At 36.4% G+C, this 57,671-nt stretch carries 54 protein-coding genes and 1 tRNA gene (2 of these 55 cut by a window edge); 23 read left to right on the forward strand and 32 right to left on the reverse strand.

Annotation, left to right across the window (positions count from 1 at the left end):
• The 12 genes from dapA to LB076_RS08810 all read left to right on the forward strand — a co-directional run.
• Positions 1-768, forward strand: partial view of a 4-hydroxy-tetrahydrodipicolinate synthase gene (gene dapA, locus LB076_RS08755; RefSeq protein ID WP_066331318.1) — the 3' portion only. The gene continues 114 nt to the left of window position 1, outside the view; 768 of the gene's 882 nt are visible here — the last part of the coding sequence; its start codon lies off the left edge, out of view; the stop codon is at positions 766-768.
• A gap of 133 nt (positions 769-901) precedes the next feature.
• Entirely contained in the window at positions 902-1,696 is a 795-nt protein-coding gene (locus LB076_RS08760; RefSeq protein ID WP_066331316.1) for an outer membrane protein assembly factor BamD, read from the forward strand.
• 8 nt (positions 1,697-1,704) lie between these two features.
• A complete protein-coding gene (locus LB076_RS08765) occupies positions 1,705-2,022 on the forward strand; it encodes a DNA-directed RNA polymerase subunit omega (protein ID WP_066331314.1) in 318 nt (105 codons plus the stop codon).
• Between the two features lie 7 nt (positions 2,023-2,029).
• Entirely contained in the window at positions 2,030-3,268 is a 1,239-nt protein-coding gene (coaBC, locus tag LB076_RS08770; RefSeq protein WP_066331312.1) for a bifunctional phosphopantothenoylcysteine decarboxylase/phosphopantothenate--cysteine ligase CoaBC, read from the forward strand.
• Positions 3,265-4,149 (forward strand): type IX secretion system protein PorD, encoded by an 885-nt coding sequence (gene porD / locus LB076_RS08775; protein ID WP_066331310.1) that lies wholly within the window; start codon positions 3,265-3,267, stop codon positions 4,147-4,149. The genes coaBC and porD overlap by 4 nt, the downstream gene beginning before the upstream one ends.
• 52 nt (positions 4,150-4,201) lie before the next feature.
• The gene (gene recN / locus LB076_RS08780) at positions 4,202-5,854 is read left to right on the forward strand and encodes a DNA repair protein RecN (protein ID WP_066331308.1); all 1,653 of its coding nucleotides are present in this window, start codon (positions 4,202-4,204) and stop codon (positions 5,852-5,854) included.
• A 90-nt stretch (positions 5,855-5,944) separates the two neighbouring features.
• On the forward strand, positions 5,945-7,132 hold the full coding sequence (gene fabV / locus LB076_RS08785) for an enoyl-ACP reductase FabV (RefSeq protein ID WP_066331306.1): 1,188 nt from the start codon (positions 5,945-5,947) through the stop codon (positions 7,130-7,132).
• A gap of 208 nt (positions 7,133-7,340) precedes the next feature.
• Positions 7,341-8,150: an enoyl-ACP reductase FabI gene (locus tag LB076_RS08790; RefSeq protein ID WP_176699266.1), complete on the forward strand. Its 810-nt coding sequence runs from the start codon at positions 7,341-7,343 to the stop codon at positions 8,148-8,150.
• Positions 8,151-8,283: 133 nt separating this feature from the next.
• Entirely contained in the window at positions 8,284-9,282 is a 999-nt protein-coding gene (locus LB076_RS08795) for a glycosyltransferase family 2 protein (RefSeq protein WP_066331299.1), read from the forward strand.
• A gap of 1 nt (position 9,283) precedes the next feature.
• On the forward strand, positions 9,284-9,880 hold the full coding sequence (coaE, locus tag LB076_RS08800) for a dephospho-CoA kinase (RefSeq protein ID WP_066331294.1): 597 nt from the start codon (positions 9,284-9,286) through the stop codon (positions 9,878-9,880).
• Between the two features lie 59 nt (positions 9,881-9,939).
• Positions 9,940-11,523 (forward strand): sensor histidine kinase, encoded by a 1,584-nt coding sequence (locus LB076_RS08805; protein WP_066331291.1) that lies wholly within the window; start codon positions 9,940-9,942, stop codon positions 11,521-11,523.
• A 3-nt stretch (positions 11,524-11,526) separates the two neighbouring features.
• On the forward strand, positions 11,527-12,237 hold the full coding sequence (locus LB076_RS08810; RefSeq protein WP_066331283.1) for a response regulator transcription factor: 711 nt from the start codon (positions 11,527-11,529) through the stop codon (positions 12,235-12,237).
• A gap of 207 nt (positions 12,238-12,444) precedes the next feature.
• Here the strand turns inward: LB076_RS08810 and LB076_RS08815 are convergent, their stop codons facing one another.
• From LB076_RS08815 to LB076_RS08865, 11 genes are all read right to left on the reverse strand, one after another.
• The gene (locus LB076_RS08815) at positions 12,445-13,185 is read right to left on the reverse strand and encodes an acyl-[acyl-carrier-protein] thioesterase (RefSeq protein ID WP_066331281.1); all 741 of its coding nucleotides are present in this window, start codon (positions 13,183-13,185) and stop codon (positions 12,445-12,447) included.
• Between the two features lie 9 nt (positions 13,186-13,194).
• The gene (gene miaA / locus LB076_RS08820) at positions 13,195-14,121 is read right to left on the reverse strand and encodes a tRNA (adenosine(37)-N6)-dimethylallyltransferase MiaA (RefSeq protein WP_066331279.1); all 927 of its coding nucleotides are present in this window, start codon (positions 14,119-14,121) and stop codon (positions 13,195-13,197) included.
• 179 nt (positions 14,122-14,300) lie between these two features.
• A complete protein-coding gene (locus LB076_RS08825; RefSeq protein WP_066331278.1) occupies positions 14,301-15,128 on the reverse strand; it encodes an ion transporter in 828 nt (275 codons plus the stop codon).
• A 20-nt stretch (positions 15,129-15,148) separates the two neighbouring features.
• On the reverse strand, positions 15,149-16,510 hold the full coding sequence (locus LB076_RS08830; protein WP_066331275.1) for an exonuclease domain-containing protein: 1,362 nt from the start codon (positions 16,508-16,510) through the stop codon (positions 15,149-15,151).
• 77 nt (positions 16,511-16,587) lie between these two features.
• Positions 16,588-17,247: a YggS family pyridoxal phosphate-dependent enzyme gene (locus LB076_RS08835; protein ID WP_066331775.1), complete on the reverse strand. Its 660-nt coding sequence runs from the start codon at positions 17,245-17,247 to the stop codon at positions 16,588-16,590.
• Positions 17,248-17,275: 28 nt separating this feature from the next.
• Positions 17,276-18,490: a DUF1015 domain-containing protein gene (locus LB076_RS08840; protein WP_066331273.1), complete on the reverse strand. Its 1,215-nt coding sequence runs from the start codon at positions 18,488-18,490 to the stop codon at positions 17,276-17,278.
• A gap of 73 nt (positions 18,491-18,563) precedes the next feature.
• Positions 18,564-19,451 carry a 3-hydroxyacyl-CoA dehydrogenase family protein gene (locus LB076_RS08845; RefSeq protein ID WP_066331271.1) on the reverse strand — a complete coding sequence of 296 codons (888 nt, stop codon included), beginning with the start codon at positions 19,449-19,451 and terminating at the stop codon, positions 18,564-18,566.
• 38 nt (positions 19,452-19,489) lie between these two features.
• Complete coding sequence (locus LB076_RS08850; RefSeq protein WP_066331269.1) at positions 19,490-20,449, reverse strand: Gfo/Idh/MocA family protein; 960 nt, start codon at positions 20,447-20,449, stop codon at positions 19,490-19,492.
• Between the two features lie 199 nt (positions 20,450-20,648).
• A complete protein-coding gene (locus tag LB076_RS08855; RefSeq protein WP_066331268.1) occupies positions 20,649-21,074 on the reverse strand; it encodes a GNAT family N-acetyltransferase in 426 nt (141 codons plus the stop codon).
• 213 nt (positions 21,075-21,287) lie between these two features.
• Positions 21,288-21,917, reverse strand: coding sequence for an alpha-ketoglutarate-dependent dioxygenase AlkB family protein (locus LB076_RS08860; RefSeq protein WP_066331265.1), 630 nt, complete (start codon positions 21,915-21,917; stop codon positions 21,288-21,290).
• A 176-nt stretch (positions 21,918-22,093) separates the two neighbouring features.
• Positions 22,094-23,278 carry a hypothetical protein gene (locus LB076_RS08865; protein WP_066331262.1) on the reverse strand — a complete coding sequence of 395 codons (1,185 nt, stop codon included), beginning with the start codon at positions 23,276-23,278 and terminating at the stop codon, positions 22,094-22,096.
• Between the two features lie 115 nt (positions 23,279-23,393).
• Between LB076_RS08865 and LB076_RS08870 the strand changes: the two genes are divergently transcribed.
• On the forward strand, positions 23,394-24,878 hold the full coding sequence (locus LB076_RS08870; RefSeq protein WP_066331258.1) for an aminotransferase class V-fold PLP-dependent enzyme: 1,485 nt from the start codon (positions 23,394-23,396) through the stop codon (positions 24,876-24,878).
• A gap of 25 nt (positions 24,879-24,903) precedes the next feature.
• On the opposite strand, the gene LB076_RS08875 is transcribed toward LB076_RS08870, so the two are convergent.
• Together LB076_RS08875 and LB076_RS08880 are read right to left on the reverse strand one after the other, a co-directional pair.
• Positions 24,904-26,472, reverse strand: a complete 1,569-nt coding sequence (locus tag LB076_RS08875; RefSeq protein WP_099092433.1) for a protein adenylyltransferase SelO — start codon at positions 26,470-26,472, stop codon at positions 24,904-24,906.
• A gap of 73 nt (positions 26,473-26,545) precedes the next feature.
• On the reverse strand, positions 26,546-27,415 hold the full coding sequence (locus LB076_RS08880; RefSeq protein WP_066331253.1) for a lysophospholipid acyltransferase family protein: 870 nt from the start codon (positions 27,413-27,415) through the stop codon (positions 26,546-26,548).
• A gap of 115 nt (positions 27,416-27,530) precedes the next feature.
• Here LB076_RS08880 and LB076_RS08885 point away from each other — a divergent pair, with 115 nt between their 5' ends.
• Positions 27,531-28,169, forward strand: coding sequence for a rhomboid family intramembrane serine protease (locus LB076_RS08885; protein ID WP_066331249.1), 639 nt, complete (start codon positions 27,531-27,533; stop codon positions 28,167-28,169).
• Between the two features lie 60 nt (positions 28,170-28,229).
• Positions 28,230-28,919: an SIMPL domain-containing protein gene (locus LB076_RS08890; RefSeq protein ID WP_066331248.1), complete on the forward strand. Its 690-nt coding sequence runs from the start codon at positions 28,230-28,232 to the stop codon at positions 28,917-28,919.
• A gap of 132 nt (positions 28,920-29,051) precedes the next feature.
• Here LB076_RS08890 and LB076_RS08895 read toward each other — a convergent pair.
• The 3 genes from LB076_RS08895 to LB076_RS08905 form a co-directional block, all read right to left on the reverse strand.
• Positions 29,052-29,133 (reverse strand) — tRNA-Tyr (locus tag LB076_RS08895).
• Between the two features lie 189 nt (positions 29,134-29,322).
• Positions 29,323-29,691 carry a TlpA family protein disulfide reductase gene (locus LB076_RS08900; RefSeq protein ID WP_078055235.1) on the reverse strand — a complete coding sequence of 123 codons (369 nt, stop codon included), beginning with the start codon at positions 29,689-29,691 and terminating at the stop codon, positions 29,323-29,325.
• A 36-nt stretch (positions 29,692-29,727) separates the two neighbouring features.
• Positions 29,728-30,480: a DUF4369 domain-containing protein gene (locus LB076_RS08905; RefSeq protein WP_066331244.1), complete on the reverse strand. Its 753-nt coding sequence runs from the start codon at positions 30,478-30,480 to the stop codon at positions 29,728-29,730.
• 469 nt (positions 30,481-30,949) lie between these two features.
• Here LB076_RS08905 and LB076_RS08910 point away from each other — a divergent pair, with 469 nt between their 5' ends.
• Complete coding sequence (locus tag LB076_RS08910; protein WP_066331242.1) at positions 30,950-33,007, forward strand: M43 family zinc metalloprotease; 2,058 nt, start codon at positions 30,950-30,952, stop codon at positions 33,005-33,007.
• A gap of 297 nt (positions 33,008-33,304) precedes the next feature.
• Positions 33,305-34,030 (forward strand): 3-deoxy-manno-octulosonate cytidylyltransferase, encoded by a 726-nt coding sequence (kdsB, locus tag LB076_RS08915; RefSeq protein ID WP_066331239.1) that lies wholly within the window; start codon positions 33,305-33,307, stop codon positions 34,028-34,030.
• On the opposite strand, the gene LB076_RS08920 is transcribed toward kdsB, so the two are convergent.
• On the reverse strand, positions 34,031-34,741 hold the full coding sequence (locus tag LB076_RS08920; RefSeq protein WP_066331237.1) for a potassium channel family protein: 711 nt from the start codon (positions 34,739-34,741) through the stop codon (positions 34,031-34,033).
• 48 nt (positions 34,742-34,789) lie between these two features.
• On the reverse strand, positions 34,790-35,455 hold the full coding sequence (locus tag LB076_RS08925) for a spermidine synthase (RefSeq protein ID WP_066331235.1): 666 nt from the start codon (positions 35,453-35,455) through the stop codon (positions 34,790-34,792).
• Between the two features lie 63 nt (positions 35,456-35,518).
• On the opposite strand from LB076_RS08925, the gene LB076_RS08930 reads away from it, so the two are divergent.
• Positions 35,519-36,073, forward strand: coding sequence for a 1-acyl-sn-glycerol-3-phosphate acyltransferase (locus LB076_RS08930; RefSeq protein WP_066331232.1), 555 nt, complete (start codon positions 35,519-35,521; stop codon positions 36,071-36,073).
• A gap of 104 nt (positions 36,074-36,177) precedes the next feature.
• Here the strand turns inward: LB076_RS08930 and LB076_RS08935 are convergent, their stop codons facing one another.
• Positions 36,178-36,621 carry a helix-turn-helix domain-containing protein gene (locus LB076_RS08935; protein ID WP_066331229.1) on the reverse strand — a complete coding sequence of 148 codons (444 nt, stop codon included), beginning with the start codon at positions 36,619-36,621 and terminating at the stop codon, positions 36,178-36,180.
• 310 nt (positions 36,622-36,931) lie between these two features.
• Between LB076_RS08935 and LB076_RS08940 the strand changes: the two genes are divergently transcribed.
• The 4 genes from LB076_RS08940 (at position 36,932) to LB076_RS08955 (ending at position 41,861) form a co-directional block, all read left to right on the forward strand.
• Positions 36,932-38,086: a M14 family metallopeptidase gene (locus LB076_RS08940; protein ID WP_066331225.1), complete on the forward strand. Its 1,155-nt coding sequence runs from the start codon at positions 36,932-36,934 to the stop codon at positions 38,084-38,086.
• 76 nt (positions 38,087-38,162) lie between these two features.
• Positions 38,163-38,642, forward strand: a complete 480-nt coding sequence (locus tag LB076_RS08945) for an Lrp/AsnC family transcriptional regulator (protein ID WP_066331223.1) — start codon at positions 38,163-38,165, stop codon at positions 38,640-38,642.
• Between the two features lie 100 nt (positions 38,643-38,742).
• On the forward strand, positions 38,743-41,328 hold the full coding sequence (locus LB076_RS08950) for a phosphoenolpyruvate carboxylase (protein WP_066331222.1): 2,586 nt from the start codon (positions 38,743-38,745) through the stop codon (positions 41,326-41,328).
• A gap of 11 nt (positions 41,329-41,339) precedes the next feature.
• Entirely contained in the window at positions 41,340-41,861 is a 522-nt protein-coding gene (locus LB076_RS08955) for a DinB family protein (RefSeq protein WP_066331221.1), read from the forward strand.
• On the opposite strand, the gene LB076_RS08960 is transcribed toward LB076_RS08955, so the two are convergent.
• The 9 genes from LB076_RS08960 to LB076_RS09005 form a co-directional block, all read right to left on the reverse strand.
• Positions 41,858-42,331 (reverse strand): DNA-deoxyinosine glycosylase, encoded by a 474-nt coding sequence (locus LB076_RS08960; protein ID WP_066331220.1) that lies wholly within the window; start codon positions 42,329-42,331, stop codon positions 41,858-41,860. The two genes, LB076_RS08955 and LB076_RS08960, sit on opposite strands and share 4 nt — an antisense overlap.
• A 4-nt stretch (positions 42,332-42,335) precedes the next feature.
• Positions 42,336-44,444: a DNA helicase RecQ gene (gene recQ, locus LB076_RS08965; RefSeq protein ID WP_066331218.1), complete on the reverse strand. Its 2,109-nt coding sequence runs from the start codon at positions 44,442-44,444 to the stop codon at positions 42,336-42,338.
• 113 nt (positions 44,445-44,557) lie between these two features.
• Positions 44,558-44,917 (reverse strand): DNA primase, encoded by a 360-nt coding sequence (locus tag LB076_RS08970; protein ID WP_066331210.1) that lies wholly within the window; start codon positions 44,915-44,917, stop codon positions 44,558-44,560.
• A 9-nt stretch (positions 44,918-44,926) separates the two neighbouring features.
• Entirely contained in the window at positions 44,927-45,898 is a 972-nt protein-coding gene (locus LB076_RS08975) for a deoxyhypusine synthase family protein (protein ID WP_066331207.1), read from the reverse strand.
• A 90-nt stretch (positions 45,899-45,988) separates the two neighbouring features.
• A complete protein-coding gene (locus LB076_RS08980) occupies positions 45,989-47,392 on the reverse strand; it encodes a type III PLP-dependent enzyme domain-containing protein (RefSeq protein WP_066331204.1) in 1,404 nt (467 codons plus the stop codon).
• Between the two features lie 287 nt (positions 47,393-47,679).
• The gene (gene aroB / locus LB076_RS08990; protein ID WP_066331198.1) at positions 47,680-48,759 is read right to left on the reverse strand and encodes a 3-dehydroquinate synthase; all 1,080 of its coding nucleotides are present in this window, start codon (positions 48,757-48,759) and stop codon (positions 47,680-47,682) included.
• Between the two features lie 6 nt (positions 48,760-48,765).
• Entirely contained in the window at positions 48,766-51,153 is a 2,388-nt protein-coding gene (locus tag LB076_RS08995) for an O-antigen ligase family protein (protein WP_066331196.1), read from the reverse strand.
• 465 nt (positions 51,154-51,618) lie between these two features.
• Positions 51,619-52,212 carry an RsmD family RNA methyltransferase gene (locus LB076_RS09000; RefSeq protein WP_066331193.1) on the reverse strand — a complete coding sequence of 198 codons (594 nt, stop codon included), beginning with the start codon at positions 52,210-52,212 and terminating at the stop codon, positions 51,619-51,621.
• Positions 52,209-53,030 carry a DUF3822 family protein gene (locus LB076_RS09005; RefSeq protein WP_066331190.1) on the reverse strand — a complete coding sequence of 274 codons (822 nt, stop codon included), beginning with the start codon at positions 53,028-53,030 and terminating at the stop codon, positions 52,209-52,211. Before LB076_RS09005 ends, LB076_RS09000 begins: the two co-directional genes overlap by 4 nt.
• A 200-nt stretch (positions 53,031-53,230) precedes the next feature.
• Here LB076_RS09005 and ung point away from each other — a divergent pair, with 200 nt between their 5' ends.
• Positions 53,231-53,914 (forward strand): uracil-DNA glycosylase, encoded by a 684-nt coding sequence (gene ung / locus LB076_RS09010; protein ID WP_066331186.1) that lies wholly within the window; start codon positions 53,231-53,233, stop codon positions 53,912-53,914.
• Between the two features lie 151 nt (positions 53,915-54,065).
• On the opposite strand, the gene LB076_RS09015 is transcribed toward ung, so the two are convergent.
• The 4 genes from LB076_RS09015 to porX form a co-directional block, all read right to left on the reverse strand.
• Positions 54,066-54,440, reverse strand: a complete 375-nt coding sequence (locus LB076_RS09015; RefSeq protein WP_066331183.1) for a DUF4258 domain-containing protein — start codon at positions 54,438-54,440, stop codon at positions 54,066-54,068.
• A gap of 35 nt (positions 54,441-54,475) precedes the next feature.
• Positions 54,476-55,675 (reverse strand): alanine dehydrogenase, encoded by a 1,200-nt coding sequence (locus tag LB076_RS09020; RefSeq protein ID WP_066331180.1) that lies wholly within the window; start codon positions 55,673-55,675, stop codon positions 54,476-54,478.
• Between the two features lie 94 nt (positions 55,676-55,769).
• Positions 55,770-56,189 (reverse strand): tRNA (adenosine(37)-N6)-threonylcarbamoyltransferase complex ATPase subunit type 1 TsaE, encoded by a 420-nt coding sequence (gene tsaE, locus LB076_RS09025; RefSeq protein WP_066331177.1) that lies wholly within the window; start codon positions 56,187-56,189, stop codon positions 55,770-55,772.
• A 77-nt stretch (positions 56,190-56,266) separates the two neighbouring features.
• A protein-coding gene (gene porX / locus LB076_RS09030; RefSeq protein WP_066331174.1) for a T9SS response regulator signal transducer PorX crosses the window boundary here: on the reverse strand, positions 56,267-57,671 show its 3' portion. The gene runs 149 nt beyond the window's last position; only the last 1,405 of its 1,554 coding nucleotides appear in the window; its start codon lies off the right edge, out of view; its stop codon occupies positions 56,267-56,269.

Genomic DNA, 57,671 nt, shown 5'->3' on the forward strand with positions numbered 1-57,671 from the left:
GAATATCTGGTAGTTTTAGGAACCACTGCCGAAAACGCAACCTTAACCCCAGAAGAGAAAGAATTAGTTATAACCACTATCGTTGCAGCCAACAAAGGAAGATTGCCTTTGGTTTTAGGCGTAGGAGGCAACGATACCAGAAAAGTAGTAGCCGAGTTAGAGACCAGAGATTTTTCGGACTTTGCGGCCATACTCTCTGTTTCGCCTTTTTATAATAAACCAACCCAAGAAGGGATTTACCAACATTTCAAGGCTATTTCAATAGCTTCTCCAGTACCGGTAATTATTTATAACGTACCCGGTAGAACTTCTAGCAACATGCTGCCCAAAACGGTACTTAGACTAGCAAATGATTTCCAAAACATAGTAGCCATAAAAGAAGCTGCAGGAGATTTAGTGCAAGCTATGCAAATTCTAAAAGACAAACCAAAAGACTTTATGGTAATCTCTGGAGACGATATGATTGCCTTACCGATGGTTTTGGCAGGTGGAGCAGGCGTAATATCGGTTATAGGTCAAGGATTTCCGAAAGAATTTTCCGAAATGATTCGTTTAGGGCTCAACCATAAAGTTACCGAAGCATTCCAATTACACTACCGTTTATCTGAGGCAATAGACATGATTTTTGAACAAGGCAATCCCGCCGGAATCAAACAAGTTTTTCAAAGTCTAGGTTTAGCAGACAGCTACCTGCGTTTGCCTTTAGTGCAAGTAGACGAATCCTTGCGTCAAAGAATTACACAATTTATTGAAAACCTAGATAAATAGGCTTTGTGAGAGTGCTTTTTTTAAATAAAGAAATATTTTGTAATGGCTAAATTAATACCTAAATTTGCCACCGAAACTGTAGTAAGTTTTTTTGTGAATTAGTATGTAATTTGCACGTAAAAAAAGCAAACAAATGAAAAAAATTATAGCCCTATTGTTTTTTGTAACACTTTTTAGCTCTTGTAATGCTTATCAAAAAGTGCTTAAAAAAGACGATGTTGCAGCAAAATTTGCCATGGGTACTACTCTATATGAGTCCGGAAAATACACTAAGGCTATACGACTTTTTGAACAAATAGCACCTGCTTATCGTGGCAAACCACAGGCAGAAAAGTTGTTTTATATGTTTGCTCAATCCTATTACAAAACCCAACAATATTATTTGGCGGGCTATCAATTTGAAAGTTTTGTATCCAGCTATCCAAAGAGTGAAAAACTCCAAGAAGCAGCCTATTTAGGTGCTGTGAGTTACTCGGAGTTATCACCAGTATATAGTCTAGATCAGGTAGATACCTTCAAAGCAATTGATAAATTGCAAGCCTTTATAGATGCCTATCCTAACTCGGAATATATGGAGCATGCAAATGCCACCTTGCAATCTTTGACCGAAAAAATAGAAAAAAAAGTATATGAAAATGCCAAAGGCTACCATACCATATCGGATTATAAATCTGCCATAGTAGCCTTAAATAATTTTGTAATAGATTATCCTGGAACCAAATACAAAGAAGATGCGTTATATTATAACCTAGATGCAGCGTATCAATTAGGGATCAATAGTATTGAATCAAAAAAAGAAGAACGCCTACAAAATGCCAAAAAAGCGTATGCTAATTTGATAAAATACAAATCAGAGACAAAATACAAACAAAAAGCCGATGTAATGTTGGTTAAGGTAGAACAAGATTTACAAAAATTTACTAAATAAATAAAGTCATGGATTTAAAAAAGACGAATGCTCCAGTAAATACAATAACGTATAACAAAACCGTTATTGAAGCACCTACTGGTAATGTGTATGAAGCAATAACCATTATGGCTAAAAGAGCAAATCAAATCAATTCTGAAATAAAAAAAGAATTAACAGAAAAACTAGAAGAATTTGCAACATATAATGACAGTTTGGAAGAAGTTTTTGAAAACAAAGAACAAATTGAAGTTTCTAAATTTTACGAAAAACTACCTAAGCCACATGCATTAGCAGTGCAAGAATGGTTAGAAGGAAAAGTTTACCATAGAGATTCAACTAAATAGTACCAGCATGTCAGTTTTAAGCGGTAAAAAAGTTTTGCTAGGAATATCTGGTGGAATTGCCGCCTACAAAACAACCTATTTAGTACGACTTTTGATAAAAGCAGGTGCACATGTCCAAGTGATAATGACACCTGCTTCTAAGGATTTTGTAACGCCACTTAGTTTGTCTACATTATCCAAAAATCCAGTTTATTCCAGTTTTTTTGCTACAGAAGACCATCACAATACAGAAGATGCACAGCCGAATCAGGAACAAAGATGGAACAACCATGTAGAATTGGGTTTGTGGGCTGATATAATGCTAATAGCGCCCGCTACCGCAAATACCTTATCCAAGATGGCTAATGGTATTTGTGATAACTTGCTTATTGCTACGTATTTATCGGCAAAATGTCCGGTATATTTTGCTCCCGCAATGGATTTGGATATGTACCAACACCCTACTACTGTGGCTAGTTTTCGTAGTTTACAACAATTTGGTATAACCATAATTCCTGCCGAAACAGGAGAGTTAGCAAGTGGTCTTTCTGGAGAAGGAAGAATGGCCGAACCAGAACATATTGTTGCTTTTCTTGAAGCAGATTTAGAGAGTAAGCTCCCCTTGAAAGGAAAAAAAATACTAATTACGGCAGGTCCAACCTACGAAGCAATAGACCCCGTACGTTTTATAGGTAACCATTCTTCCGGAAAAATGGGTTTTGATATCGCCAATAGTGCCGCAGCACTTGGTGCTACCGTTTTTTTAGTAGCGGGTCCCACAACACTACAGGTCAAACAGCCGAGTATTCAGGTCATAAACGTAACCTCTGCACAACAAATGTACGATGCTTGTCATGTCTATTTTGAACAAGTGGACGTTGCTATAGCAGCAGCTGCAGTAGCAGATTACAGACCCAAAACAGTAGCTACTCAAAAAATTAAAAAAGCGGCAGACAATTTGGTTATAGAACTCGAAAAAACCAAAGATATATTAGCTTCGTTAGGAGCAATCAAAAAAAAACAGTTTTTGATAGGTTTTGCTCTAGAGACCGAAAATGAAATTGAAAACGCAAAGGCTAAAATCCAGAAAAAAAACTTAGATTTGATTGTTCTAAACTCCTTGCAAGATTTAGGAGCAGGCTTCAAGCAATTAACAAACAAAGTTACTTTTATTGACAAAAACTACACCATAGAACCTATGGCGTTAAAATCAAAAGAGGCAGTTGCTGAGGATATTTTAAACAAAGTTATAGACCATTTTAGATGAAAAAAGTATTTGTATTCTTCGTGTTATTATTATCTGCAGGCGCTATAGCGCAACAGTTAAATTGTTCCTTGACCGTAAATGCACAAAAATTAAACAATACCAACCAGCAAGTTTTTAAAACATTAGAAACTTCTCTTAAGGAATTTGTGAATACTACCGATTGGACTGGACAAACAGTACAACAACACGAGAAAATAAATTGTTCTATATTTATAACTATTTTATCTCACAATTCCAATCAATTTTCAGCAACCATTCAAGTACAGTCTTCTAGACCAATTTACAATTCGTCGTATTCGTCTCCGGTTCTGAATTTTAATGACAAAAATTTTGATTTTAATTACACAGAATACGAAAATTTAAATTTCAATCCCAATGGTTTTAGTTCCAATTTAGTTTCTGTTATCTCGTTTTATAGTTATCTTATTTTGGGTATGGATGCAGACACATTTGTCTTAGAATCTGGAACAGACTATCTAGTACAAGCCCAAAATATTGCAAATATAGCCCAACAAAGCAGTAATAAGGGGTGGAGTCAATCAGACGGAAATGACAGCAGGTATTTTTTAATCAATGACTTGCTATCCCCAACCTATGCTGCTATCCGTAAAACCGAGCTAGAATACCATACCGGTTTAGACCTTATGGCTCAGGATTTAAAATCAGCCAAAGAGAAAGTCAAAATGGCATTGCTAAATTTGACCAAGCTAAATGCCGTAAAACCCAACGCATTTTTGACACGTACTTTCTTTGATGCAAAATCAGATGAAATAGTATCGGTTTTCTCCGGCGGTCCTTCAATAGATGTTACAGATCTTACAGAAAGTTTGAACCGAGTTTCTCCCATGAACTCCAGTAAATGGGCAACCATTACGTTTTAAACCCAGTGCGAATACTGTTATATTTTCTAAAAACCATTTCAAAAAAAACCAAATGATTACTTCATTATCTATAAAAAATTATGCCCTAATTGAAAAGTTGAGTATTGATTTTTCAAAAGGATTTTCAATTATTACCGGAGAAACAGGAGCTGGTAAATCGATCATTTTAGGTGCCTTAGGATTGATACAAGGCAAGAGGGCAGATTTATCTTCAATAAAAAACAAGGATGAAAAATGTGTTATTGAAGCACATTTTGAAATTGCGAAATACCATTTAGCCTCTTTTTTTAAGGAAAACGACATTGATTATGAGTCCGATACCATCATTAGACGCGAAATTCTTCCATCCGGAAAATCTAGGGCATTTATAAACGATAGTCCAGTAAACCTTCAATTATTGCAAGAATTAAGCTTGTTTTTGATTGACATCCATTCCCAGCAACAAACCAGAGAATTATCTGACGAAAACGTACAATTTGAAATCATTGATGCCATTGCCAAAAACCATTCTGTTATTTTGGAATACCAATTGGATTTAAGTACCTACAAATCGAATAAATCCAAGTTAAATAGCTTGATTAAAAAACAAGCAGATGCATTAAAAGAGCAAGAATACCATACTTTTTTATGGAAGGAACTTGTGGCAGCTAATCTAAAACCAGACGAACAAGAAATTTTGGAAGCAGATTTTGAGCAATTAAATAATGTAGAAATAATTAAAGAATCTTTAGATAAATCTTTGGCTATAGCCAATGAGGAGCAAATCGGAGTGTTGCAAAATTTAAAAGAGATTAAAGCTATTTTGCAAAAAATAACACCATTTTCTTTAGATTATGCCGCTTTAGTCGAACGTATATCTAGTGTATTGATTGAGTTTGATGATATAACACAAGAGTTAAACCGTTGTGCAGACAAATTAATAAATGATCCGGAGCAATTGGAATTACTAAACCAAAAACTACAACTCCTTTATAATTTACAAAAAAAACACCAAGTAGATAGCATAAGTGGTCTATTGGAGATACAATCCCAATTAGGCGCTTCTGTTGCAGAATTAGAAAATTTAGAAACAGATATAGCACAACTTACGGATGCAGTTCAAGAAAAAGAACGTGTTTTAGACCATCTAGCAATCCAAATTCATGATAATAGAGCAAAGGCAATCCCTATTTTGTCTCAAAAATTAATTACCATATTAGATACTTTAGGAATGCCAAATGTGCGTTTTGATATCCAAATTAAACAAACAAAAGCCTATTTAGCAAACGGCAAAGATGAAATGCAATTTTTATTTGCAGCAAATAAAGGCACCGATTTTGGTTTGTTAAAAAAAGTAGCTTCTGGTGGCGAGATGTCAAGAATAATGCTGGCTGTAAAAGCAATTTTAGCCCATTATTCTAAACTACCTACTTTAATATTTGACGAAATAGATACTGGAGTATCTGGCGAAATTGCAATCAAAATGGGAGAAATAATGAAAGAAATGAGCCAAACCATGCAAATTTTTGCCATAACCCATCTGCCACAAATTGCCGCCAAAGGAAATGCTCACTTTAAAGTATTTAAATCTACCGTAGGTGAAGCCACCCAATCCGAGCTTAAACTATTAACCAATGAAGAACGTGTAGTAGAAATTGCACAAATGTTATCCGGAACCGTAGTTTCAGATTCGGCCTTAAATCACGCCAAAGCCTTGCTGAACTAGATTTTTGATTTATATTTGTTCTCAAATTAGAGATTTACCAGCCTATTTAAGGTTTACGAAACACAAAATTCAACGCATAAAATATACAAAATGATTATAGAACCTAGAATGAGAGGATTTATTTGTTTGACAGCCCATCCAGATGGTTGTGAACAAAGTGTAAAAAATCAAATTGAATACATCAAATCAAAAGGAGCAATCCAAGGTGCCAAAAACGTATTAGTTATTGGTGCTTCAACGGGTTTTGGACTCGCTTCAAGAATTTCGAGTGCATTTGGATCTAATGCTTCTACACTTGGCGTTTTTTTTGAAAAACCACCAAGCGAAGGAAAAACTGCCTCACCAGGTTGGTACAACTCAGCAGCTTTTGAAAAAGAAGCGCACAAAGCTGGTTTGTATGCCAAGAGCATCAACGGCGATGCTTTTTCAGATGCTGTCAAAAAACAAACTTTAGACCTAATTAAAGCAGATTTAGGACAAGTAGATTTAATTATCTATAGTTTAGCTTCTCCGGTGCGTTTGGATCCTAAAACAGAAGTATTGCATCGTTCTGTTTTAAAACCAATTGGAGATAAATTTACAAACAAAACCGTAGATTTTCACTCCGGAAAAGTATCCGAAATAACCATTGAGCCTGCCGCAGGCGAAGATATTGAAAACACCGTAAAAGTAATGGGTGGCGAAGACTGGGCAATGTGGATAGAGGCACTAAAGGCTGCTAATTTGTTAGCACCAGGAGCAACAACAGTTGCCTACTCGTATATTGGTCCATCCCTTACGGAGGCTGTGTATAGAAAAGGAACCATTGGTCGCGCTAAGGACCATCTAGAAGCTACCGCTTTTACCATTACGGATAGCCTTACAAGCATTGGCGGTAAAGCCTATGTTTCTGTAAACAAAGCATTAGTAACCCAAGCAAGTTCTGCAATTCCGGTAATTCCGTTGTATATTTCATTGTTGTATAAAATTATGAAAGCAGAAGGAATTCATGAAGGATGTATTGAACAAATCCAGCGTTTGTATGCCGATAGGTTGTTTACTGGCAAAGAAATCCCAACGGATGAAAAAGGCAGAATTAGAATTGACGATTGGGAAATGCGTCCAGATGTACAAGAAAAAATCGCCAAATTATGGCAAGAAGCTACCACCGAAAATTTAGCCGAACTAGGAGATTTAGAAGGATACCGAAGTGATTTTCATAATCTTTTTGGATTTGGCCTCAAAGGGGTAGATTACAAAGCAGATACTAACGAAATGGTAGGCATAGAGAGTATCTAATACTACGATTCATTTTTATAGAACACCTTACTTTATGGAGACTTTAGTCTTTTTATAGTAAGGTGTTTTTTTAGATAACTTAAATTAAAATTTTAAAGCCATACTCGTATGCAAATAGAAGTACATTGATTTTAATTCTAAAAAAACAATTGCTATTGCAGACCAATATTAGAATGTATATTTTTGAATGTTTTTTATAAAAAGAAAAATTATGCACAATTTATTACAAGGAAAAAGAGGGATTATATTTGGTGCCCTGGATGAAAATTCAATTGCATGGAAAACTGCAGAACGCGTGCACCAAGAAGGCGGTACCTTTGTACTTACGAATGCTCCAGCAGCCATGCGTTTAGGAAATATTGCCGCATTAGCATCCAAAACAGGAGCTACTGTTATTCCGGCAGATGCAACATCTGTAGAAGATCTTGAAAAATTGATAGATCAAGCAACAGAAATTTTAGGCGGAAAAATTGATTTTGTTTTGCATTCCATAGGGATGTCTGTGAATGTTCGTAAAGGAAACCACTACACCAATCAAAATTATGACTTTACGGAAAAAGGCTGGAACGTCTCTGCGGTTTCTTTTCATAAACTAATGCAAGTTTTGTACAAAAAAGACGCCATGAATGCCTGGGGGAGTATCGTAGCTTTATCTTATATGGCAGCCCAGCGCGTGTTTCCGGACTACAATGATATGGCAGATAACAAGGCTTTTTTAGAATCTATAGCCCGAAGTTTTGGCTATTTTTTTGGAAGAGATAAAAAAGTAAGAGTCAATACCATTTCGCAATCTCCCACAGCCACCAGAGCCGGACAGGGCGTAAAGGGGTTTAAAGGATTTATTGCCTTTGCAGATAAGATGGCTCCATTAGGCAACGCATCGGCTTTAGATTGTGCAAATTATACCGTAGCCATGTTTTCGGATCTAACCAGAATGGTAACCCTTCAAAACTTACTGCATGATGGCGGATTTTCAAATATGGGAGTAAGCCAAGAAATAATGGAAATGTTTGAATAGTACCTTATTTTCACTACATTTTTGATAAAAACCATTGCTTATTGACGGTGGTTTTTTTATAGATCGTATTTAAAAGTATATCTTTGCGGCTTACTTTGTAGCTTTTTATTTTAACCAATACCCCACAGCATATATGTTGTTCTCCTTGATTATTCCGGTATATAATAGACCAGATGAAGTAGATGAACTTTTAAAAAGTTTAACACAATTAGAGTATACCGCCAATTTTGAAGTAGTACTTGTAGAAGACGGTTCTACCATAGCATGTTTAGAGGTAGTACAGCATTATACAGACCAACTGACCATTTCGTATTATTTTAAAGAAAATTCCGGACCTGGAGACTCTAGAAATTACGGAATGCAAAGAGCAAAAGGGGATTATTTTATTATATTTGATTCGGATTGCATCATCCCTAAACAGTACTTGACCGAGGTAGACAAAGCCTTGCGAGAACATTATGTGGACTGTTTTGGAGGCCCAGACAAAGCCTTGGACAGCTTTTCAGATATTCAAAAAGCAATTAATTTTGCCATGACTTCGTTTTGGACCACAGGCGGTATTCGTGGAGGATCCGAAAAAATAGGTAAATTTCAGCCCCGAAGTTTTAATATGGGGATTTCTAAAAAAGCATTTCAAGCCTCCAAAGGTTTTGGAAACATCCACCCAGGAGAAGACCCAGATTTAAGCATACGGTTATGGAACTTGGGCTTTGAGACCAGATTATTTCCGTCTGCGTATGTGTACCATAAAAGAAGAATAGACTGGGACAAATTCTCCCTGCAAGTCAATAAATTTGGCAAAGCAAGACCCATATTAAATAGTTGGCATCCCCAATACAATAAAGCAACGTTTTTCTTTCCATCTGTTTTTATAATAGGGTTTGCAATAGCGGTTTTTTTATTAATTTTCACCTATGATTTACTCCTAAAAAGCTATTTTATATATTTTGCAATCCTCTTTGTAACGGCAAGTTACCAAAACAAAAGCCTAAAAATAGGGTATTTGTCAGTACTTGCTGTTTGGAAACAATTCTATGGCTACGGCACCGGATTTATAGAGGCCTATTTTAAAATAATTCTTTTAAAACAAACCCCTCAAAAAGCATTTCCAGAATTATTTTTTAAAGCCTAGCATGACAAAAATTGTAGGATTAACAGGAGGTATTGGAAGCGGTAAAACCACCATAGCCAAGCATTTTGAGCTACTGGGAGTGCCAATTTATATAGCAGATGAGCACGCAAGGCAACTCATGCAATCCAAAGCCATTTTGGAGGCTTTAAAGCAAACCTTTGGAACAAGCATTTTTGAAGCAGAGCAACTCCATAGGCCAAGTTTAGCAGCAATAGTATTCCAAAATCCCGCCAAACTACAACAACTCAACGCCATTGTGCATCCAGCAGTGCAACACCATTTTCAGCACTGGCTGCTATCGTATACCACATACCCGTACGTTATTTACGAAGCAGCAATATTATTTGAAAGTGGCAACTACCAAAACTGCCACAGCATTATATGTGTAACTGCGCCATTGGAGTCTAGAATAGAACGGGTTATAGAGCGAGATCACACCACCAGAGCATTAGTAGAGAAACGCATTGCAGCACAATGGACAGATGCCCAACGCATTTCTAAAAGTGATTTTGTAATTGAAAACCTAGATCTTGAATTGGCTAAAGAAAATGTTGAAAAAATTCATAAAATTTTGATGATTAAACAAAACGATCTGTAGATGTTAATGTTTGGTTAATAGATTATCATTCATACTGTTAAAATGCTAATTTTGTATTGATGAATAAATTTTTTTTTAGATTATTGGTAGTATTAATGAGTTTGTCTTTGATAGGGATAATACTCGTGCAAGTGTATTGGTTTAATAATTCGTTCAAAAACAATGACGAACAATTTAAATTTCATGTAAAACAAGTTATTGGCAATGTTGCAGACAAATTGCAAAAACAAGAAGCCTATAGTTTTTATGATAAATACAACCGTATCAAAGACAGCACAGGTAAAACCCCAAAAAAAGAAGATTTAACCGAATTTTATTATGTGCAAAGAAACACAAAGACCAACAAAACCATTGTGTATTCCAACAGCATAATATCCGAAGATTACGATATTACCTCCTCGTTATTTAACAAAAAATTCAATAACGAAAAATTTAAAAATTTTAGTTCCAAGCGGATCACAGAAGTCTATAACAACCATGCGGTAGATAAATCCAATCTACAGCAAAATTTACTTCCGGACGTTACCATCGAAAAATCGGGCAACCTAGATGTATTAGACAAGGTGCAATTTGAAATTTCGTACAAAGATATAGCCGCAGCAATGCCATTAGAAGAACGAGTTTCAAAAGAAACACTAAACAAATTAATTAAAAAAGAATTAGAAGAATATGGCGTGAAAACCAAATTTGAATTTGGTATCTATAGCAACGGTATTGCCACCAATGTAAAATCTACTGATTTTGAGTACGACAAAGAAGCAACCTACTCCATACCAGTATATACAGACAACGAAGGCAACGAAAAATACAAGCTCTTGGTAAGCTTTCCGCACAAAAAAAAGTTTCTATTATCGGAGTTGATAAGCATTACAATTTTGTCTATAATATTTACGTTAATTATCATAGTGGCCTATTCAAGCGCCTTGAATCAATTGATACGCCAACGTCAAATATCAGAAATTAAAACCGATTTTATAAACAACATGACCCATGAGTTCAAAACCCCTATAGCAACCATCAACCTTGCCTTAGATGCCATAAAGAACCCAAAAATAATAGACGATCGAGAAAAGGTACTGAAATACCTGCAAATGATTCGAGACGAAAACAAACGAATGCATGCACAGGTAGAAAACGTATTGCGGATTTCAAAACTAGAAAAAAAAGAACTAGACATAGACAAAGAATCCAGCGATGTAGTAGAGGTAATCCATGATGCCATAGAACACGTCAATTTAATACTCGAAGACCGAGGCGGCCAAATAACCAGTCATTTCAACGCCGCTAGAACCACAGTTTTAATCAACGAAGTTCATTTTACCAACGTACTGGTAAACATTCTGGAAAACGCCATAAAATACTCACCAGACATACCGGAGATAGAAATATACACCGAAAATATAAAAGACATGATCTTGATAAAAGTAAAAGATAACGGTCTAGGAATGAGTAAAACCGCACAAAAAAGAGTCTTTGAGAAATTCTATAGAGAACACACCGGAGACCTACACAACGTAAAAGGCCATGGTTTAGGCCTAGCCTACGTAAAAAGAATAGTAGAAGACCACAATGGTCACGTATATGTAGAAAGCGAAAAAGGAAAAGGAAGTACCTTCATAATAAAAATACCACTAATTAACTAGAATATGGAAAACCCCAATAAAAAAATACTACTAGTAGAAGACGACCTTAATTTTGGTGCCGTTCTAAAAGATTATTTAATGCTCAACGATTTTGAAGTAACCCTTGCCAAAAACGGAATGGAAGGCTTTGAGAAATTCAAAAAAGACAGCTTTGACTTGTGCATCCTAGATGTCATGATGCCTTACAAAGACGGCTACACCTTAGCCAAAGAAATAAGAGAAAAAAACAGCGAAGTGCCCATCATCTTTCTGACCGCCAAATCTATGAAAGAAGACGTGCTCAAAGGCTACAAAGCCGGTGCAGATGATTACCTAAACAAACCCTTTGACTCCGAAGTATTGTTGCTAAAAATCAAAGCAATCATTCAAAGAAAATCTTCAGACATCAAAACAGAACAAGTACAATTTGAATTTCAGATCGGTAAATTCCACCTCAATTCAAAACTACGATTCTTGACCTTTGACAACCAAGAACCCATAAAATTATCTCCCAAAGAAAATGAATTACTAAAAATGCTAATTCTTCATGAAAACGATTTAATGCCCAGAGAATTGGCCTTAACAAAAATATGGAGAGACGATAACTATTTTACTTCCAGAAGCATGGACGTGTATATCGCCAAACTAAGAAAATATCTCAAGCTAGACCAAGATGTTGAGATCCTAAACATCCACGGAGAAGGTTTTAGATTAGTTGTAACCAACAAATCCTAACAACCAACCAATAAAGAGCAAAAAAAAGACTTCAAGAAATTGGAGTCTTTTTTTTTGGAACCATTCCTGCCATACATTACAAGATTTATTTAAAAAAAACAATTTCTAATGCCTTCCAAAGAGCTTCCGTTGGTCGCTTTTGTAAGGCAAGAAATTTAGTTTTTTTTTAAAATAAATGCTTTTCATTACTGTCAGGGTTAGCAGTGTTTATTCTAAATTAAGCTGTAACGCAAAGGTCTTTTTGTCTTCCTTATAAACACTAAAAATTATTGCCTGATTGGCATACTTCGCATCAATAACCACCTTGTCTTTTAGAGACAACTCTTTCAAAAAGTTCATCTCAAAACTTTTAATCTCTTGATTCCAGACCACATTTTCATCCATCAAATCCAGACACCACTCCAAATACTTAACATTATTAACATGATGCACAATATCTAAATCAGACAAACACACCGTTTTTTCAAAAAGAGAGCCTTTTGGAACGGCACTAACAATCTTAGAGAAACCTACTTGAGTGGCTTTTTTATCCGGAAAAAGCGCAAAATGCTGGTGATCCAAAGCCAAAGCCTCCGGACGACGCGTTTGGGTATTAAAAACAGCCCAAAAGGTCTCCGAACCAATAATCTTTTGTCCGTTTAAATGCACCTCCAAGGCCCTAACCGAACGAGAATTCTCTAAGGTATTGATCCAAGTAGTTACCGTAACTACATCCCGCCATTTGGGCAGCGCGCCAACCTCTACCCGCATCCTGCTGAGCACCCAAGCCTGATTAAAAACCTGCATATCCGAAAAACTGATGCCGCCTAAATCCGAATGGGCAGCAGCCGTTAATTGCAAAATATGGCACAAATCGGTATATTTTAGATAGCCATTAGGCATGCATTGTGTAAAATTAATTTCCCAGTCTTTACGAAATACAGAGCTGAAATTGGAACTTATGGGCATAGTTACAGGCTATAAATTAGTTGTGTTTGTATTTAGGTATTCCAAAATAGTAGGGTAGGGCGTTTCAAAATCAAACCATTTGGTATTTTGGTCTCGTTTAAACCAGGTGAGCTGGCGTTTGGCAAAGCGTCTGGTATTTTTTTTGATTTCTTCGATGGCAAATTCTAAGGAGATTTCGGCATCAAAATAACGAAATAATTCTCGATATCCTACCGTTTGCAACGCATTTAGGGTTTTGTTTGGATAGTGTTTTTTGGCCTCTGCCAGCAGCCCTTCTTGCATCATGGCATCTACTCTTTGGTTGATCCGATGGTAGAGCTTAGTTCGTGGGGCTTCTAAACCAATCAAAATGGGGCTAAAGTTGCGGTTGTTTTGTTTTTGATTCAAAAAAGAGGAATAGGGTTTTGTGGATCCAATGCATACTTCTACAAAACGCATCATGCGTTGTGGGTTTTGTAGGGTTTGGGGATTATCGGTAGTTAGGGTTTTAAAATAATCGGGATCGAGTTCTTTTAATTGGTTTTGTAGGTAGATTATTCCTAATTTTTCGTAGTTGGCGTTTATGGTTTCTCGGATGGATGGATCGATTTCTGGAAAACTATCAAATCCTTTTAGGATGGCGTTGACATACAATCCGGAACCTCCTACAAGCACTACATAGTCGTGTGTTGTAAATAATTGGTCTATTTTAGCGATGGCTTCTTTTTCAAATTGGCCTACGCTGTAGCTCTCCAATATGGATTTGTTTTGGATGAAATGGTGGGGTGCTGCCGCTTGTTCTGCTTGGGTTGGTACGGCGGTGCCAATGGTCATTTCTTTAAAAAATTGTCTGCTATCACAAGAAACTATTTCGCATTTAAAGTGATTGGCAACCACAATACTTAGGGCGGTTTTGCCTATGGCTGTGGGTCCGATGATGGTGATTAAGTGTTTCATGTTTTTTAGCCCAGATAGTAATGAAAACCCCGGAGGATTGCAAGTTAGTATTTCTTGGCGTAAAAGAGCGCCTTTTGAAGCTCCTTTTACGGCTTAGAAATACAAGTTGCAAGCTGAGGAGTTGTAATGGATAGCTGGATTTTGCTTCGGATTATAAAAAATAATTAAGGGTTTTGGGTTTAAAATGCTTGTCCGCATTGGGGGCAATAGTTGGCATTGGGTGGGTATTCTTCGGTGCCGCATCCGCTGCATGGAAGGGGGCATTTGGGACTTGGATTGGCTGTTTTTCGGGCAATTTCGGCGGTGACAATTCCGGTGGGTACCGCTAGTATTCCGTATCCTAGGATCATGACAAAGGAGGCGATAAACTGGCCGAGTGGGGTTACGGGAGAGATGTCTCCGTAGCCTACGGTTGTTAGGGTTACAATGGTCCAGTAGATGCTGGCCGGTATGCTGGTAAAGCCGCTTTGGTTGTCTTCTACTACGTACATTATGGAGCCTATCAGGATGGTGATGATCAGTACAAAGTATATAAAAACTACGATTTTGCCTCTGCTGGCATTTATGGCTTGCCGCAATTGTATGGATTGGCTTGAAAATTGGGGGTGGTTTAGGATTTTGAATAGCCGCAATAATCGTAAGGAGCGTACTACGCTAAAGACGCTTGTTCCGAGAAAAAACAGCGATAAATACATGGGCAAAATGGCCAGTAGGTCTATAATGCCGTAAAAACTAAAGAGGTATTTGTAGGGTTTTGTGATCGTTAGGATGCGCAGCAGGTATTCGAGGGTGAAAAAAATGGTGATAATCCATTCTAAAAATACGAGTTCTGCATGGTATTTTTGATCAAAGGATGCTACGGTTTCCATCATTACTAATGCTACGCTGAGTAGGATGAGTCCTAGCAGTATAAAATCAAATAAACGGCCTGCTTTGGTGCTGGTGCCATATATGATGATATGGGTTTTTTGCTTAAAGCGTTGGTATTGGGATTTGACTCGTTGCATTGGCAAATAAGGCTGATGGGTTAGAATTGGAGCAGTTTTGGGTTTTTTTGTCTGCGCAAATAGGCTTGGATGATGTTTTTGGTATCGCGGTTGTTTTGCATGGGTATCAAGATATTTTTTAGAATGTCCATGTTGGTGATTTGGTAGTTTAGATCATAGAATGCATAGCCTTTATAGATGCCGTTTTCTATGAGTATGGCACTGCGTTCGCTGCTGCTTCGGCCACGGTCTAAAAGTACCATGTTTTGATTTTCAAATGCATAGTGGCTTATAAAATTGGTTACTCTGCTGTTGTATTCTGCTGGGGGTAGTAGTCCCATGCAGGCACCGTCACATTCTTTGATGGTGTAGGCAAAGCAGGCGTTTTTGGTTTGGTATAATCCAGTATATTTTTGGCAGAGATGGTATTTTTCGGTGATTTTGAAGAGTAAATTTTTGCCTTCGTCTAAGCTAGTAAAGGAGGTGATTTCTTTTTTTCGGCCGTCTGCTTTTTGTAACTTTAGATTTAAATAGCCATTGGTGTCCATCTCCGGATATAGGGCCCACTGAAATATGTTTTTTCGTTGTGCTCTATTGTATCTGGGTTTGTGAATTTTTATTTCTTGACTTTCTTTTAGTAGTGCAACTAGTTCGCTGCCAGTTTCTTCGTAAGTAACTGTAAAGACTTCGGCTTGAATTTTTTTGGCACTGGTGGTAATTCCGGTAAAGTGTTGGTTGATTCGTTTTTTGATGTTTTTACTTTTGCCTACATAAATTAGGTCTCCTTTTTGGTTGTAAATGTAATAGACACCTGTTTTTGTGGGTAAATCTTGGATTATTTCTACTAGTTTAGGGGCAAGGCCTTTTTCTACTTTGAGCTTTACAAAGTTTTGAATGATTTCTTTATGGGTGTCTTTTTCTAGGAGTATTTGAAATAATTTTACGGTTGCTAGAGCATCTCCGCTTGCTCTATGTCTATCTGTCATTGGGATTCCTAGGGCACGTACTAATTTGCCTAGACTATGTGAGGGTTGTTCTGGGAGTAATTTTTTGGATAGTTCTACTGTGCAAAGGGTTTTTTGGCTAAAATCATAGCCCAATCGTCGGAATTCTGTACGCAAAATACGGTAGTCAAAATCGGCATTGTGTGCCACCAAGATGCAGTCTGTGGTGATTTCGATAATGCGTTTGGCTATTTCATAAAATTTTGGTGCCGAGGCTAGCATGGCATTGTTGATACCGGTTAATTTGACTACAAAGGGTTGGATTGGAATTTCGGGATTGACCAAGCTAATAAATTGGTCTACAATTTCATGGCCATCAAATTTGTATATAGCAATTTCTGTAATTCCTTCTTCATTGAATTGTCCTCCGGTGGTTTCTATGTCTAGTATTGCGTACAAATTTAGTTGTTTAAAGTGTGCGTATATAAGGCTATTTGCTTTTAGTAAGCAGTAGTTTGTAAGGCTTTTGTTAAAAATTAATTTCGACCTCCAAAGATACTGCTACCTACACGTACCATGGTGCTTCCACAGGTTATTGCTAAAGGATAGTCACTAGACATCCCCATAGATAAGGTGTCAAAATGGGGTAGCTGCTGTTGTGTGACTATGCCATCAAAAATAGATTTTAAGGCCAAAAATTCTTTTTTAATTTGGTCTTGGTTTTCGGTAAAGGTAGCCATGCCCATCAGGCCTACAATGCGTATGTTGCGCATTTCTAAAAAAGTTTTGGACTGTAGTAGGGCTGTAAGTTCTGGCTGGTCAAGGCCAAATTTGGTTTCTTCATCGGCTATATGCAATTGTAGCAAACAGTCAATTGTTCTGTTGTTTTTGAGGGCTTGTTTGTTTATTTCTTGCAATAATTTTAAACTGTCTACAGCGTGTATTAAATGAACAAATGGAGCCATAAATTTGACTTTGTTGGTCTGTACATGACCTATCATGTGCCACTGAATGTCTTTGGGCATTTGTTCCCATTTTTCGGCCATTTCTTGAATTTTGTTTTCGCCAAAAATTCGTTGGCCAGCATGGTAGGCTTCCATTAGATCCGAAACGGGTTTTGTCTTGGACACTGCAACAAGAGTAACGTTTTGCGGAAGTGTTGCTTGTATGTGTTTTAAATTGGTGCTAATTGCCATGTGTTTTATTTTATTACTGCTATTTTTATTAAAGTTCATAAACGACCATACCGCTGCGAAACTTAGGTTCAATATACGTACTTTTTGGCGGCATAATCAAATTATTATCTGCCAAAGCCTTTATTTCATTAATATTAGAAGGATAGAGTATAAATCCTACAGCAAAACTGCCTTCGTCTACTTGTTGTTTTAGTTCTAAAATAGATTGTTTACCAGACAGATACTCAATGCGTTCGTCATTGCGTAAATCTTGTATTGCCAATAGGGGCAATAAAATGGTGTGGTATATAATTTGGGTGTCTAAATTTTCTAAGACATCGTGTGTTTTTGTTGCTCTGTTGCGATAGGTTAATTTGTAAAAAGCACCGTCTAAATACATACCAAACTCTTGTTTTGCAGTTGGTTGGTAGGGTTGTTGGTCTTTGTTTTCTACAATAAAATTACTCTCCAACGCAGCAATAAAAGCGGGTTTGCTCCAACCATTTAAATCCCGGACTAATCTATTGAATTCATAGACTTTAATAGTATTCTCAGAAATAAGATAACTCAACAGATGGGCTTTGTTGTTGTCTTGGGGGAATTCTTGGGATAGTAATTGTGCTGCTTGAAACCGGTGGTGGCCATCTGCAATATATAGTGATGGAATTTTAGAAAAAATATTTTGAATCCAGCTGATCTCTAAAGGATCGTCTATTTTCCATAAATAATTGGTTTCTTTTTTGGTGCTCGAAAACTCAAAATCGGCTAGTTTTTGGGTTTGGTTAAAAATCCAGTTTTCAATTATTTTGTTATCCGGATAGGTCATTAGTACGGGTTCGGTATTAAACTCCGCATGTTTCATGTATTCTTTGAGCAAACGGACCCTGTAGTCTAGTGTTTCTTCGTGTTTTTTGATGGTATTATTGCAATAATCCGCAACGCTACTACCTACAATTAAGCCAGTATAAGATTGTGTTTTGGTAATAATCTGGTGGATGTATATAGCCGGTTTTTTATCCTGAACTAAAATGTTTTCTAGCTTGAAATCTTGGTATTTTTGATGTACTTGGCGGTATCTTTTTTCAAAGGTTACTTTTTCTTGATTGGTATATGCTGGTTTAATTACATGCAAGAATGACAAGGGATTAAAATCCAATTGTGCTGCTAATTCAGCCGTTGTATAGTCTTCGTAAGAGCGACAGGTTACTAGAGATACTTTGTCACGAGTGGGACGAACTGCTTGAAATGGAATTATTTTTGCCATAATGAGGTAAAATTAAAAACCAGAATAGAACCTAAAGGATTCTTCTAGCTTTTAAAATTTTGGACTAATAGGATTATATAAATTGTTCAGAAATTTTTTCGGCTTTTTTGCTTTGGCTGTAATCATAAAATCCAGCACCAGATTTGACTCCTAATTTTCCGGCTCGAACCATATTAACCAGTAGTGGGCATGGGGCATACTTTGGGTTTTTAAAGCCGTCATACATAACATTTAATATAGCCAAACAAACATCTAGACCAATAAAATCTGCCAATTGTAGTGGTCCCATTGGGTGTCCCATACCTAATTTCATTACCGTATCAATTTCGTATACGCCTGCTACTTTATTGTAAAGTGTTTCAATGGCTTCATTGAGCATAGGCATTAAAATTCTATTAGCAACAAATCCAGGATAATCGTGGACTTCTACGGGTGTTTTTTGTAATTTTTCAGACAACGCCATGATGGTTTTGGTTACTTCATCACTGGTGGTGTAGCCCCGAATTATTTCGACTAACTGCATCACAGGTACTGGGTTCATAAAATGCATTCCAATAACCCGTTCTGGATGGTTTACTACTGCAGCTATTTGGGTGATAGAAATTGAGGAGGTATTGGTGGCCAGAATGGTTTTGTCAGAGCAAAGAGTATTTAATTCTTTAAAAATGGCGAGTTTTAAGTCTACATTTTCGGTGGCTGCCTCTACAACCAAATCGGCTCCTACAACGCCATCTTCCATTTCGGTGTAGGTAATAATATTGGTAATTGTTTTTGTTTTATCTGCTGCGGTGATGGTTCCTTTGGCAACCATTCGGTCTAGGTTTGTGGCAATTGTTGCCATGCCTTTGTCTAACGATTTTTCGGAAATGTCTATTAATTTTACGGTAAAACCGTTTTGTGCAAAGGTATGGGCAATTCCGTTACCCATAGTTCCAGCACCTATTACTGCTATGATTTTCATGTAATTAAGGTTCAATTAAGGATGGTAGTTTATTTTTTTTAGAAACATGCAATGATTTGGTACGCTACTTTTAATGCTTGTGTTGCTTGCTCTAGGGTTACCACAGGGGTTGTATTATTGGTTATTGCCTGCGCAAAGCTTTCTAACTCATCCAAGATTGCGTTGTTTTGTTCCACCTCTGGATTAGAAAAATAGATTTGTTTTTTGACTCCTTCCGCATTTTGTAAAATCATATCAAAATCTCCAGGAACCTCTGGGGCATCTTTCATTTTGACTACCTCACATTTTTTTTCTAAAAAGTCTACCGATATGTACGCATCTTTTTGAAAAAAGCGTGTTTTACGCATGTTTTTCATAGATATTCTGCTGGCCGTTAAATTGGCAACACACCCATTTTCAAAAACAATCCGTGCGTTTGCAATATCTGGAGTATCACTAATCACGGAAACTCCGCTAGCACTAATGTTTTTAACTGGAGATTGGACTACACTCAAAATTACATCAATATCATGAATCATTAAGTCCAAGACCACAGGAACATCCGTACCTCTGGGGTTGAATTCTGCCAAACGATGGGTTTCTATAAACATAGGGCTTTCTACCATGCCTTTTGTTGCAATAAAAGCAGGGTTAAAACGTTCTACGTGACCTACTTGTCCTTTTACGTTGTATTCTTTTGCTAGGGCAATGATTTCTTGCGCTTCTTCTACGGTGTTGGATATGGGTTTTTCAATAAAAACATGTTTACCCGATTTGATTGCTACTTTGGCACATTTGTAATGTGAGAGAGTAGGGGTTACAATATCAATAACGTCTACTGCGTGTATTAAACTGGCGATGGTGCTAAAGTGCTTGTAACCAAATTCTTTAGAAATTTTGTCTGCATTTTCTTGATTAGGGTCATAAAAACCGACTAATTCATATTTTTGAGATTGTTGTAATAGTCTTAAATGTATTTTTCCTAAGTGTCCTGCACCTAATACTCCAATTTTTAGCATAATGATGTAATTTGTACAAAAATAGCAATTAATACTAACAATGAATAAGGATTTTTTACAATTATTGCCATGGTTTTTTTTGGGTTATAAAAGGCCTAAAATCAGAATATAACTATATTATGGATGGTTTTGGTTCCAAATAATTCTACTACACTGGGTATTTAGTTTCAGAACAATACCTAGAGATTTATTTGATAATTTAAACTATTGCTTTGCTAAAATGTGCTGCACTAACTACAAAACCTTCTTTTAAATAAAGTTGGTGGGCCTTTGTTCTAAGAGGGCCGCTATCTAGATGGATGGCTTTGCAATGGTTTTTAGTTGCCACCTCCAAAAGGTGGTTTAGAAGCAAGCTGGCGTGGCCGTTGCCTCTAGCAGACTCTAATGTGGATAAATCATCAATATAAAGCATTTTGCCTGAATGCAACATAGTTAGTATCCGATATCCTGCTATAGATACTACTTTGTTATCCAGAAATAGGTACAAAAGAACATAGCCTTCTTTTTGCATGTTTTTGATTTGCGCCACAAAAAGTTCTGGCTGCAACATGGGTCTTAATAAATACAATGCTTCCCAACACATTTGGATTTCTTGATCTGTAACTGCTGTTTTGATGGTTGCCATTATTTTATTGTTTTAGAATTAATTTAGATAAATTTAAGGAATTCCTAAAACACTAAGATACGTAATTTTGGTTATAGAAAGAGGTGTTTTTTTTAGGATACGGTTATTAGGATGTAAAATAATTGTTCTGATGGCGGTGGTTTGGGTATTTAGAAACTCTAACAAGAGGGGTGATTTTTGGTTTGGCCAAAAGTTAGGGGTATTATATGCAAACTAGGGGTGCAAATGCGGGGTTGAGACCACAATGGTTCTAAAGGTGAGATTAATTCTGGGTTTTGTACTACGTTTTGTGGGAGGCAACCGATGCAACCAATGGGTTTGTGTTTGGTTTTTCATCACTAGTAGGCTACCATTTTCTAGGATTATATTTATGGTTTGTTTAGTGGCTTTGTGCTTAAAGGCAAATTTGCGCGCTGCACCAAAGCTTAAGGAGGCAATGGCTCCATTTTTTTTGAGGGCTTTTTCGGCGTCACTATGCCAACCCATTCCTTCGTTGCCATTGTGGTACAAATTCAGTAGGCAGGAGTTGTAGCTTTGTTTGGTTTGGGTCTCTACTAGGGTTTTGAGTTCCAGTAATTCGGGAGTCCAAAATAGGGCTTGTTTGGTGGTATTGGAGTAGGTGTATTGGTAGGGCTGGTCTGCATACCAGGCTACTTTGCGTTGGGTAGTAATTTGTTTGCCAAAAATAAAGGCTTGGTCTTGTTTCCAGTCTATGGTGGTTAACAAAAGTTCGAAGTAGTGGTTTGCTTTTTTGGGTGTAAATATGGTGCCGTGGTACTGGACGGTGCCATCTTGGGGGAGTAAATTAAATTCGGAATCTGGTTGGGTTTGAAATAAGTCCATTTTATTGGTTTTTTATAAAAAAAACAAATTGGGTTTAGGTAATTCTTCGTGCTTTAAATTGGAGACTTTATGGGGTTTGCGTGAGGGGGTGCAACGGAAATCCTCCCGTTTTTTCGGGAGATTGTAGTGTAAAACCCGACCCGTAGGGGCACGCCCAAATTATGGATGGGATAAATTTAATTTTGAAACTTGTTGTTTTTTAGGATGTTTTTTAATTTGTTCTTTAGGTCTTCGCCGGTGTCATAAACCATTTGTTCGTTGCTCGGAAATGGGAGCGGCCCTCTGTTAAAAAAAGAATAATAATCTTGTTCTACGGCGATTTTGTCTCCTTTGAAATTGGCGTAGGTGTTTTGGAATATAAATTCACTTTGGATAGGGAAGGTTTGTAGTAATTGGTTGTTTTGTAGGTTGGTATAGTCTATTTTGGCGGCTATTTGGCAGGCTTTGAATTGATTAAATTCGTAAATACGGGCTTTTACGGTTTTGAAATTATCTACTTTGATGCTGTTTCCGAGGCTGTCTTTTACTACTTTTCCGTTGGTGTCTAGTAGGGTTTTTACACCATCTTTGACTTGTTTTTCTTTATAAAAAACTTTTTCTTTGACTTGTTCTGGACTGATGTTTATGGTTCGGAAGTTAAGGATTAAGCCATAGTCATAGTGTATGCCTTTTTGGGGTCTGCTGTGGTAAACGGTCCATTTATCATTCATGCCATAGGTGTTAAAATCCAGTAGTTCGTTTTGTAAACGTGTAGGAATAATCATGTCTGTTTCGTTTTTTAATGCTACTTCTACAAAATCGGTGCCTTTAAAATGGGCTTCTTCTATTAATTTAAGTACATCTTTGTAGCTGGGATTGATTTGATTGAGGTAGTTTAAATCCTCATAGGCTCTGCGGATCATAGGCTTGTTGTTAGTAACTAATAATGCCTTGGAGTTGTCGTAGAGGTATTTGGATAGGGTGTTGCGGCTGGCAATTATTTGGTTGGTGTAGTCCTCAAAGGGAAAATAGGCATTTCTTCCTTTTTTTAATAATGGCAACGGGAGTATGGGGCGGATTTTGTTTTGGCGGCTGTTTAAGTTCAGGTAGCTGGTGTAAATGCGCTCATAATTACGAGGGTTTCCTTCTTGGGTCATAAAATTAATATCTCGTAGGTCGCGTTCTTTGGCTTTGGCAAATGCTTCTTCTAATAAATAAACATAATCTTGTTTTCCTTTTGCGTTTTTATTGGACCGCAATCCTTCTACAGCGCGATCTATTGCGGCATCATAGTCTCCTTCGCTTAATAGATTTTGGGTTTTTTTGACGCCACAAGTTACAATCGACAAGGCCAATAATAGAAGGAGTACTGCTTTTTTCATGAGATTACTTTTTATGCAAATATATTTTATATAATGCATGTTTTGCAAAATTGATGCCATAAAATATTCGGTTGCTATTTTTAGGTTATATTTGAGGTAACTAAAACAAAAGCAGATGGCCTTAGAGAATCCAACGGAATTAGAGCAGTATTTTGAGCAATTTCGCAGTCCAATTATTGGTATTGATCAGGAGTTTCTTTCTCCTTATGGTGTGCAAAAAATAATTTATACGGATTGGACTGCAAGTGGACGTTTGTACCGCCCGATTGAAGAAAAATTAATGAATCAATTGGGGCCTTTTGTAGCCAATACGCATACCGAAACTACTGTTTCGGGCACGGTTATGACCAAAGCATACCATCAGGCTAGAGACCATATCAAAAAACACGTGCATGCTAATGCGCAGGATGTTTTGCTTACTGATGGAACCGGAATGACAGGTGTGGTGAATAAATTTCAGCGTATTTTAGGGCTAAAAGTGCCTGAGAATTTGAAGGATTTTATTACAATTCCGGACCAAAAACGGCCTGTTGTTTTTGTCTCTCACATGGAACACCACTCGAACCAAACTACTTGGCTTGAGACCATTGCAGATGTGGTGGTGATTCCTTCGGATCAGGAGGGATTGTTTTGTACTAAAAATCTTGAAAATTTGTTGGATCAGTACCAAGATAGAAATTTTAAAATTGCCTCCATCACTGCGGGGTCTAATGTTACCGGAATTAGAACGCCATATCACGAGGTGGCCAAAATAATGCACCAACACAGTGGGTTGTGTTTTGTAGATTTTGCTTGCTCGGCGCCGTATGTTTCTATAGACATGCATCCCGAAGATCCGCTATGTGCTCTGGATGCTATTTTCTTTTCTCCACATAAATTTTTGGGAGGCCCAGGAACGCCTGGAGTTTTGGTTTTTAATAAAAAATTGTATCAAAACATGGTGCCAGATAATCCAGGTGGCGGAACGGTTTCTTGGACAAATCCTTGGGGAAAACATAAATTTATTGATGATATTGAAGATAGAGAAGATGGAGGGACTCCTGGGTTTTTGCAGGTAATTAAAACGGCCTTGGCTATTGCGCTCAAAGAGCAAATGGGAGTAGAGAATATACTCGCTAGAGAGCACGAATTAATAACCTATGTTTTTGAAGAACTAGGGAAGGTTTCTACCATTAAGATATTAGCAGGCCAACACCAAGATCGTTTGGGGGTGATTTCTTTTTATATTGAAGAGTTGCATTTTAATTTAGGAGTAAAGCTTTTGAATGATAAATTTGGAATCCAAACTCGTGGCGGTTGCAGTTGTGCGGGCACTTATGGGCATTTTTTGTTGCATGTAGACCAAGAAACTTCGGATACGTTAATTGATCAAATTAGCCTTGGAGATTTAATTAGAAAACCCGGATGGATCAGAATGTCTATACATCCTACCACCACCAATGCAGAAATTAAATTGGTATGTGATGCGATTAAATCTTTGGCCCAAAACCACTTCTCTTGGGCCTTAGAATACCAATACAATAAGCTTACTAATGAATATGTGCATCAAAATTCGGGCACACCAGAAGCAGATTTGGTTGCCCAATGGTTTGATGTCTAATGTTTTGTGTTTTTTTTGGGTTGGATCAAGAACTGCAGGAGAGCATGGAGCTTCCTATTTTTTGCCTGGCCCAGTCGGGTCTTTTGGCAAACCATTTTTGCGCATTCGGCTGTTCGTGATAGGGTTTTTTGAGCAAAATATGTAGCTCTTCTATCAAGGAATAATCTTCTTTTTCGGCGGCCTCAATGGCTAATTGTGCCATATAATTACGCAAAACGTATTTGGGGTTTACAGCGTTCATGCGGCTTTTTCTATCTGGATCGCTTGCGGTTTCTTTCTGTAAACGAAGGGTGTATTGTGTAATCCAATACAACCAACTATCTTGGGTTTGGGGACTTATTTTTTCGGGCTTATAAAAGGCTTCGGATAGGATCTCAAAGGCAGTTTCTTCGGAATCCGTTTTTTGGAGTTCGCTTAATTTTCGGAAGAAAATGGTGTAGTCTGTTTCGTGCAGGAGTAAATTTTGCGAAAGCAGTTGTAGCAATTCTAAATCTGTTTCGGCTGCCATGCAAAGTCCTAGTTTGTTACGCATCATGGAAGTATAATCTGCCTCATATTGGGTCTGAAAAGCATCCAGAATGGCCTCCAGTGGTGCTGCTTGTTCAATCAGCGGAAACAAAGCATTGGCTAATTGGTACAAATTCCAGAGTGCAATTTGGGGCTGGTTGCCAAAACGGTATCTTCGGTTTTCGCGATCGGTTGTATTTGGTGTCCAGTCTGGGTTGTAGTCTTCTAGCCAGCCATAAGGGCCGTAATCTATGGTGAGTCCTAAAATAGACATGTTGTCGGTGTTCATGACTCCGTGTACAAAACCTACGCGTTGCCAATGGGTGACCATGGTTCTGGTTTTGTCTGCTACGGCTTTAAAAAAAGCAATATAATCGGTCTTTGATGTGCCTTTTATTTCTGGAAAATGGTGTTTTATGGTAAAATTGGTTAGCAATTTTAGTGTTTGCAGGTCTTTTTGAGAAGAAAATAATTCAAAATTACCAAAACGAATAAAAGAAGGAGCTACTCTACAAATTACGGCGCCTTTTTCGTATTCTGGATGGCCATCATACAGAACGTCTCTTAGTACGGTATCTCCTGTCAAAATTAGAGATAAGGAGCGTGTGGTAGGAACACCTAGGTGGTGCATGGCCTCGCTACACAAATGTTCTCTAATAGAAGATCGCAATACGGCCAATCCATCTGCTCTGCGGGAGTAGGGAGTTGCGCCGGCGCCTTTGAGTTGTAGAGTATATTTTTGTTGTAAGTGCTGTATTTGGGTCAAGTTTATTGCTCTACCGTCTCCTAATTGTCCGGCCCAATTACCAAATTGATGTCCAGCATAATTCATGGCATAGGGGCGTGTGTTTGGCAGTATTTCTTTGCCAGAAAAAATAGCTGTAAAGGCAGTGTTGGTAGCCTCTGCAGTAGTTATACCAATTAGTTGTGCTACTTCTTTAGAGTAATGTACCAATTGTGGGTTAGAGGGGATCCTGGGAGTAACGTAAGAAAAACAAGCCTTGGTTACTGCTCTAGGAACTGTATCTTGGTTAGGATCCGCAGGAAGTTCTGTACTAAATGGATTGGTTATTTGAAATTGCATAATTAGATTGTATTAGCATCAAATTTAATAAAATAATACAGAGACGGCAACTAGTTATACTAAAATTGGCTAGGTATTAACGTTGGTGTTTCCATCTTTTGTGGGTCCAAAAATAATATTCTGGCGCTTGGTAGATCTGTTTTTCTACTTCTTGAATAAAACGATGGGTGATGTCAAAATCTGCTGCCAGTTTTGGGTGGTCACTTAAGGGGATTAAAGTAGCTTTATAATGCCCTCTTTTTGTTTTTTCTACTTTAGCAAAAAGCACCGAAAGATCGTATTTTTTGGCCAGCATTTCGGCACCAGTATGTACCGGAACTTCTACTCCCATAAAGTAATCCCAATGCGATATCCGATCGTTTTTTGGAGATTGATCACTTGCCAAACCATAAATGGACAAAATTCCTTTTTTTTGGTTGCTTGAGATTAATGCGATGGTTTCTCGGGTTACTACTAATTGTGTGTTGTATTTAGAACGAATGTCTTTTATAAGCGTGTCAAAATATTTGTTAGAAAGTTTTTTGTAGACTCCCACGCCCTGAAAAGAGGTATTAAGGTTTAAGGTAATGAGCCACTCCCAACTAGCATAATGCGATGCTAAGAGCATAATGCTTTTGCCTTTTTTTTCGTACTCTTTTAGTAATTCGGGATTGGTAATTACAAAACGTTTGTTCATTTCTGTAGAAGACATGGTCATTGTTTTGGTCATTTCTAAAAACAGATCACATAGATGGTGGTAGAATTTTTTTTCAATCTGCAGGCGCTCTTGGTCTGTACGATTTGGTAAGGCTAGAGCAAGATTGGCTTTAACGGTTTTTTTTCGATAGCCTACAACATAATACATTAAAAAGTATAACACATCCGATAGGGCATAAAATACCGGAAACGGAAGTATGGATACAAGCCATAGTAGGGGATAAGCGATTAGGAAAACAAGGAATTGCATGCGGTATTTTTATTGCAAATATAACTTAAAAAATAATAACGTTAAAAAATTAAAAACTACTACAAGAGTGCTCTAGGAGATTCACTACATTTACATTTAAATAAAAAACAAACGTATGAATATCAGTTTAATGGTAATTATTATTGCAAACGTGCTTTTTAGCTTTAAAGGATTTAACGATAGTGCTTTTTTTAGAAAATTCGAATTCCATATAGGAAGCGTGCGTGCAGGGGAGCAAATTAGGTTGTTTTCTTCTGGATTTTTGCATGCGGATATTGGGCATTTGGCCTTTAATATGCTAACTCTTTACTTTTTTGCACCTGTGGTAATTGCTTATTTAGGCAGTATTTCGTTTGTAATTATTTATTTTGGTAGCTTGCTTTTTGGTAGCTTGCTTACTATTGCTTTTCATAAAGAAGATTACAATTATCGTGCTGTAGGAGCCTCTGGCGCAGTTACTGGCATAGTCTATTCTGCAATATTATTACAGCCCGATATGATGTTAGGGCTCTTTTTTATTATACCTATTCCGGCTTATTTATTCGGAATAGCCTATTTGTTGTACTCCATTTATGGCATGCGAGCCAAAAACGACACTATAGGTCATACGGCGCATTTTGGCGGAGCTATTGGCGGGTATTTGATTACATTGGCAATGAATCCCTACTTAGTAGTAGCACATAGCCTTATGGTGGTGTTGTTGGCTATTCCCGTGCTTATTCTTTTTGTGATGGCTAAAATGGGTAAATTATAATGGCATGGCTTTTGAAAGAATAATACTAGTTTATTAAACAAATTTTATAGATTCCAAATTATGAAAAAAACAATAGTAATTTTAGCAATGATGTTTATGGCACACTCTTACGCGCAAGAAATCAAACAAGTTCCGGTTGTGAATGTTAATGGAGAAGCAAAAGTAAAGGTAGTTCCGGATCAAGCCATTATAAGTGCCACTGTAGAGACCAAAGGTAGCAACGCAAAGGAGGTCAAAAGGCTCAATGACCAACAAATCGATGCAGTTTTAAATGTTATCAAAAAATCCAATATTAAAAATACGGATTATAGAACCAAATATGTTGCCTTAAATCCGCAGTATGATTATGAGACAAAAAAAACGAATTATAACGCTACACAAACCATTGAAATTGTACTAAAAAATTTAGCCACCTACGATGCACTTATGGAGGCGTTAGTAACTCAGGGTATTAATAGAATTGATAATGTAGTTTTTCAGTCTTCCGAATTAGCAAAATATGAGGCAGAGGCCAGAAAATTAGCCATGAAGGATGCCAAGCTTAAAGCCGAAGATTATGTATCTGTTTTGGGACAAAAAGTAGGTAAAGCGGTATTGATAACGGATAATTCACAAAACTACCAACCACAGCCCGTTTATGCCAGAATGCAAACCATGAAAATGGAAGGAGCTGCAGGACCAAGAGAGACTTTAGCCACTGGCGAAATAGAAATTATTTCAAACGTGAATGTAAGTTTTGTTTTGGAATAATTGTAAAACATAATTTAATTTAAAATACCCACTTGCTTTGCGTAAGTGGGTATTTTAGTTTTTGGATTCTTCTAAGAATAAATTGTATAAAAAAAAGCAAAAAAAAACGCTTCAATTGCTTGAAGCGTTTTGTGGGGAGAGTAGGATTCGAACCTACGAAGACGTAGTCAGCAGATTTACAGTCTGCCCTCGTTGGCCGCTTGAGTATCTCCCCGTGGCCGTTTGCTTACAACGCTTATGTTGTTGTTAGCGGTGGCAAATATAAGGACACTTTTCGTTTCTACAAACAATTTTGACACTTAATTTTGGATTATTTTTGCACTTTTTTTCAACGTATTGGTATTGAGTAAAATAAAAAAATCTCCCTAAGGAGATTTTTTTATTTTTATACTCTAAACGAAGCTTATTTGGCTAAAAGGGCAATTACTTTTGCTCTTAGTTCTGCACCTCTTAGATCTTTTGCTACTACTTTTCCGGAGGCATCTAGTACAAAAGTAGCTGGAATGGATCTTACGTTATATTGTGCCGCAATAGGTTCGTCCCAGAATTTTAAATTAGACACTTGTGGCCAAGTCAACCTATCTTTAGCAATAGCTTCTTTCCATTTTTTGGCATCTTTATCCAAAGAGACTCCTATAATGTTTAGACCTTTGCTATGCAATTCTTTATAAAGCGCCACTACATTAGGATTTTCTTCTCTACATGGACCACACCAAGATGCCCAAAAATCTACTATGGTAACTTTTCCTAAACTTTCCTTTAACGAAATTATTTTTCCTTCAGGGTTTGGCGCAGAAAAATCGGCTCTTCATTTAGCGTCACCTTCAACAGGTGCTGTTGCTCCAGTTGTAGGTGTTTTGGTTTCGTCTAGTTTTGCTTTAATAGCCTTACCAGGTTTGGTGTTTTTTAAAGACTCGTCAAAACTATTGTAAATTGTTTCTGATTTTTTAATATCTGCACTTGGATCATTAATCATACCTTGAATAATTAAGGCACTAATCAAAGATTTAGGGTGTGTTTCGGCATACTTGATATATTTTGCTTTAGAAGCAACAGCCGTTTCTTCCTGCAATTTTGAAAATTGTTGCATCAAACTATTGATTACAGCAGTATCTTTATTTTGTTGTGCGGTATTCATGGTTTGCATGTTGTTTTTTTGGAAATCCATTAGTTTCTTTTGAACTACTTTGATCTCTTCATTAAAGGTAACATACTCGTCATTATTATACGTACCTGAAACTTTAGATTTTTGAATACTATCTTTATCTATTACAATAGTAATGTCTCCATTTTCAAGAATAAAAGGTACTTTGCCTTGTACTCCTTCTAATTGTAAGGTATGAAAAACAGGTTCTGCTGCTTTACCGTTTATTTCAAATTTTTCATTTTCAACTACCACTGTATCTACAGCTATTAATCCCATACCATTAGCGTCTTGTGTTTCAACGATAATTGTTTTACCATTTTCAATTCCTTTAGCAGTCCCTGAAATAGTGTACTTGTCTTTACTGCAAGAAGTCATTACTACTGCAGCAGAAAGGAATAAAATTATTTTTTTCATTATAAATTAGTTAATTGAGTTAAGTGTGCAAAAGTATTTAAATTTATGATAGTTTAAATCTTTTTTGGAGCTAAATTTTTGTTATATTTTAATTTTTTTATTCGTTTTTAACCTCTTTTTTTTCAGTGAAAAAATACCGTAATAATTTAATATTGTTTTTTTAAATGATAGAGGTATTTTTTTATACATAATCCACATTTAGGATGCTATCTACTACCATGTTTTATACCAAATACCCGTTACTGGGTACCAATCTGTTCCTTTTGCAAAATAGTAACGTTTGATTAATTGTAAGAATTATTTTACTATTTTATTATCTGCAACACATTGTTAGTCAGGTTTTTATGTTGTAAAAAACTGTAAATGTTTTTTTAATGTTAATTTACTACTAATTTACAGTAACATACTACAATTTTTATATAACATATAACGCTAGTTTTGTGATTATATATTAAAAATTATAACTATTATGAAATTAAAATTACTATTATTTTTTATAACTTTTAGCATTTTAAAAGTTAGTGCTCAGGGATTGCCATGTAGGACATCGGAGCAGAATGCCATTGTGTATCGCAACAATCCGAGTGCGCTACAAGAAAAGAAAGATTTTGATGTTTTTAGCAAAAAATTTGCTCTAGAACAAAAAACAGCAACTTCTAAAACAGCAGCGGCAACGTATACTATCCCGGTTGTTTTTCATGTTTATGGAGTAACACAAAGTGGTTCGACGGTAACGTACCAAAAAATTGTGAATCACTTAGAGCAGCTAAACAATGATTTTAATGGTCGAAGTGCAGATTACCAAACTGTAGAACCTTTTTTTCAGGCTCGTAGAGCTACATTAAGTATTGATTTTAAATTAGCTAAAATTGATCCAAATGGTGGTTGTACTGATGGTGTGGTTTTTCATCCAGCCAAAAACGGATATGGTAACGGAGGCGGATACGATGCACAGATTGCTGCAGATGCTTGGGATAACAAAAAATACATGAACATTTACATTCAAAATGACTTGTATAATGATGGGTCTTTATATAACTCAGGAGTTGCTTGGTACCCAAACTCAGCAATGACAGCTAGTAATACAGCTCGTGTAGTTTTTAATGGAGCTTATTTGTATGATAACTCATATAGTACTGAATTTGCTGCAACCTTAACGCATGAGTTTGGTCATTTTTTAAATCTGATCCATACCTTTGAAGGTGGTTGTACTGGTACCGATGAAGTTGCAGATACACCAGCAGAAGATGGAAACCATACTCTTGGTTGTACTCCAGGTACTAACTGTAGTGGTGCAAAAGTTAATTTTGAAAACTACATGGGATACAATGGAGCACAAGGATGTTACAAAATGTATACACAAGGACAAGTTACACGTATGCTTGCAGCCTTACAGCATCCAGCACGTATTACATTATGGCAACCTCAAAATTTAATTAATACAGGGGTAAGCACAACAGGAACCGGTAGTTCTTTAGTGGCATCTACAATTTCTTTTAAAGAATCTTCTGTTAATGATGGTTCTTTTGATACCTCTTCAATTATTACTTTAGGAGGCACAAAGAAATTTGCCTTAACTTCTGGAAATATGGTTGCAGGGACACACTATACTCATAATTTTCCAGCAGGAATTACTCCTATAGTAACAGTTAATTCGAATAGTCAAATTACACTTACTTTATCTGGTAAAGCAACTAACCATGCGGCGACTAATAATGCAGCTGGTGGCATTACCTTTTTGTCAGCAGCTTTTGTTGGTGGTACTACTGGTTTGTCTTGTAATTCAGTATTTTATGATTTTAAATTTGCGAGTCCTTACGGTATTTTTTATGTAAATATGGCCGATGTGGTGATTAACGCAACTACTAGTTGGGAATATTTTACCATTGATAAAGGAGACGATCCAGCTTTTGGAGGTTGGAGATTTGCAGCTAATGCTTTAAAGATAGAAACCTATTCTAAACAATTAGTTTGTGAATCAGGAACTAGAAATATTTCGTTAATTGCGCCAAATGTAATTGTTGGAGCTACAAGTAATTTTACTTCCCCTGCTGCTTATCCAGGTCAATTGGATTTAAGAAAATCAGGATATACGGTTTGGGATGGAAAAACGGGATATGTAGGTTTTAATTATTTACTTGACGGAGAAACTTGTTACGGATGGTTTAAAGTTAGTGTGGATGCAAATGGAGATGGATATAAAATTTTAGAATATGCTTACAATACCAAACCGAATGCTCCTGTAAAAACAGGAAGTTTAGATGTTGTTTTAGCTACAACCGAGTACGAACTGGAACCAAAGTCATTCACGATGTATCCAAACCCAGCTTCGGATGTGGTAGAATTTAGTTTTAATAAATTAAATCTAGACAAAATAACCTTAACTATCTATACTATCAATGGAGTAGTAGTAGATGTGGTTAAAAAACCAACTAGTTATTCTGTGGCTCACCTTGCCAAAGGAATGTATATTGTTGTTGCGACTGATGGCAACTTTACAGAGACCAAAAAACTAGTAGTCAAATAGATCTTTTGGATTAATCAACTGCTGTTGGTTACGACTATTTTTAAAAGCACCTGCAATTATTTTGCAGGTGTTTTTTTTATTTTAGACCCTTTGTGTTTTTCTAAAAATTGTATTTAGAAATAAATTTAAATCCATAGATCTATCCTGTATCCAATCCCAATAATTAGTTTATTTTTAATACTACAAAAAATTTTGGTAGGTGTTCTTTTAGAAATTTTGCGCCAATAGGCGCTTTTTTAATGTGGTATTTTCTAAAAAATACACTTATATTCGCTGCATATAATAATGTATCCTTAGATGAAAATAATAGCCGTTATTCCTGCCCGTTACGCCTCCACTAGATTTCCTGCCAAATTAGTACAAGATTTAAACGGCAAACCCGTTATTCTACGCACCTACGAGGCAGCAGTAGCTACCAATTTATTTGATGCTGTTTTTGTGGTTACCGATTCCGAAATTATATACAATCTAATAGTTTCTAACAACGGCAAAGCCATACGGAGCATCCGAGAGCATGAATCCGGAAGCGATCGCATAGCTGAGGCAGTGGCAGATATGGATGTGGATTTGGTCGTAAATGTACAAGGAGACGAGCCATTTATACAAACCGAAGCCCTGGCAAAAGTGATTGAAGTATTTAAGGAAGACATGGACCAAAAAATAGATTTGGCCTCTTTAATGCACGAAATAACGGACCAACAAGACATTGCCAACCCCAATAATGTTAAAGTAGTAACGGACCAAAACGGATTTGCGTTGTATTTTTCAAGATCCATAATTCCTTATCCAAGGGCAGAAAACGTGGGCGTGCGTTACATGCAGCACGTAGGGGTATATGCTTTTAGAAAACAAGCATTGTTGGATTTTTATACCTTACCGATGCAATCTTTAGAAGCTTCAGAAAAACTAGAACAATTGCGTTATTTAGAATTTGGTAAACGCATCAAAATGGTGACCACCACCCAAAAAAGTATCGGCATTGATACTCTTGAAGATTTAGAAAAAGCAAGAAAAATGCTATAATTATTCGGTACCTTCCGAGCCAAAATAACCTTTAGATTTTATTTTTGTAGAAAAAAAGTTTAGAAATAACACCACATACATAAGTACTAATAATGCTTGCATACTGACTAAAAACTTGCCCAAAAATGCCACCGGATAATACTCGCCAAAACCAATAGTGGAGGCCGTAACGGTGCTAAAATAAATAGGATCAAACCAATGCGTAAATGGTTTGTTTAAATAATTATTACAAGAATACAGTACCGCAAAGGCCAAAACCATTTCTAAATAATTAAAAAACAAGAGTAACATGGATCTTTTGTACGATCGAGGCCTCGAAAATAAATCCGAAGCAAAGATCAAAGTAGGGATGTATAAAACGGTTTCTAACATGACATATACCATAAAATACAAAATAAAAATAGTGCTCTGCCATTGGTTTACCAATACTAATAACGGAAGCATAACCTTAAGTAATACATAAAGATCTACCGTAAGATCCACGTATTCTGGGCCTTTTTTGGAAGCCAAATATTTGATATAAATACCCGGAAAAAACAACTGAGAAGAAGACAAAAACAAGCGCACAATTTTTTCGATTCCGTTATCATCTTGGTGGTCATTATTCCAGATGGCTTGGATGTTTTGTATTCTTTTTTCGATAGGATTAAGAGGTTGTTTGTCAATTGCAGCAACATTGCCTAAAAGTAATTTTCGAATTGTTTTTTTCATAAAAAGCTATTTAGAACCGATACCAAACAGGTTTAAAACCCCCAAAAATTAATCTTGTTTTTCAATTACAATTAATTCGTTGTGGGCTTCCATTCTCGGAAGGGTTCTTATTTTATAATTGGTTAGATTATGGTCTTGGACGTATTTTTTGTTTCTGATGGTATCTTCGGGAGTGAGCAACATGGTATTGAACAAAATGGTACCATTAGGTTTTAAAAGAAAACAAACTCGATTGACAAAAAAACTTTGAAATAAAAAATTGGGCATTTTGGTGTCCTGAAAAACATCTATTATAATTAGATCATAGGTGTTTTTGGTTTTTAAAACAAATGCAAATGCATCTTCAATAATAATTTCAAGTTGCGGGATTTGGTCTAACTTAAAATAATCTGTAGCTACTTGATTTATAACTGGGTCAATTTCTACGCCAGTGATTTTTCCTTTAAATTGAAAATCTTCGAGCAAGGTTTTAATCACACTACCACCAGCAACTCCAAGCACCAAAACAGAGCGCATTGTTGCAATCTTGGAGGCGCCAATATTCTGGAGGCCGTATTTTAGAACCTGTTGCAAATTGCCATAAGAATAGTTTGTATTTTCGGTATTCAAAACCAATTTACCTTTTTCTAAACTCACCTCAATGGTTTTACTTAAAGAGGATTTTAAGTGTACTAATTTTATAGGAGCAAAATAGCTTCGTATTTTTTTTAACATCCATGGTGCTTTGGCTCAAAAATAAGATTTAAATTATATATTTTGCACAAAATTTAAAAATTAATGAAGCGGATAATTTACAAATGGATCTTTTGTAGGATCATGGGCTGGAAAATAAAAGGACATATTAATCCAGAAATTAAAAAATGCGTCCTGATGGTGATGCCACATACCAGTGCACATGATTTTTATTTAGGAATTTTTACCAGAGGCATAACGGGATTAGAGATGAATTGGGTCGGAAAAAAAGAATTATTTCGTTTTCCGTTTGGAGCCTATTTTAGATACATGGGAGGAGAGCCCTTGGACCGAAGTGGTAATTTGAATAAAGTAGATGCCATTGCGGCTATTTTTGAACAAAAAAAAATCTTTCGACTGGCAGTTGCTCCAGAGGGCACCCGCGAAAAAGTAACCCAAATTAAAACTGGCTTTTATTATATAGCCCTAAAGGCAAACGTACCGATACTACCAGTAGCTTTTGATTTTGGAAAAAAAACAGTGCATTTAGGAAAACCGATGTATCCAACCGGAAATTTACCAACTGATTGTAAAGAACTCCTAAACCACTATAAAGGAGTCTTAGGAAAAATTCCTGAAAAAGGCTATCAGGTTGTTTAATTTTTTTATTTTAAAAGAAAGCGACCTTTGGTGTTTTTTTTTGGAAAACAACGAAGGTTCGTTTAGAGAGATCTTATTAAGGTCAAAATCAATACGACTTTTTTTTATTTAGGAACATAACTCATAAAAGTTCCATCTTGATAAAAAACTACAATTTTATCAATGCCTGCTTGGGTGTAGGTTTTGGGTAGCATTGCTTCTGGTTTCTTTTCAGGAATATCGGTAGGAGTTTCTGTCTGCGGCTCTATGCCATCAAACAAACTCGGACCTACCAAATTTTCTGTTTGGGGTAGAGCAGGTTGGTCTGAAACGGTAGAGGCACTTTCCGGAAAACTTCCCTTTCCATTTAAAATCCAATACAAATCTACCTCCGGATACACGTCCAAAATCTTGAGTACAAAATCCAAACTTGGTTTGTTTCTTCCCGAGAGTAAGTGGGAGAGACTCGAACGCTGCACTCCAATTTTATCTGCAAAAGTAGATGCGTTCAGACCGTAATACTCTAGTATAATTTCCAATCGTTTTATAAAATCTTCAGTGTTTAACATTGTAAACTGTGTTTGAAATGAGTCATTTACAAATGTAATAAAAAGAAACCAACTATACAATTTTACAAAAGTAAACTACTAAAATGAAGCAAAAAAAACAAAACCAACACTTTATGTAATATCACATAACTAACTGAATAACAACGATATAAAATACGTTCCATTAAGCTATAACAAATGTAATTTAAAAGCCTTTAAACGGGTTTGCTTTAGTGAATTTAGATGTTTACAATTCTAAAAATAGAGCGCTATTTGTAATTTACAATTGTAAAAATAAAGTTGTTTACTTTTGTAAATTAAATAATAACCCATGAATTTAGAACACGTCCATACGCAATACAAAGAGCAAGACCTCTTTGGAAGATACCTAACATTAGAAACCATACTGCCTTTATTAAAGAAACATTCTGCTCCTAACCATCTTTCGGAAATAGGAAAATCCGTCCAAGACAGAGTGATTTATCAGTACCAAATAGGCCACGGAAAAACCAAAATATTTCTTTGGTCTCAAATGCATGGTAACGAAAGTACCACCACCAAAGCCTTGTTGGACTTTATAAACCTATTGCATTCAGACCATCCTATGGCCAAAGAATTTTTAGACAACTTTACCTTTTGTGCCATTCCGATCCTTAATCCAGATGGTGCTGCCTTGTATACACGTGCTAATGCCAATGGGGTGGATCTAAATAGAGACTCACAAGATCTTAGCCAACCAGAGAGTAAGTTGCTTAGAGCGGTTTTTGAAGCATTCCAACCAGATTATTGCTTTAACCTACACGATCAACGCACTATTTTTGGGGTTGCAGACTCAGGTAAGCCAGCCACCATGTCTTTTTTGGCTCCAGCCTTTAATGCCGCCCGAGAGATAAACGCTTCTAGATTAAAGGCGACAGAGGTTATTGTAGGGATTCAAGATGTATTGCAGCACTACTTGCCGAATCAAATAGGGCGTTTTGATGACGCCTTTAATATCCAGTGTATAGGAGATATGTTTCAAAGTCTAGGAGTTCCTACGGTATTGTTTGAAGCAGGCCATTATGCCGAGGATTATAGCCGAGAAAAGACCAGGAAATTTGTGTTTATTTCTTTGTGCGCCGCTTTTAGCAGCCTTAGCAACAACGATATAGTTAGCAATATAATTGATAAATATTTAAATATTCCTCAGAATAAAGTTGTTTTTTATGATTTTATATACAAAAATGTCAAAATAGATTATGACGGTATAGAAAAAATAACGAATTTTGCGGCACAATACAAAGAAGAGCTAGTAGATGGCAAATTGTGTTTTAATGCCTACATTGCAAAAATAGAGGATCTAGAGGGGTATTTTGCCCACCAACAATACGATGCTCAAGGTGCTAAATACAGCGATGCATGGGCTAATTTTCCGGAATTAGACCAAATTGCTACTTTTTCTTTAGGTAATAGTGTACATATTGTTAACGGATTGATAAAAAAATAATATTTCGTTCAATTTTCCTATTTTTATGTATATTTTTACACTTTGTTTTAGCAAATAATAATATTAATTAAAGAATATGAGTAAGTTCCGTTTAGATGAAGTGGATCATCAAATTTTAGATATGTTGATTGATAATACCCGAGTTCCTTTTACAGATATAGCAAAAAAACTGCTAATATCTGCAGGAACAGTGCATGTTAGGGTAAAAAAAATGGAAGATGCAGGCATTATCATGGGGTCCTCATTGGCGCTGGATTATGACAAATTAGGATATTCGTTTATAGCTTACGTAGGGGTTTTCCTTAATAATACGTCACAGACTAAATTTGTTTTAGAAAGAATAAACGAAATTCCGTTTGTAACCGTGGCCTCTGTAACCACAGGTAAGTTTAATGTGTTTTGCAAAATTAGAGCAAAAGACACCAAACATGCCAAAGACGTTATTTTTATGATTGATGATATTGAAGGTGTTTACAGAACCGAAACGATGATCTCCTTAGAAGAAAGTATCAATGATAAAAAGCGTTTAATGCATACTATTTTTAAAAACATGTAATACGTACTTGAATGCTATAGCTATAATATAACCTCAAGTGTATGCTTGAGGTTTTTTTTTGGGATAAAAGGATGGTTTTAATCTATAAAATGTAAAAAATATGTACACACTGCCTAAAATGGAACGCTTTGATCAAAATGTATTGTCTAAATACAGCATTTATAATAGCATATTTATTACACTTCCTTTTGATTCTATTGATAATACGGGGGTTTTACTGCCCTTGTTTACAGAAAAATGTGAATCGGGTTTCAAAAAACAGCAAACCCCCACCGAAATTGTTACTAATTTTTTTGAAAAACAGCTCCAAACCACCGACGAAAAAGACCAAATCAATTTGCTATTTCGTTTTATACAATACATAGAGCGCCAGATTGTACTGTTTGATGCCGTAGAAGATGCTGCATTTCCGGTGGTAAACAACATGGAGGGTAGAGGATCCTTGCGAGATATTAAAGAAAAAGCAGAAGCAAAAGATAAAAAACAAGAATTAGTTGCTTTTTTAGAAACCTTTACTGTACGTACGGTGTTAACGGCGCACCCGACACAATTTTATCCCGGATCTATATTGGGTATCATAAATGACTTAACAGAAGCGATACGAGATAATAAACTATTAAAAATAAAGCATTTATTAGCACAATTAGGCAAAACACCCTTTGTAAAAACCGAAAAACCCAATCCATTTGATGAGGCAGTAAGTATAATTTGGTATCTCGAAAATGTATTCTACCAAACCTCTGGAGATATGGTGCAGTACCTCCAAAAAAATATTTTTAAAGAGCAACAAATCCAAAATCCATTAATCCAATTGGTTTTTTGGCCTGGAGGAGACCGAGATGGCAATCCCTTTGTTACCACCGATATTACCCTAAAGGTAGCAGAGCGTTTGAGAACCGCTATTTTAAAATGCTATTATGTAGAGCTTAGAGCTTTAAAAAGAAAGCTTACTTTTTCTAATGTAGAGAACACAATAGCAGCATTGGAACACAAATTGTATCGCTCCGTTTTTTATTCTACAGGAACCATTTATATAACCCTGGATGCATTTACGTCAGAATTAAATAGCATTAAAACTATTTTAATAGAACAACACCAATCCTTGTATTTAGATGACTTAGAAGCGCTCCTGATCAAAGTCAACCTATTTGGATTTCATTTTGCAAGTTTAGATATACGTCAAAACAGTAAAATTCATACCAGCGTTTTTAAAGATATTTTTGATTTGGATCAAAAAAAGCAAGTACCTATTTTTCCGTCCAATTACTATGATCTGACCGAATCCGAAAAATTAGAACAACTCGCTACAGTAGAAGGAAGCTTAAATGCAGCAGATTTTGACAATCCAATTACCCGCTCCACAATAGAGTCTATAGAGGCATTAAAGACCATTCAGCAACAAAATGGAGAGCAAGGTGCCAATAGATACATCATTAGTAATAATGAAAGCGCCTTAAATGTAATGGAAACCTTTGCAATGATTCGTTTGACCGCGTGGCAAAACCCTACTGTAGATATTGTTCCGTTGTTTGAATCTGTAAACGATCTACTACATGCCCATACCATAATGGAGCAATTGTACTGCAATCCTAGCTATGCAAAACACATAAAACAAAGACACAATAAGCAAACCATTATGCTTGGCTTTTCGGATGGTACCAAAGATGGTGGATATTTAATGGCCAATTGGAGTATATATAAAGCCAAAGAAGCCTTAACGGAAATATCCCGAAAATATGGCGTCAAAGTAGTGTTTTTTGATGGTCGTGGCGGACCACCAGCTAGAGGTGGTGGCAAAACACATAAATTTTATGCCTCTTTAGGATCCAGTATTGAAAACCACGAAATCCAAATAACCGTTCAAGGACAAACAATAAGTTCTAATTTTGGAACCTTAGATTCTTGCAGGTACAATCTAGAAAACTTACTCAGCGCAGGAGTTACCAACCAAGTATTTGGTAAAGAAAAAAACCAATTATCTCTAGATGAAAAAGTAGTAATGGATCAATTGGCAGATTTAGGGTATCAAAAATATTTAAGTTTTAAAAACCACCCCAAATTTATACCCTATTTAGAGCAAATGAGTACCTTAAAGTACTATGCCAAAACAAATATAGGAAGCCGTCCTTCTAAGCGAAGTAAATCTGCACATTTGGATTTTTCGGATCTAAGAGCCATACCTTTTGTTGGTTCGTGGAGTCAATTAAAACAAAATGTACCTGGTTTTTTTGGAGTAGGTGCCGCCTTAAAACATTTTGAAACCACCAACCAGTGGGACAAAGTGCAAGATTTGTATGGCAACTCGTTGTTTTTTAGAACCCTTTTAGAAAACAGCATGATGTCGCTAACCAAATCTTTTTTTCCGCTAACGGCTTACATGAAAAACGATCCAGAGTTTGGTGCATTTTGGCAAATTATTTACGATGAATTTTTAGAATCTAAAAGGCTTCTCTTAAAAATAGCAGGACACCAAGAGCTTATGGAAAACTATCCAGATGGTAAAGCTTCTATTCAAATAAGAGAACGTATCGTGTTGCCATTGTTAACCATACAGCAATACGCCTTGTTACGAATAAACCAATTAAACAAAGCAACAGTACCCAACGAAGAGCTAATAAAAGTCTACGAAAAAATGGTTATGCGCTCCTTATTTGGAAACACAAATGCAAGTAGAAATTCTGCCTAAAAAAAGACTATATGACCACCAAAGAAATACAACCCACCGAATATGCCCCCTTTTATGCGGGGTATATTAAAGCAGCCGAAAATAGCAATTTGCTAGAAGAGTTAGAAATTTGCCTGCACGAGTTTATCAAATTTGTGCAAAACATTCCGATGGATAAATTTGATTACCGTTATGCTCCAGACAAATGGACCATCAAAGAGATCATTCAGCATTTGATTGACTCGGAGCGGGTATTTGCCTATCGAGCACTACGCATTTCTAGAAAAGATACCACTGCTTTGCCCGGTTTTGACCAAAACGATTATGTAGCCAACTCCGATGCCAACCTGCGCAATTTGCAAGGGTTATTGACAGAATTAGCCGTTGTTAGACAAGCGTCACTATATTTGTTTAAAAGTTTTGCTAAGGAGCAGTTAACCTATACTGGCATTGCGTCTACTCATGCTGTTTCGGTACGAGCGATAGGTTTTATTATAATTGGCCACCAAAAGCACCACCAAAGTATTTTTGAACAAAGGTATTTATTGGCTTAAAAACAAGAAGCCCATAGGGTTCGTTTTTTGTCAAAAGATAAGGTATTGGCAGCACTAGTAGAAGGCATCACATAATAGGTGATGCCTTCTATTTGTCCGAATTTTTTAAAAAAAAGCTTGTGACTTTCTTTTCCATTAAAAATTAGTGTAGTAATCTGTGGGTATTTTTGGAATAAAGAGTCAAAGTCATTTTCTTGTGGATTTTTTATATCGGCATCCAAACTCCCTTTTCGATCACATTGTTTTAAAACATCCCAAAGTCCAATAGAATGGCGTTGCAATAAAGCAATTTTTTCTTCAAAAACTTCCGAAACAGCCTCTTTACTAAATAACTGGTACATTATGGGCAAAAAATGATTGCGTTTGTGGGCATAATATTCTTGTTTTTCTAGAGAAACTACTCCAGGCATGGTGCCCAAAATTACAATTCTTGTAGTGGCGTTTATGTAGGGGGCAAAAGAGTGTACCATGGTATTACGCGTTTTCTTTTTGGGTAATTGCTAGTGCCAATCGTATTTTATCATAAGCAATGTTTTGTTCTAAATAATCGTAATACGGTTTTAAAGTAGTAGGGTTTTCTAGTTTTATGCTTGCATTTGCAACTAATTTTATTTCTTCATTGGTTACAAATTGACGCAAATCTATGGCGGCACCATCTAAATACAATTTAGCAAAATGAGACATGATGGTTCCTAATCCTAAATTTCTTTTTTCGGCAATTTCGGGAGCACTTAAACCACTTTGTAATAAATCTAAGGTCTCTTTGTAAGTAGTGGCTTCTTTTTTCTGCTTGGTTTTTTTATTTTTATCAAAAGCAACAATTGCTTGGATAAATGGCGTACCGTATTTTTCTAATTTGGCCTTTCCAACCCCATCAATTGCCAATAATTCTTGCTCGTTAGTTGGGCGGATTGTTTCCATTTGGCGCAAAGCCGCATCACTAAAAATAACATAAGCGGGCACTTCTTCTTCTTTAGAGATAGTGTAACGTAGTTTGCGGAGTGTTTCAAACAGAGAGTGCGCAAGGGGTTTACTTTTGGGTTCTTTGGAGGTTGTTTTTTCGATTACAACTTTCTTGGGTTCAATTAATTGTACTTTTTGACCAGAAAACAACACTTCGTGGGCTAATGTTGTGAGTTTAATTTTGTTTTTTTGATCAAAAGCAACTTCACAAAACCCTTGGTTCATTAATTGGATGAGGTATTGGTTCCAATCCTGCCAAGATATGGTACTGCCTACAGCATAGGTTTTTAGATTTTGGTAGTTTTTTTCGTAAATAGATGCATTTTTAGAGCCTTTTAAAAAATCAATAACTACAACCAAGGGTTCTAGTTGTTTTAAACGGCTGATTGCCGATAACGCTTTTTGAGCAATAATGGTTCCGTCAAAAAAAGCAGGAGGATTTTTGCAAATATCGCAATTACCACAATTCTCGGTTACTAGCTCTCCAAAATAGGCAAGCAAAATTTTTCTGCGGCAACTCAGGGCGTCTGCATATTGTTTCATGCGTTCTAGTTTTGCTAACTGTACGTCTGCATTAAGTCCTTGGGAGGCAAATTTTTGCAATTGTATTACATCTCCGTAGCTTGCAAACAAAATGGTTTCTGAAGGAAGACCATCGCGTCCAGCACGACCAATTTCTTGGTAATAGCCTTCAATATTTTTGGGCAAATTGTAATGAATAACCCAACGAACATTTGATTTGTCGATTCCCATACCAAAGGCAATGGTAGCGCATACTACCTGGCATTCATCATTTATAAAGGCATCTTGGGTTTGGGAACGCAGTTTGGTATCTAATCCTGCATGGTAGGCCTTGGCGGCGATGCCTTGTTGGAGTAGTTTTTGAGCTAGCTCTTCGGTTGTTTTTCGGCTAAGGCAATAAATAATTCCGGACTCCTGGGGTTTTTGTCCCACAAAATCTATAATTTGTTTTATTCTATCCAAGGCAGGACGTACTTCTAAGCTTAGGTTTTTTCGGTCAAAGGATGAAATAAATATTTTAGGATTTTTTAAATTCAGTTGCGCACTAATATCTTGTCGGGTAGCTTTGTCTGCTGTGGCAGTCAGGGCTAGAATAGGAGTGGAGGGAAATCGGTTTTTTAAATATCCTAAATTGGTGTAAGCAGGTCTAAAATCATGTCCCCAGGAGGAAATACAATGCGCTTCGTCAATTGCTATTAGACTTAGGGTGAGGGTATGAAATAGGTTTTCTAAATACGATAAACTCTCTGGAGCAATGTAAACAATTTTGATTTCGTGGTTTTGAATAGCCTCTATATACGTTTGTTGTTCCGTAGCGGTTTGGCTACTATTGATGTAACAAGCTTGGACTCCATTGGTTTTGAGACTGTCTACCTGATCTTTCATTAAGGCAATTAAAGGCGAAATTACAATTGTAATTCCAGGAAACAGCAATGCTGGTAACTGAAAACAAATGGATTTACCACCACCAGTTGGCATAATTGCTAAGGCATCCTGCTGTTCTAATATGGTGGTTATTATTGCTTCTTGGTTGGTTCGGAATTTTTCAAAACCAAAAGTATCTTTAAGTGTTTTATGGAGGGTTTGGGTTGTTGTCATTTATGGGTTTGTACAGCGTATCGAAAAATAGTTTTAACCCGTAAAGATAATTTATTAAAAGCAAATAAAAAAAGGAACTCTGTTTTAGAGTTCCTTTTTTGGTTTGTTAAGGATTAATCGTCATCCTCATCCGTATCTTCGTCTTCGTTGTCTGGTTTATCAAAATCTTCGTCATCGTCGTCATCGTTATCATCATCATCTAAATCCAGTCCTTTAATCGGAATTATTGGTTCGATTACAGCATCAATTTCATCATCATCGTCATGGTTTTCAATACGATCTGCAAGCTTCATGCTTACTTTTACTAAATAAATGGTATCTTCAGTGCGTACTTCTACTGCTTCAATTAGTTCGTTTTTAGCATTTCTAAAACGGATAATATCGGTGTCATCATATCCATCAGGAAATCTTTCTACAAGGAGGTTTAAGATTTCGTTTGTAAGTTTTGCGTAATCAACAATTACTCTTTTCATAATGATATTCTATAGGTCTAATAAATAAGCAAAAATTAATGGCGCAACAATGGTTGCATCTGACTCAATAATAAATTTTGGGGTTTTTATATCTAGTTTACCCCAAGTGATTTTTTCATTTGGTACTGCTCCAGAGTACGATCCGTAACTGGTTGTAGAATCTGAAATTTGACAAAAATAGCTCCAAAAAGGGATGTCATGCATTTCCATATCTTGGTATAGCATTGGTACTACGCATATAGGGAAATCTCCTGCAATTCCTCCACCGATCTGAAAAAATCCAATTCCGTTGCTGCTGTTTTTTGGGTACCAATCTGCAAGAAATGTCATGTATTCTATACCCGATTTCATGGTAGAGGCTTTTAAATCACCTTTAATTACATACGATGCAAAAATGTTTCCCATGGTGCTGTCTTCCCATCCTGGTACGATTATCGGAAGGTTTTTTTCGGCGGCAGCATACATCCAGCTGTCTTTTAAATCAATTTCGTAATACTCTTCAAGTACTCCTGAAAGCAGCATTTTGTACATAAATTCGTGCGGAAAGTAGCGTTCTCCTTTATCGTCTGCATCTTTCCATATTTTGTAAATATGTTTTTGCAAACGACGAAATGCTTCGTGCTCTGGTATGCAAGTATCGGTAACTCTATTTAGTCCTCTTTCTAATAAGTCCCACTCGTCTTGAGGTGTTAAATCGCGGTAGTTGGGTACTCTTTCATAATGAGAGTGTGCTACCAGATTCATGATATCTTCTTCTAGATTGGCTCCAGTACAGGATATAATTTGTACTTTATCCTGACGGATAATCTCGGCAAAAATCTTTCCGATTTCGGCCGTACTCATTGCTCCGGCCATACTCACCATCATTTTAGCGCCATTTGCTAATTGTTGTTCGTAGGCTTTTGCCGCATCTACTAAAGAGGCTGAATTGAAATGCAAGTAATGCTTTTCTATAAACTGACTGATAGGTCCTTTACTCATTTTATGGTATTTTAATTTTTAAAAAACAATGGTATTGAAGGCTGGTTGGAATCCAAATATACTGTTTTTTTTAGATGTCTATTGTTGTAATTATTGTTTTTTGTTGTAACCTAAAATATGCAATACTTCCTCAGAGGTTTGTTGTTCTGAGAAAACTTCGGTGGCTAGTATTCCGTTTTCGTCTCGATCGATCAAAATATGTTTTGGCTGTGGGATTAAACAATGGTGTAATCCACCATAACCACCTATGGTTTCTTGATAGGCACCAGTATTAAAAAAACCAATATATAATGGTTTGTCTTTGTTGTATTTGGGCAAATAAATGGCATTCATGTTTTGCTCCGAGTTGTAATAATCATCACTATCACAGGTTAATCCACCTAGCAATACTCTTTCGTAGGTTTCGTTCCAACGATTTACTGCCAACATAATAAACCGTTTGTTGATAGCCCAAGTATCTGGTAGGGTGGTGATGAAAGAAGAATCAATCATGTTCCATTTTTCCCTATCGTTTTGTTGTTTTTGATATAAAATTTGGTAAATAGCTCCTCCGCTTTCTCCTACGGTAAAGGATCCAAATTCGGTAAACAAGTTTGGTACGGCCACATCTGCCTCATCACAAGCAATTTTGATCTGGTTTACAATTTCAGTGATCATGTATTGGTAATCGTATTCAAACGCAAGGGAGTTTTTTATCGGAAAACCTCCTCCAATATTTAATCCATCTAGTGTAGGACATTCTTTTTTTAGGGCAATGTATACTTTGATACATTTTAATAATTCATTCCAGTAATATGCAGTATCGTTAATACCGGTATTAATGAAAAAATGCAACATCTTCAATTCTAACTTGTCGTTTTCTTGAATTTGTTTTCTATAAAAATTCACAATATTTTTATATCCAATACCTAATCTAGAGGTATAGAATTCAAATTTAGGCTCTTCTTCTGCCGCAATCCGAATTCCTATTTTGAACTTTCCTTTAATTTCTGCCTGAAGCAAATCCAATTCTTCATAATTATCAATAATTGGAATGGTATTTTTGTGGCCATTGTTGATTAAACGGGCTATGTTTTCGATGTATTGCTCTCTTTTAAAACCATTACATAATACATAGGTACTTTTGTTTATCTTGCCATTGGCCATTAAATTCTCTACAATATTGATATCAAAAGCAGAGGAAGTTTCTACATGAATGTTGTTTTTAAAAGCTTCGTTCATGATAAATTCAAAATGGGAGCTTTTGGTACAGTAGCAATAAAAATATTTGCCATCGTACTTGTTTTGTTCCATAGCTTTTCGGAACCAACTTTTGGCTTTGTTGATGTTGTTAGAAATTTGTGGCAAATAGGTAAACTTTAGCGGGGTACCATATTTTTCTACCAATTTCATTAAATCAATATTATGAAATTGAAGGTTGTCTTTGTTTAATGTAAATTCTTCTTGAGGAAAATAATACGTTTGGTTTATTAAGTCTGTATATTTAGTATTCATAAGTTTGTAGAGGTATAGATTAATGTAATGGAAACGAAATTAATCTAAAATTCAAACCCGAATATTAGCATATATTAGTTGCAACTTTTTATTTTCGAGTTTTAAAAACTGAAAAATATCAAAAGTAAAACTCCCTCTAATAGAATAGAAGTGTTGCAATACTCTCAAAAAAAAGTTATTGTTTGCATTTCGATCTGACCAGTGATTACCTTTGTTTTTAGTGTTTTTCATTGGGACAAATGTAAAAAATAAAAGATACGTAATGCAAAGCTTTTATTAAAAAAAAATTAAGATTGGTAATCCTTAAATGCCTCAAGGATTAATTCGTTTTCTACCAATTGATTGATTTTTATTTTTCCGATGCCATCAATTAGCGCAAACTGAATGGTTCCATACTCATTTTTTTTGTCATGAACTAGTAATTCTAATATGGGTGCAAGGTCTTTTGGATCAAAAGTAATATCGTCAAAAACGGCTTTAATGGCTGTTTTTATCTGGTTGTATTGCGCCTTAGTGAGCAATTGTTTTTCTAAAGAGATGTAGCTCTCTAGGATCATTCCTACAGCTATTGCTTCTCCGTGGAGTAGGGTCGTTTTGTCTTGGCTTTCCAGAAAATAGCTTTCAATAGCGTGCCCGAGGGTGTGTCCAAAGTTTAATGCTTTACGGATATTTTTTTCTGTGGGATCTAGCGTAACAATTTCGTTTTTGATGGCTACAGAACGATGGATTAAAGCATCAAAATCCGAAAAATCAAGTACCTCTAAGTCTAAAAATTGTTCCCAATATTTTTGATCAAATATCAAACCGTGTTTGAGCATTTCGGCCAGTCCAGATCGCATTTCGTTTTTGGGTAGAGTTTCTAAATAAGTACTATCCACCAGTACCATAACCGGTAGGTTAAAAACACCTATTTGGTTTTTTAGATTGCCTAAATCCACTCCGTTTTTGCCTCCTACAGAAGCGTCTACCATAGCCAGTAGCGTAGTAGGAATGTTAATAAAATCAATACCTCTCTTGAAGGTGGAGGCAACAAATCCTCCTAAATCGGTAACTACTCCACCGCCTAAATTAATAACAAGACTTTTTCTATCTGCACCTAGTTCTGTAAGTACGTTCCAAATTTGAACGCAGGTTTCTATATTTTTATGGATTTCGCCATTTTCAAATTCAATGATTTCAATAGTCAAATCTGTGGCTATTTGAGGCAATAATCTTGGCAAACAAAATTCATTAGTGTTGCTATCTACAAGTATAAATAAATTGGTGTATTTATTTTGTTCTAAATGTGCATTTAGGGCCTGGTATCCTTTTTGGTTAAAATAAATAGGATGGTTGCTAGCTTGTATGGTAGTTAATTGCTCTGACATAATATTTTAGTTACAATATTGCGCTAATAATTTGGAAGCGTCTGGATGATTTTTGTTTTTGGCAGCAAGTAAATTCTGGCAGCCTTTTTGTTTGTTATTGGTATTCAAATATGCGGCACCAAGTAAGTACTCTGTTTTGCCATCTATTAGAATTGGCGAATTTAAGGTTTTTTCTAAATAAATTATAGCAGATTTAAACTGATTTATCTTAAAATAACAAATTCCTATATTCTGTGTTATTATACTGTTTTTTGGGTAATCAAGGGCTGCTTTTTTGTAATACACCAAGGCTTTATGGTACTGTTTTTTTAAAGAGTACTGTGTTGCCAATATTAAATTAGTAGCCTTGGCGGTGTTTTTAGACTCCTTTAGCTGTTGTTTTTTTGCAAATATTGCGTCTTTCTCAAAGGATTTTTTTCTGTTTTGTAGAGAGCTATCGTTTGGAAACAGGGTTATGGCACTATTTATAAATTTAATTATTTTATCGTTTGGATACCTACTTTGTGCTAATGCGCTGGAAGTTTGGATCCAAATATTTGGTTGTTGTATGTATTTAATAAATTCAGAATGGTTTTTTAAAATAGCGGTGGTATCTTTTTTGTAGGCATCCATGGTAAGCATCGCAAGGTAGTAATCTTCATTACGAGGCCTTATTGCAAAGGCTTTTTTGGCATAATAATGGGCGCTATCTAACTGCCCTAATTCTTTGTAAATCCGGTATTGATACCATTGGGCCCTGCCTGTATGGGGGTTGATAGTATTGGATTGGTCAAAATGGTGCAAAGCTTGGGAGTATTTTTTTTCTTTTACGGCATAAATACCTGCCAATTCTATATACGGTTCTGAATTGGTGGCAACATTTGGAAATTTCGGTATTTGTTGGACTATTTTGGAATACGTATAGCTGTAATTTGCTTCGCCTTTGGCTTGATCCAATAGCATGTTGTTTTCAAACTGGTATGCTTTGAAGGTTGTATACGAAAAATAGGCTGTTATACTGCTTAAAAAAACAACAATCAAAATGTACTTAGAATTGGAATTAGTTGCAGTAGGGTTGCTCTGAGTAAAACAACCATTTAAGACAGTTAAAACCAAGAATAAGCAAAAATTAATTTGCACAGTAGCCCGATACAAAGGAAAATTAAACAAAGCATCTATGCCGTAACTAAGCATTAGTAGTAAGGCTATTAGTGCTATGATTCTGGTTTGCGGTTCTTTTTTGGAGCTACAGTTTTGGAGGTTGTATAATAGTGCAAAAACAAAAATTAGTAAATAAGCCAGTAGGGTTACAAAGCCAGCTTCGGCGGCAATTTCCAAAAAATCGTTATGGGCATGGTTAGAGAGTAATAATCCATTGGATATTTTTTTTTCGTAAGGAATGGAGGCTATCTTCCAGTTGCCTAATCCTACTCCAAATACCGGATTTGATTGGGCTATTTCAAAGGCATTTTGCCAGTATTTTAAACGAATATTTATGGACGCATCTTCTGTTTTGGTTGGGATGATTTGCATCACTCGCTCTGTTACAGACTGAAATCGCTCTGTGTTTTCGGCTTTTTTAAAAATAAAATTTGCTATAAAAAAAGCCAGAACCACTGGAAGTATAATTGCCGGGAGGATACTTTTTATTGGCTTTGGATGCCATTTAATCTTTAAAGTTGCAGCTATAAAAACCAGAAGAATCAAAAACAAAGCAATATAGGCAGCTCTTGAAGCAATTAGCAAGATGAGTATGGTAACCATTAGTAACGTTAGACTCAAAAACCATTTTTTCCATTTAGAAAAATGAATAATACCTAGGAGTAAAAACGGAATTTTTCCGGTTAAACTAGCAGCGTGTATATTGATGTTTCCGGTATTTCCTTTAATTTGATTAAAGGCAACAACTAAATTACTGGATTTTGCTAAACTAATAAACGTAGTGTAATCCATGTAGGTGCGGATAAACATACTTATACCAATCAAAAAACTAATAGTATAAATAAGGTACAATCTGCGGTATAATAGTATGCTTAGGTTTATAAATAAGCAAAATACAACCAAAATTTGAGTAAAACTTACTACAGCCAAAGAAGTATTTTGGGCTGTAAATACGGTTATTAGACATAAAAATAAAAAGGCAGTATACGATTTTGCTAGGTTACTTTTTTTTATTTTTCTTAAATATTCTTCGGGTAGTAGTTCGGGCTGCTTAAATATAAAAAACCCTACCAAAGCATTTACAATAGAAAGATAGAGGTATTGAGGAGCTATAATTTCTAGGCTTCCAAAGGCTGGAAAAAAATCGATACTTAAAATACTAAAGACTACCAACAGTGTAATTGTATCCAAATACGTTTTATTGGTGCTTTGTAAAATCTTTTCTTCGGTAGCAACGCTAGATTTTTTGGTCATGAAAGAGTTGTGTTTTTATTGCTCAAATACATTTTTTGGCATTTTTTTTTTAAAGTAACTACCAAAAATAGGTTTTTAGTAGCTTTTAATGCTGATTAAATCAAAATTTAATGGTTTATTAAACCAAGGTAGCAATTCTAAGCCTACAAAATGAGTCGGAACCAACCAACGTTATGGCTTTAAAATAATCAAAATAAATTAAGAATTAGTTAGCAAGTGCTAGGCCTTAATTGGGAACTAATTTTTTAAAATTAAATAAAAAAACATGGACTACAACAAAACAATCCATCCAGCAACTGGAGATGAAATAGCACAATATCATCGGCTGAGGATGGATCAAACCAGTCAAAAAATAACTTCAGCACAGTAAACCAAAGTATGGAAACCAAAAACGTATTTCAAGCACGCCACATATTTATAAAAAAAAAGCCTTGGTATGCATAGACTACAATCAAGGCTTTTTGGTTATTCGTCTTCAGTATCGTTTTCAAATAATTCTGGATCCAGTTCTTCATTTTTGGATGGTAACTCAAAAAAACTAAAAATAGAACCACCATACGTTTTTTTGAATGAAAAATGCATCATGTGGTCCAACTTGGTGTATTTGGAGTGTTCAATCACCATCATTCCATCTTCATTGAGGGTGTTTTTTTCAAAAACTAGCAATACAATGCGCTCAAATGTGGCTTGGTCTAGGGCGTAGGGAGGATCTGCAAAAACAATGTCAAAGGAGGCGTTGTTTTTTTCTAAAAATTTAAACACGTCACTTTTGGTTGCGGCAATATTAAAATCATATTCATTAGCAATTTGTTTGATAAATTTTATGCAACCAAAATCACCATCTACCGATGTTATTGGACTGCTGCCTCTTGAGCCAAATTCATAACTAATGTTTCCGGTGCCAGCAAATAGATCCAATACTTTCAACCCTTCAAAATTAAAATGGTTGTTCAAAACATTAAACAAAGCTTCTTTAGACATATCTGTTGTAGGTCTTACCGGTAGCCCTTTGGGCGGAGAAATGCGCCTTCCTTTGTATTTTCCTGAAATGATTCTCATGAGTTAAAGAGTATATAGTGTTTTCTGTTTTCGGCTTCTGAAAAGGTATTGCGTTGTTGTAGGCTGCTTAGGTCTATTAAATGTACATTTCGGATGTATTTATAGGCTATTTCATAATAAGGGCTATGGGTATCTATGGCTCCAATTAATTGTAACGGAAAATTATCCGGGTTTAAATTTAATTGTTCTGCGGTAAACAAAATGTAGTAAATAAAATCTTCGACGCTTTGGTACTCAAAGGAGTTGAATAACAATAGTTTTTGATTTTGGATAACCAATATTTCAAAGTGTGTTTGCTGAAAATGGACAGACATTGTTTTGGTATCGTTATTCTTGGAAGCATCTAATAGTTTGCTAACCAGAATGCTATTGGTGTGTTTGTAGTCAAAAGTCCCAAATTGATCAATAAAAAAATTATTGACATGCACATACGGGATGTACACGGTATGCATGGAATAGGTAGCAAGGGTATCAGAGGCAAAAAAATCCGTTTCAAAAACTTTAGTGTTGTATTGCATGTAGCTTCCTATAGAGCCCTCATCAAATAGAGGAGAAGGAACAAAGGTTGCTAGATTGTTCCGATGCAAAACTAGTATTTCGTCATATTCGGCACGTAATTCCGGATGTTCTTGAAATGCTTTGGCATATTGGGTTTCTATTTTTATGCTTTTATCGGTAGTGTCAAATGGCACTTCTTTGTACATAGGGATGCTGTTATTGAGGGTATCAATACAACAAAAAGAAAATCCAGTGAGTGCAACTTCAATGGAGAGTTTTTTATATTTCTTTTGGGTAATATTACTTGGTGTTGTTGGCATAAATGGGTTTGTAATCCGTTTTTTGTAAGTAATTTTAAGTGGATTAAGTGAGAAGACAAACTTACAATTTTTTTTTATTTTTATGGGTTTATTATCTGGTATTTGGGTGTTTTGGAGTATAATTTTATTTGCATACTTTGTGGGATTTATAGGGTGTTTGTTGGAGTAAGGAGTATCTTTGTGTTTTAATTTTTTTATGTATGGAAATCCATTTAAACTCTCAGTGGAGCTGTTTTTTGGCAGCACAAATTGCGACACCTTATTTCAAAACACTTTGGCAACAGCTGGAGAGCCACTACCAAGAGCAAGTGTGTTTTCCGCCTGAAGATTTGATTTTTGCGGCTTTTAATCAATGTGCTCTTGCAGATTTAAAGGTGGTTATTATTGGGCAGGATCCGTATCATGGGGTGGGACAGGCCAATGGGTTGAGTTTTTCGGTCAACGATGGTTTGCGCATACCGCCTTCTTTACGTAATATTTATAGAGAATTGGCTACCGATTTGGATGCGGTTTTTATGCCTACTTCGGGCAATTTGGAGTTTTGGGCGCAGCAAGGGGTGTTGTTGCTCAATGCGAGTTTAACCGTTGAGAAAGACAAGCCCAATAGCCATAAACATTTAAAATGGAATATTTTTACGGATGCCGTGATCCAAAAAATTGCCGAAGAAAAACAGGGATTGGTTTTTTTGCTTTGGGGTGCTTTTGCACAGCAAAAAGGCAGCAAAATAGATAGAGACAAGCATTTGGTTTTGACCTCTGGGCATCCTTCGCCTATGAGTGCAAATCAAGGAAAGTGGTTTGGGAACAAGCATTTTAGTCAAACCAATGCTTATTTAAAAAAATTAGGAAAGAAAGAAATTATTTGGATACCTAATCTGCATTAATATAACGCATTGTTTTGCGTGAGGGGTAGCAGCAAACCGCCAACGCGGTGCGTATGACCCGACAGCATCCAAAAAAAGGAGCTAATCACCGCAATGGTGCTTAGCTCCTTTTTTTGGGTGGTGGCACGCCCGAATTAAAAATGGGGATGGCTTATTTTTTGGTAATTTCTTCTAGAATTGCTTTGTCTTCTCGATTGCTTATCTTGAGGATTATGGGAATGTTTTGCATGGTTTTTCCTTCAATGATATAGGTTTTGGCTTTTCTAAATTCGGTACTGCTTTGGTCAAAATCTACATCTCCGTATTGTAGGGTGTTTTTGATGTCTATGGTGTCTATCCATGGTTCTGCCAGTACGGCCGAGGCTTTTTCGGAGTAATTAAAGGGTTTGTTTCGGATGTTGTTTAAAACACGGGAATTTGGAAAATAGTTGCAGCGGGTGTCTTTTCCGCTAAAAACTAAGGCTACAAAAAAAAGGCCAATAACTAGTCCTACTAAATAGTAGGCAAAACGTTGCGCAAACTTCATGAATTATTTTTTAGCAAAGGTAAAGTAAAGATTCTTTAAAATACAATTAAATTAATATCGTTATTTGGGAGGTCAAACCAATCTCCGATGGCTTTGTTGGTTAGGATTCCGTGGTACATATATACGCCGTTTTTGAGTCCAGAATCGCATCTGAGGGCGCTTTCGATACCGCCATCTTCGGCAATTTTCATGATAAAGGGGCTCAGGATATTGCTGATAGACAGGGATGCTGTTTTGGAATATCTGGAAGGTATGTTGGGCACGCAGTAGTGCAATACGTTGTTTTTGATAAAGGTTGGTTTTTCGTGGGTGGTCACTTCGGAGGTTTCAAAACAGCCTCCGGTGTCTATGCTTACGTCTACAATTACGGCACCATGTTTCATGTGTTCTACCATTGTTTCTGAGACAACTACTGGGCAGCGCTCTTTGCCTCTTATGGCGCCAATGGCTACATCACAACGGCGTAGGGCTTTTAGTACGGCTTTAGATTGTATTGTGGAGGTAAAAATGCGTTGGTTTAGATTGTTTTGTAGCCTGCGCAATTTGGTTATAGAATTGTCAAATACTTTTACTGTGGCGCCAAGGCCTAAGGCGGTTTTGGCGGCAAATTCTCCTACGGTTCCGGCTCCAAGAATAACTACCTCTGTGGGGGCTACTCCGGTGATGTTACCAAAGAGTAGTCCTTTGCCAAATTCGTTGGTGATCATTAACTCTGCGGCAATTAGGATAGATGCTGTGCCTGCTATCTCGCTAGAGCATCGCACGGCGGGATAAGATCCGTCTTGGTCTTTTATGTATTCAAAGGCTAGGGCGGTAATTTTTTTCTTACTTAATGCCTCAAAATAGGCTTTGTCTTTTGTTTTTAATTGTATAGACGAAATTAAAATGGTTTGGTTGTGCATCATTTCAATTTCGGCTAGGGTAGGAGTGCCTACTTTTAATAGCATTGGGCAGCCAAAAACCTTGCGGGTATCTTGGGTTACTTCTGCACCGGCATCACTATATTCTTTGTCAGAATAGCTAGAGTTTTCTCCAGCTCCAGCTTCAATCATCACTCTGTGTCCGTTGTTTACCAAAGAGTTTACGGCATCTGGGGTAAGGCAAATACGGCGTTCTTGGTAGCAGGTTTCATTAGGGATACCAATAAATAATTCGCTCTTGTGTCTGGCTACTTCTAGTTTTTCCTCTTGAGGTAGTAGCTGTTCTTTGGTAAAAGGAGATAAGGATATGGACATTTTTGGAACTAATTTTAAAGTAAAAATACACAAAAAGATTGCAATATGGAGTTGTTATGCTCCAGAAAATCAAAAATTTAATTTACAAATTGTTTTAGATCCCAGATGGGCTCATTTGTAACAAACGATTGCCCTCTGGCAATACCGTAATGGTAATGGTGGTCGCGCCTTCTGGAATTAGGTCAGCGACCTTATCTGCCCATTCAATAAAGCACCAATTGCCAGAATAGAAATACTCTTCGGCACCGATATCTAGGGCTTCGTTTTGGCTGTTGATTCTATAAAAATCAAAATGATAAATAGTTTGATTTGTAGTGGTTTGGTATTCGTTAACTAAAGAAAAGGTTGGACTACTTGTAGGTTCTGTAACTCCTAGTGTTTTGCACAATTGTTTGATAAAAGTGGTTTTGCCAGCTCCCATTTCGCCTTGAAACAAAAGTATTTTATTAGGGTTTTGAGCCACCACTTGTGCTGCTACAGAGTCTAGGTCTTTTAATGAAAATATGCATTCCATAACTATAGTTCTGGGTATTAAGGTTTGTGTTGTTTTATCTTAAATTTAGTAATTTATGCCCCTAAATTCGGGCAGGGTTATTTTGGGTTAAAAACCAAACAAGGAATAATCATTTCTTCTAAAGAAATACCGCCATGTTGGTAGGTATTCTTGTAATACCCCACATAATGGTTGTAATTATTGACATAGGCCAAGAATAAATCATTTTTGGCAAAAATATAAGAACTACTCATATTTATGGCAGGCAAACCTATTTTTTTAGGATCTTTGACTGCATAAACATCTTTGTATTCATAGGTCAGACTACGTCCGGTTTTGTAACGCAGGTTCAAGCTTGTGTTTTTGTCGCCTACTACCTTTGACGGATTTTTGACATTAATCGTACCGTGATCCGTGGTCAGAATGAGCTTAAAACCTAATTTTTGTGCCTGCTGAATAATCTCTAACAAAGGCGAATTTTTAAACCAACTCAAGGTAAGAGACCGATACGCCTTGTCATCTGCGGCAAGTTCCTTGACTACTTCCATTTCGGTTTTGGCATGAGAGAGCATATCTACAAAATTATAAACCACCGTTACTAAATCATGGTCTTTGAGGGTTTTAAAATTCTCTACCAGTTTTTTACCAGAGGCTAGATTGGTAATTTTAAAATATTCTTCCTTAATCTGTAATCCCAAACGTTTTAATTGGGCAGTCAAAAACGCGGCTTCGTGCAGGTTTTTGCCACCTTCCTCGGGATCGTTTTTCCAGTATTGCGGAAACTGTTTTTCCATATCCAAGGGCATCAATCCCGAAAAAATAGCGTTACGAGCATACTGTGTAGCAGTGGGCAAAATAGCATAATAAGGCACTTCTTTTTCTAGTTTATAATATTCCGTAACCACACTTTCAAATGTTTTCCATTGGTCATAACGCAGATTATCAATAACCACAAAAAGCACCGGTTTATCTTTCTTTACAATCTCCGGAACTACCAATTCTCTAAACAAATTGTGAGACAAAATAGGCTTGTCTGCCTTAGGCAAAAACCAATCTTCATAATTGCGTTCAATAAATTTGCCAAACATCGAGTTGGCCTCCGCTTTTTGAGATTCTAGAATTTCAACCATACTTTGGTCCTTGATAGTCTCTAATTGTAGCTCCCAGAAAATCAATTTTTTGTACAGCTCAATCCAATCTTCATACGCGTTTACTTGACCCATTTCTAGGGTAATTTTTCTAAATTCCTTTTGGTAATCTAGCGTAGTTTTTTGCGAAATCAATCGCGAATGATCCAAGTTTTTCTTTAAACTCAGCAAAATTTGATTCGGATTAACCGGTTTAATCAAATAATCCGCAATCTTAGAGCCAATCGCCTCCTCCATAAGATACTCTTCTTCACTCTTAGTGATCATAATCATGGGGATGGCACTGTTTTTTTCCTTCATCTCCGAGAGCGTTTCCAGCCCACTCATGCCGGGCATATTTTCGTCCAAAAACACC

It is taken from the genome of Flavobacterium crassostreae (assembly GCF_001831475.1).
GTDB classification, from domain to species: Bacteria; Bacteroidota; Bacteroidia; order Flavobacteriales; family Flavobacteriaceae; genus Flavobacterium; species Flavobacterium crassostreae.

Bases quoted from the DNA above. Each gene is read 5' to 3' on its own strand.
- kdsB (WP_066331239.1), top strand. From the start codon at position 33,305: ATGAAAATAATAGCCGTTATTCCTGCCCGTTACGCCTCCACTAGATTT.
- LB076_RS08920 (WP_066331237.1), bottom strand. From the start codon at position 34,741: ATGAAAAAAACAATTCGAAAATTACTTTTAGGCAATGTTGCTGCAATT.
- LB076_RS08885 (WP_066331249.1), top strand. From the start codon at position 27,531: ATGAATATCAGTTTAATGGTAATTATTATTGCAAACGTGCTTTTTAGC.
- LB076_RS08825 (WP_066331278.1), bottom strand. From the start codon at position 15,128: ATGCAACGAGTCAAATCCCAATACCAACGCTTTAAGCAAAAAACCCAT.
- LB076_RS08940 (WP_066331225.1), top strand. From the start codon at position 36,932: ATGAATTTAGAACACGTCCATACGCAATACAAAGAGCAAGACCTCTTT.
- LB076_RS08840 (WP_066331273.1), bottom strand. From the start codon at position 18,490: ATGGCAAAAATAATTCCATTTCAAGCAGTTCGTCCCACTCGTGACAAA.
- tsaE (WP_066331177.1), bottom strand. From the start codon at position 56,189: ATGGAATGCATATTTTCATTAAAAGACCTAGACTCTGTAGCAGCACAA.
- LB076_RS08765 (WP_066331314.1), top strand. From the start codon at position 1,705: ATGGATTTAAAAAAGACGAATGCTCCAGTAAATACAATAACGTATAAC.
- miaA (WP_066331279.1), bottom strand. From the start codon at position 14,121: ATGAAACACTTAATCACCATCATCGGACCCACAGCCATAGGCAAAACC.
- LB076_RS08795 (WP_066331299.1), top strand. From the start codon at position 8,284: ATGTTGTTCTCCTTGATTATTCCGGTATATAATAGACCAGATGAAGTA.
- LB076_RS08760 (WP_066331316.1), top strand. From the start codon at position 902: ATGAAAAAAATTATAGCCCTATTGTTTTTTGTAACACTTTTTAGCTCT.
- LB076_RS08845 (WP_066331271.1), bottom strand. From the start codon at position 19,451: ATGAAAATCATAGCAGTAATAGGTGCTGGAACTATGGGTAACGGAATT.
- LB076_RS09005 (WP_066331190.1), bottom strand. From the start codon at position 53,030: ATGCCAACAACACCAAGTAATATTACCCAAAAGAAATATAAAAAACTC.
- LB076_RS08945 (WP_066331223.1), top strand. From the start codon at position 38,163: ATGAGTAAGTTCCGTTTAGATGAAGTGGATCATCAAATTTTAGATATG.
- LB076_RS08935 (WP_066331229.1), bottom strand. From the start codon at position 36,621: ATGTTAAACACTGAAGATTTTATAAAACGATTGGAAATTATACTAGAG.
- recN (WP_066331308.1), top strand. From the start codon at position 4,202: ATGATTACTTCATTATCTATAAAAAATTATGCCCTAATTGAAAAGTTG.
- LB076_RS08960 (WP_066331220.1), bottom strand. From the start codon at position 42,331: ATGGTACACTCTTTTGCCCCCTACATAAACGCCACTACAAGAATTGTA.
- fabV (WP_066331306.1), top strand. From the start codon at position 5,945: ATGATTATAGAACCTAGAATGAGAGGATTTATTTGTTTGACAGCCCAT.
- porD (WP_066331310.1), top strand. From the start codon at position 3,265: ATGAAAAAAGTATTTGTATTCTTCGTGTTATTATTATCTGCAGGCGCT.
- coaE (WP_066331294.1), top strand. From the start codon at position 9,284: ATGACAAAAATTGTAGGATTAACAGGAGGTATTGGAAGCGGTAAAACC.
- LB076_RS08880 (WP_066331253.1), bottom strand. From the start codon at position 27,415: ATGCAATTCCTTGTTTTCCTAATCGCTTATCCCCTACTATGGCTTGTA.
- aroB (WP_066331198.1), bottom strand. From the start codon at position 48,759: ATGTCAGAGCAATTAACTACCATACAAGCTAGCAACCATCCTATTTAT.
- LB076_RS08870 (WP_066331258.1), top strand. From the start codon at position 23,394: ATGGCCTTAGAGAATCCAACGGAATTAGAGCAGTATTTTGAGCAATTT.
- LB076_RS09000 (WP_066331193.1), bottom strand. From the start codon at position 52,212: ATGAGAATCATTTCAGGAAAATACAAAGGAAGGCGCATTTCTCCGCCC.
- LB076_RS08805 (WP_066331291.1), top strand. From the start codon at position 9,940: ATGAATAAATTTTTTTTTAGATTATTGGTAGTATTAATGAGTTTGTCT.
- LB076_RS08970 (WP_066331210.1), bottom strand. From the start codon at position 44,917: ATGAAAAGAGTAATTGTTGATTACGCAAAACTTACAAACGAAATCTTA.
- LB076_RS08980 (WP_066331204.1), bottom strand. From the start codon at position 47,392: ATGAATACTAAATATACAGACTTAATAAACCAAACGTATTATTTTCCT.
- LB076_RS08890 (WP_066331248.1), top strand. From the start codon at position 28,230: ATGAAAAAAACAATAGTAATTTTAGCAATGATGTTTATGGCACACTCT.
- LB076_RS08850 (WP_066331269.1), bottom strand. From the start codon at position 20,449: ATGCTAAAAATTGGAGTATTAGGTGCAGGACACTTAGGAAAAATACAT.
- LB076_RS08810 (WP_066331283.1), top strand. From the start codon at position 11,527: ATGGAAAACCCCAATAAAAAAATACTACTAGTAGAAGACGACCTTAAT.
- LB076_RS08855 (WP_066331268.1), bottom strand. From the start codon at position 21,074: ATGGCAACCATCAAAACAGCAGTTACAGATCAAGAAATCCAAATGTGT.
- LB076_RS08865 (WP_066331262.1), bottom strand. From the start codon at position 23,278: ATGAAAAAAGCAGTACTCCTTCTATTATTGGCCTTGTCGATTGTAACT.
- LB076_RS08930 (WP_066331232.1), top strand. From the start codon at position 35,519: ATGAAGCGGATAATTTACAAATGGATCTTTTGTAGGATCATGGGCTGG.
- LB076_RS08910 (WP_066331242.1), top strand. From the start codon at position 30,950: ATGAAATTAAAATTACTATTATTTTTTATAACTTTTAGCATTTTAAAA.
- LB076_RS08860 (WP_066331265.1), bottom strand. From the start codon at position 21,917: ATGGACTTATTTCAAACCCAACCAGATTCCGAATTTAATTTACTCCCC.
- LB076_RS08975 (WP_066331207.1), bottom strand. From the start codon at position 45,898: ATGAGTAAAGGACCTATCAGTCAGTTTATAGAAAAGCATTACTTGCAT.
- LB076_RS08950 (WP_066331222.1), top strand. From the start codon at position 38,743: ATGTACACACTGCCTAAAATGGAACGCTTTGATCAAAATGTATTGTCT.
- LB076_RS08905 (WP_066331244.1), bottom strand. From the start codon at position 30,480: ATGAAAAAAATAATTTTATTCCTTTCTGCTGCAGTAGTAATGACTTCT.
- ung (WP_066331186.1), top strand. From the start codon at position 53,231: ATGGAAATCCATTTAAACTCTCAGTGGAGCTGTTTTTTGGCAGCACAA.
- recQ (WP_066331218.1), bottom strand. From the start codon at position 44,444: ATGACAACAACCCAAACCCTCCATAAAACACTTAAAGATACTTTTGGT.
- coaBC (WP_066331312.1), top strand. From the start codon at position 2,030: ATGTCAGTTTTAAGCGGTAAAAAAGTTTTGCTAGGAATATCTGGTGGA.
- LB076_RS08995 (WP_066331196.1), bottom strand. From the start codon at position 51,153: ATGACCAAAAAATCTAGCGTTGCTACCGAAGAAAAGATTTTACAAAGC.
- LB076_RS08835 (WP_066331775.1), bottom strand. From the start codon at position 17,247: ATGGCAATTAGCACCAATTTAAAACACATACAAGCAACACTTCCGCAA.
- LB076_RS08815 (WP_066331281.1), bottom strand. From the start codon at position 13,185: ATGCCCATAAGTTCCAATTTCAGCTCTGTATTTCGTAAAGACTGGGAA.
- LB076_RS09020 (WP_066331180.1), bottom strand. From the start codon at position 55,675: ATGTCCATATCCTTATCTCCTTTTACCAAAGAACAGCTACTACCTCAA.
- LB076_RS08955 (WP_066331221.1), top strand. From the start codon at position 41,340: ATGACCACCAAAGAAATACAACCCACCGAATATGCCCCCTTTTATGCG.
- LB076_RS08925 (WP_066331235.1), bottom strand. From the start codon at position 35,455: ATGTTAAAAAAAATACGAAGCTATTTTGCTCCTATAAAATTAGTACAC.
- LB076_RS09015 (WP_066331183.1), bottom strand. From the start codon at position 54,440: ATGAAGTTTGCGCAACGTTTTGCCTACTATTTAGTAGGACTAGTTATT.